At 61.2% G+C, this 57,671-nt stretch carries 44 protein-coding genes, 3 tRNA genes and 1 pseudogene (1 of these 48 running past the window's edge); 20 read left to right on the plus strand and 28 right to left on the minus strand.

Annotated elements, in window-relative coordinates; all coding sequences use genetic code 11:
- Nucleotides 1–466 precede the first annotated feature (466 nt).
- The 9 genes from BT125_RS24560 (at nt 467) to BT125_RS24600 (ending at nt 13,174) form a co-directional block, all read left to right on the plus strand.
- A complete protein-coding gene (locus BT125_RS24560) occupies nt 467–2,068 on the plus strand; it encodes an ABC transporter substrate-binding protein (protein WP_072411250.1) in 1,602 nt (533 codons plus the stop codon).
- 255 nt (nt 2,069–2,323) lie between these two features.
- Nucleotides 2,324–3,949: an ABC transporter substrate-binding protein gene (locus BT125_RS24565; protein WP_072411252.1), complete on the plus strand. Its 1,626-nt coding sequence runs from the start codon at nt 2,324–2,326 to the stop codon at nt 3,947–3,949.
- A gap of 399 nt (nt 3,950–4,348) precedes the next feature.
- The gene (locus BT125_RS24570) at nt 4,349–5,950 is read left to right on the plus strand and encodes an ABC transporter substrate-binding protein (RefSeq protein ID WP_072411254.1); all 1,602 of its coding nucleotides are present in this window, start codon (nt 4,349–4,351) and stop codon (nt 5,948–5,950) included.
- Between the two features lie 170 nt (nt 5,951–6,120).
- Nucleotides 6,121–7,536 (plus strand): OprD family porin, encoded by a 1,416-nt coding sequence (locus tag BT125_RS24575; RefSeq protein ID WP_072411256.1) that lies wholly within the window; start codon nt 6,121–6,123, stop codon nt 7,534–7,536.
- 75 nt (nt 7,537–7,611) lie between these two features.
- Nucleotides 7,612–9,207 carry an ABC transporter substrate-binding protein gene (locus tag BT125_RS24580; RefSeq protein ID WP_072411258.1) on the plus strand — a complete coding sequence of 532 codons (1,596 nt, stop codon included), beginning with the start codon at nt 7,612–7,614 and terminating at the stop codon, nt 9,205–9,207.
- Nucleotides 9,208–9,282: 75 nt separating this feature from the next.
- The gene (locus BT125_RS24585; protein WP_053118417.1) at nt 9,283–10,293 is read left to right on the plus strand and encodes an ABC transporter permease subunit; all 1,011 of its coding nucleotides are present in this window, start codon (nt 9,283–9,285) and stop codon (nt 10,291–10,293) included.
- A gap of 10 nt (nt 10,294–10,303) precedes the next feature.
- Nucleotides 10,304–11,215 carry an ABC transporter permease subunit gene (locus BT125_RS24590; protein ID WP_072411260.1) on the plus strand — a complete coding sequence of 304 codons (912 nt, stop codon included), beginning with the start codon at nt 10,304–10,306 and terminating at the stop codon, nt 11,213–11,215.
- 10 nt (nt 11,216–11,225) lie between these two features.
- Entirely contained in the window at nt 11,226–12,194 is a 969-nt protein-coding gene (locus tag BT125_RS24595) for an ABC transporter ATP-binding protein (protein ID WP_014336599.1), read from the plus strand.
- On the plus strand, nt 12,194–13,174 hold the full coding sequence (locus BT125_RS24600) for a peptide ABC transporter ATP-binding protein (RefSeq protein ID WP_072411262.1): 981 nt from the start codon (nt 12,194–12,196) through the stop codon (nt 13,172–13,174). Before BT125_RS24595 ends, BT125_RS24600 begins: the two co-directional genes overlap by 1 nt.
- Before the next feature lie 154 nt (nt 13,175–13,328).
- Here the strand turns inward: BT125_RS24600 and BT125_RS24605 are convergent, their stop codons facing one another.
- Nucleotides 13,329–13,595, minus strand: coding sequence for a hypothetical protein (locus tag BT125_RS24605; RefSeq protein WP_072411264.1), 267 nt, complete (start codon nt 13,593–13,595; stop codon nt 13,329–13,331).
- A gap of 590 nt (nt 13,596–14,185) precedes the next feature.
- Between BT125_RS24605 and BT125_RS24610 the strand changes: the two genes are divergently transcribed.
- A complete protein-coding gene (locus BT125_RS24610; RefSeq protein ID WP_072411266.1) occupies nt 14,186–14,545 on the plus strand; it encodes a DUF6124 family protein in 360 nt (119 codons plus the stop codon).
- Between the two features lie 276 nt (nt 14,546–14,821).
- Here the strand turns inward: BT125_RS24610 and BT125_RS24615 are convergent, their stop codons facing one another.
- A complete protein-coding gene (locus tag BT125_RS24615; protein ID WP_072411268.1) occupies nt 14,822–16,405 on the minus strand; it encodes a peptide chain release factor 3 in 1,584 nt (527 codons plus the stop codon).
- Nucleotides 16,406–16,736: 331 nt separating this feature from the next.
- On the opposite strand from BT125_RS24615, the gene BT125_RS24620 reads away from it, so the two are divergent.
- The 6 genes from BT125_RS24620 (at nt 16,737) to BT125_RS24645 (ending at nt 24,636) form a co-directional block, all read left to right on the plus strand.
- Nucleotides 16,737–17,453, plus strand: a complete 717-nt coding sequence (locus BT125_RS24620) for an ABC transporter permease (protein WP_072411270.1) — start codon at nt 16,737–16,739, stop codon at nt 17,451–17,453.
- Nucleotides 17,454–17,478: 25 nt separating this feature from the next.
- A complete protein-coding gene (locus BT125_RS24625) occupies nt 17,479–18,381 on the plus strand; it encodes a glycine betaine ABC transporter substrate-binding protein (RefSeq protein ID WP_072411272.1) in 903 nt (300 codons plus the stop codon).
- Nucleotides 18,382–18,396: 15 nt separating this feature from the next.
- Entirely contained in the window at nt 18,397–19,050 is a 654-nt protein-coding gene (locus BT125_RS24630) for an ABC transporter permease (RefSeq protein WP_060739198.1), read from the plus strand.
- On the plus strand, nt 19,047–20,204 hold the full coding sequence (locus tag BT125_RS24635) for an osmoprotectant ABC transporter ATP-binding protein OsmV (RefSeq protein WP_072411274.1): 1,158 nt from the start codon (nt 19,047–19,049) through the stop codon (nt 20,202–20,204). Before BT125_RS24630 ends, BT125_RS24635 begins: the two co-directional genes overlap by 4 nt.
- Before the next feature lie 412 nt (nt 20,205–20,616).
- Nucleotides 20,617–21,780 carry a type III PLP-dependent enzyme gene (locus BT125_RS24640; protein ID WP_072411286.1) on the plus strand — a complete coding sequence of 388 codons (1,164 nt, stop codon included), beginning with the start codon at nt 20,617–20,619 and terminating at the stop codon, nt 21,778–21,780.
- A gap of 330 nt (nt 21,781–22,110) precedes the next feature.
- Nucleotides 22,111–24,636: a PepSY domain-containing protein gene (locus BT125_RS24645; RefSeq protein ID WP_177344973.1), complete on the plus strand. Its 2,526-nt coding sequence runs from the start codon at nt 22,111–22,113 to the stop codon at nt 24,634–24,636.
- A 140-nt stretch (nt 24,637–24,776) separates the two neighbouring features.
- Here BT125_RS24645 and BT125_RS24650 read toward each other — a convergent pair whose 3' ends face one another.
- The 4 genes from BT125_RS24650 to ptsP all read right to left on the minus strand — a co-directional run bounded on the left by BT125_RS24650 (nt 24,777) and on the right by ptsP (nt 32,078).
- The gene (locus tag BT125_RS24650) at nt 24,777–26,318 is read right to left on the minus strand and encodes an alkaline phosphatase D family protein (RefSeq protein ID WP_072411290.1); all 1,542 of its coding nucleotides are present in this window, start codon (nt 26,316–26,318) and stop codon (nt 24,777–24,779) included.
- A gap of 197 nt (nt 26,319–26,515) precedes the next feature.
- Nucleotides 26,516–28,258 carry a PTS fructose-like transporter subunit IIB gene (locus BT125_RS24655; protein ID WP_072411292.1) on the minus strand — a complete coding sequence of 581 codons (1,743 nt, stop codon included), beginning with the start codon at nt 28,256–28,258 and terminating at the stop codon, nt 26,516–26,518.
- Nucleotides 28,259–28,272: 14 nt separating this feature from the next.
- Complete coding sequence (gene pfkB, locus BT125_RS24660) at nt 28,273–29,214, minus strand: 1-phosphofructokinase (protein WP_072411294.1); 942 nt, start codon at nt 29,212–29,214, stop codon at nt 28,273–28,275.
- Nucleotides 29,214–32,078 (minus strand): phosphoenolpyruvate--protein phosphotransferase, encoded by a 2,865-nt coding sequence (ptsP, locus tag BT125_RS24665; protein WP_072411296.1) that lies wholly within the window; start codon nt 32,076–32,078, stop codon nt 29,214–29,216. Before ptsP ends, pfkB begins: the two co-directional genes overlap by 1 nt.
- A gap of 290 nt (nt 32,079–32,368) precedes the next feature.
- Here ptsP and cra point away from each other — a divergent pair, with 290 nt between their 5' ends.
- Nucleotides 32,369–33,364, plus strand: coding sequence for a catabolite repressor/activator (gene cra, locus BT125_RS24670; RefSeq protein ID WP_072411298.1), 996 nt, complete (start codon nt 32,369–32,371; stop codon nt 33,362–33,364).
- 20 nt (nt 33,365–33,384) lie between these two features.
- Nucleotides 33,385–34,161 carry a TatD family hydrolase gene (locus BT125_RS24675; RefSeq protein ID WP_072411300.1) on the plus strand — a complete coding sequence of 259 codons (777 nt, stop codon included), beginning with the start codon at nt 33,385–33,387 and terminating at the stop codon, nt 34,159–34,161.
- Between the two features lie 32 nt (nt 34,162–34,193).
- Here the strand turns inward: BT125_RS24675 and BT125_RS30105 are convergent, their stop codons facing one another.
- From BT125_RS30105 to BT125_RS24695, 5 genes and pseudogenes are all read right to left on the minus strand, one after another.
- A complete protein-coding gene (locus BT125_RS30105; RefSeq protein WP_371857827.1) occupies nt 34,194–35,123 on the minus strand; it encodes a methyl-accepting chemotaxis protein in 930 nt (309 codons plus the stop codon).
- A pseudogene (locus tag BT125_RS30110) lies at nt 35,100–36,191 on the minus strand (methyl-accepting chemotaxis protein); the annotation flags it as partial. The pseudogene BT125_RS30110 and the gene BT125_RS30105, both read right to left, overlap by 24 nt.
- Before the next feature lie 320 nt (nt 36,192–36,511).
- A complete protein-coding gene (ampE, locus tag BT125_RS24685; RefSeq protein ID WP_072411304.1) occupies nt 36,512–37,348 on the minus strand; it encodes a regulatory signaling modulator protein AmpE in 837 nt (278 codons plus the stop codon).
- Nucleotides 37,345–37,905 (minus strand): 1,6-anhydro-N-acetylmuramyl-L-alanine amidase AmpD, encoded by a 561-nt coding sequence (ampD, locus tag BT125_RS24690; RefSeq protein ID WP_072411306.1) that lies wholly within the window; start codon nt 37,903–37,905, stop codon nt 37,345–37,347. Before ampD ends, ampE begins: the two co-directional genes overlap by 4 nt.
- 64 nt (nt 37,906–37,969) lie before the next feature.
- Nucleotides 37,970–40,183, minus strand: a complete 2,214-nt coding sequence (locus tag BT125_RS24695; RefSeq protein WP_072411308.1) for a DUF1631 domain-containing protein — start codon at nt 40,181–40,183, stop codon at nt 37,970–37,972.
- A 224-nt stretch (nt 40,184–40,407) separates the two neighbouring features.
- Here BT125_RS24695 and nadC point away from each other — a divergent pair, with 224 nt between their 5' ends.
- Nucleotides 40,408–41,256: a carboxylating nicotinate-nucleotide diphosphorylase gene (nadC, locus tag BT125_RS24700; protein WP_072411310.1), complete on the plus strand. Its 849-nt coding sequence runs from the start codon at nt 40,408–40,410 to the stop codon at nt 41,254–41,256.
- A gap of 39 nt (nt 41,257–41,295) precedes the next feature.
- Here nadC and BT125_RS24705 read toward each other — a convergent pair whose 3' ends face one another.
- Nucleotides 41,296–41,601: a DUF6388 family protein gene (locus BT125_RS24705; RefSeq protein WP_072341097.1), complete on the minus strand. Its 306-nt coding sequence runs from the start codon at nt 41,599–41,601 to the stop codon at nt 41,296–41,298.
- Between the two features lie 304 nt (nt 41,602–41,905).
- On the opposite strand from BT125_RS24705, the gene BT125_RS24710 reads away from it, so the two are divergent.
- Nucleotides 41,906–42,451, plus strand: coding sequence for a hypothetical protein (locus BT125_RS24710; RefSeq protein ID WP_072411312.1), 546 nt, complete (start codon nt 41,906–41,908; stop codon nt 42,449–42,451).
- Nucleotides 42,452–42,465: 14 nt separating this feature from the next.
- Here the strand turns inward: BT125_RS24710 and BT125_RS24715 are convergent.
- The 16 genes from BT125_RS24715 to rlmE form a co-directional block, all read right to left on the minus strand.
- Nucleotides 42,466–42,538: transfer RNA gene (locus BT125_RS24715), tRNA-Thr, on the minus strand.
- Between the two features lie 125 nt (nt 42,539–42,663).
- Nucleotides 42,664–44,769, minus strand: coding sequence for a polyribonucleotide nucleotidyltransferase (gene pnp / locus BT125_RS24720; RefSeq protein WP_072411314.1), 2,106 nt, complete (start codon nt 44,767–44,769; stop codon nt 42,664–42,666).
- A 194-nt stretch (nt 44,770–44,963) separates the two neighbouring features.
- Nucleotides 44,964–45,233 (minus strand): 30S ribosomal protein S15, encoded by a 270-nt coding sequence (rpsO, locus tag BT125_RS24725; RefSeq protein ID WP_011332409.1) that lies wholly within the window; start codon nt 45,231–45,233, stop codon nt 44,964–44,966.
- A 143-nt stretch (nt 45,234–45,376) separates the two neighbouring features.
- Nucleotides 45,377–46,294 (minus strand): tRNA pseudouridine(55) synthase TruB, encoded by a 918-nt coding sequence (gene truB, locus BT125_RS24730; RefSeq protein WP_060739216.1) that lies wholly within the window; start codon nt 46,292–46,294, stop codon nt 45,377–45,379.
- A gap of 3 nt (nt 46,295–46,297) precedes the next feature.
- Nucleotides 46,298–46,699, minus strand: a complete 402-nt coding sequence (rbfA, locus tag BT125_RS24735; protein ID WP_060739217.1) for a 30S ribosome-binding factor RbfA — start codon at nt 46,697–46,699, stop codon at nt 46,298–46,300.
- 159 nt (nt 46,700–46,858) lie between these two features.
- Nucleotides 46,859–49,378: a translation initiation factor IF-2 gene (infB, locus tag BT125_RS24740; protein ID WP_072411316.1), complete on the minus strand. Its 2,520-nt coding sequence runs from the start codon at nt 49,376–49,378 to the stop codon at nt 46,859–46,861.
- A gap of 27 nt (nt 49,379–49,405) precedes the next feature.
- The gene (gene nusA, locus BT125_RS24745; protein WP_003177868.1) at nt 49,406–50,887 is read right to left on the minus strand and encodes a transcription termination factor NusA; all 1,482 of its coding nucleotides are present in this window, start codon (nt 50,885–50,887) and stop codon (nt 49,406–49,408) included.
- 59 nt (nt 50,888–50,946) lie between these two features.
- On the minus strand, nt 50,947–51,405 hold the full coding sequence (gene rimP / locus BT125_RS24750) for a ribosome maturation factor RimP (protein ID WP_053118762.1): 459 nt from the start codon (nt 51,403–51,405) through the stop codon (nt 50,947–50,949).
- 140 nt (nt 51,406–51,545) lie between these two features.
- Nucleotides 51,546–51,622: transfer RNA gene (locus BT125_RS24755), tRNA-Met, on the minus strand.
- A 97-nt stretch (nt 51,623–51,719) separates the two neighbouring features.
- Nucleotides 51,720–51,805: transfer RNA gene (locus tag BT125_RS24760), tRNA-Leu, on the minus strand.
- A gap of 21 nt (nt 51,806–51,826) precedes the next feature.
- Nucleotides 51,827–52,210, minus strand: a complete 384-nt coding sequence (secG, locus tag BT125_RS24765; protein WP_025211789.1) for a preprotein translocase subunit SecG — start codon at nt 52,208–52,210, stop codon at nt 51,827–51,829.
- A 4-nt stretch (nt 52,211–52,214) separates the two neighbouring features.
- A complete protein-coding gene (tpiA, locus tag BT125_RS24770; protein WP_060739219.1) occupies nt 52,215–52,970 on the minus strand; it encodes a triose-phosphate isomerase in 756 nt (251 codons plus the stop codon).
- Between the two features lie 66 nt (nt 52,971–53,036).
- The gene (gene glmM / locus BT125_RS24775; protein WP_072411318.1) at nt 53,037–54,374 is read right to left on the minus strand and encodes a phosphoglucosamine mutase; all 1,338 of its coding nucleotides are present in this window, start codon (nt 54,372–54,374) and stop codon (nt 53,037–53,039) included.
- A 16-nt stretch (nt 54,375–54,390) separates the two neighbouring features.
- On the minus strand, nt 54,391–55,242 hold the full coding sequence (folP, locus tag BT125_RS24780; protein ID WP_072411320.1) for a dihydropteroate synthase: 852 nt from the start codon (nt 55,240–55,242) through the stop codon (nt 54,391–54,393).
- A gap of 8 nt (nt 55,243–55,250) precedes the next feature.
- Nucleotides 55,251–57,164: an ATP-dependent zinc metalloprotease FtsH gene (gene ftsH, locus BT125_RS24785; RefSeq protein ID WP_053118351.1), complete on the minus strand. Its 1,914-nt coding sequence runs from the start codon at nt 57,162–57,164 to the stop codon at nt 55,251–55,253.
- A 191-nt stretch (nt 57,165–57,355) separates the two neighbouring features.
- Nucleotides 57,356–57,671: the 3' end of a 23S rRNA (uridine(2552)-2'-O)-methyltransferase RlmE gene (rlmE, locus tag BT125_RS24790; RefSeq protein ID WP_060739222.1), read on the minus strand. The gene runs 335 nt beyond the window's last position; the window shows 316 of its 651 coding nt (coding positions 336–651); its start codon lies off the right edge, out of view; it ends in the stop codon at nt 57,356–57,358.

Below are 57,671 nucleotides of genomic sequence, written 5' to 3' on the forward strand. Positions count from 1 at the left end.
TGGCCGAACGCAGGCATTGTGGAGTGGGCATCCCGGCATGGATGCCGGGATAGCCGCGCTGGGCCATGGATGGCCCTTCGCGGCGGGCCCACGGAGCAATGCCGGAGTGAGGGCATGCCGAGCCCTAGCGAGGCACCGAGTGGTGGGGCATGTAGCGTTTTGCTTACTTTTGCGCTTCTCAAAAGTGAGCCGCTGTAAGAGCGGAACCCTAAGTGGCCGTTACCGCAGCAATGGATATGTACCCGGTCAACAACATCCTGGCCGGCTGTCAGGCCGCCATCGCGAGCAAGCTTTGCTCCCACAGACCTGACGGGAGTACACCCGGGAGAGACAGGTCGGCTATCAGGCCGCCTCGTCGAAAAGCGCTATACCCAAACCCAACGGTCCCCCTCACTTTTCGATATTTCCAACACCCCCACCCGCAACGCTACTCTCCTGAAAACCTCACCACCCCCCAAGGGATTTCATGGACAGAACCACCCTCAAGCCTCTCCTGCTCGCCCTGGCCCTGATCAGCAGCGCCCCGATGGCCCAAGCCGCCACCACCCTGGTCTACTGCTCCGAAGCCAGCCCCGCCGGATTCGACCCCAGCCAATACACCAGCGGCACCGACTTCGACGCCTCGGCTGAAACCGTCTTCAACCGCCTCACCCAGTTCAAGCGCGGCGGCACCGAGGTCGAACCCGGATTAGCCACCAGTTGGGACGTATCCCCCGACGGCCAGGTCTACACCTTCCACCTGCGCGAAGGGGTGAAATTCCATACCACCGACTACTTCACCCCCTCCCGCGATTTCAACGCCGACGACGTGCTGTTCACCTTCCAGCGCCTGCTGGACCCGCAGCACCCGTTCCGCCAGGCCTACCCCACCGAATCGCCGTACTTCACCGACATGGGCCTGAACACCACGATCAAAAGCGTCGAGAAAGTCGACGAGCACACCGTGCGCTTCAACCTGAACAACGTCGACGCAGCCTTCGTGCAAAACCTGGCGATGAGTTTCGCCTCCGTGCAGTCCGCCGAATACGCAGCGCAGTTGCTGAAGGAAGGCAAGGCCGGCGACCTCAACCAGAAACCCATCGGCACCGGGCCGTTCGTGTTCAAGCGCTACCAGAAGGACTCGCAGATCCGCTACGCCGCCAACATGGCGTACTGGAAACCCGAGGACGTGAAGCTCGACAACCTGATTTTCTCCATCACCCCGGACGCCGCCGTGCGCCTGCAAAAGCTCAAGCGCGACGAATGCCAGGTCAGTGGCTACCCACGCCCGGCCGACATCGAAGTGATCGAACAGGATCCGAACCTGCAAGTGCTCAAGCAGCCCGGTTTCAACCTGGGGTTCCTGGCCTACAACGTGACACACCCGCCCTTGGACCAGCTCAAGGTCCGCCAGGCGCTGGACATGGCCATCGACAAGCCGGCGCTCATCAAGGCCGTGTACCAGAGCGCCGGGCAGTTGGCGCAGAATGCCTTGCCGCCGGCCCAATGGTCGTTCGACCCGAGCATCCAGGACGCGCCCCACGACGTGACCAAGGCCAAGGCGCTACTGAAGGAGGTCGGGGTTGCGCCGGGTACCACCCTCAACTTATGGGCAATGACGGTGCAACGCGCGTCCAACCCTAACGCACGAATGTCGGCACAGATGATCCAGCAGGATTGGGCCAAGATCGGCATCAAGGCCAACATCGTCAGTTATGAATGGGGCGAGTACATCAAGCGTGCAAAAAATGGCGAGCATGACGCAATGATCTACGGCTGGACCGGCGATAACGGCGACCCCGACAACTGGTTGGGGGTGCTGTACAGCTGCGCGGCGGTCAAGGGCAGCAACTACGCCAAGTGGTGCGACCCGGCCTACGACCGCTTGATCCAGCAGGCCAAGGTATCCACCGACCGCCAGCAACGGATCGATTTGTACCAGCAAGCGCAGAAAATCCTCAAGCAACAGGTGCCGATCACGCCCATTGCCAACTCCACGGTCTTCCAGCCAATAAACAGGAAAGTGGTGGATTTCAAACTCAGCCCATTCGGCCTGACACCCTTCTACGGCGTGGGTTTGACGAAGTAACACCCGCGCCAAACCGGTGCGCCACCGTTGCGTGGCGCACCGGCAAGGAGCGCTTTTGGCGCCAAAAAAACACCCGCAAACGGTCAACTGCGTCAGAAGTTACACGAATGCGACATTAAGGTACGTTCGTGCCACTGTTTCAGACTTGCAACCGCTCTGGATCTTGCATTGGGTATGGGGCCTGCATAAGTATCCGCAGGACGACTCACGAGGTCGCCCTCAAATCCAAAAATGACAACAAATCATGAGGCCAACATGCTTAAACAAGCGGTCATTCCGTTTTTAGTCGGTGCAAGCTTATTAGCCAGCGCACCTTTCGCCCAAGCCGCGACTAACCTGGTGTTCTGCTCCGAAGGGAGCCCGGCCGGTTTTGACCCGGGTCAGTACACCACCGGAACCGACTTCGACGCCTCTGCAGAGACCGTATTCAACCGGCTGACCCAGTTTGAACGCGGCGGCACCGCCGTGATTCCTGGCCTGGCGACCAAGTGGGACATTTCCGAAGACGGCCTGACCTACACCTTCCACCTGCGTGAAGGCGTCAAGTTCCACACCACTCCGTACTTCAAGCCGACCCGCGAATTCAACGCCGACGACGTGCTGTTCACCTTCAATCGCATGATCAGCAAGGATGACCCGTTCCGTAAGGCGTACCCGACCGAATTCCCGTACTTCACCGACATGGGCATGGACACCAACATTGCCAAGGTCGAGAAGCTCGACGACAAGACCGTCAAGTTCACCCTCAACGCCGTAGACGCCGCGTTCATCCAGAACATGGCCATGCACTTCGCCTCCATCCAGTCGGCTGAATACGCCGCCCAGTTGCTCAAGGAAGGCAAGCCTTCCGACATCAACCAGAAGCCCATCGGCACCGGCCCGTTCGTGTTCAAGAGCTACCAGAAAGACTCGAACATCCGCTTCACCGGCAACAAGGAATACTGGCTTCCGGAAGACGTGAAGATCGACAACCTGATCTTCGCCATCACCACCGACCCATCGGTGCGTATCCAGAAGCTGAAGAAGAATGAATGCCAGGTCACGCTCTTCCCACGCCCCGCCGACCTCAAGGCGATCAAGGAAGACAAGAACCTGAAGATGCCGGACCAACCGGGCTTCAACCTGGGCTACATCGCCTACAACGTGATGGACAAAATCAAGGGCAGCGACCAGCCCAACCCGATGGCCCAATTGAAAGTGCGTCAGGCACTGGACATGGCCGTCAACAAGCAGCAGATCATCGACTCGGTTTACCAGGGCGCCGGCCAACTGGCCGTCAACGCCATGCCACCGACCCAGTGGTCCTACGACACCACCATCAAGGACGCGGCGTACAACCCGGAGAAAGCCAAGGAGCTGCTCAAGGAAGCCGGTGTCAAGGAAGGTACCGAGATCACCCTGTGGGCCATGCCGGTCCAGCGTCCCTACAACCCGAACGCCAAGCTGATGGCCGAAATGCTGCAATCGGACTGGGCCAAGATCGGGATCAAGGCCAAGATCGTCACTTACGAGTGGGGCGAGTACATCAAGCGTTCCAAGGGTGGTGAAAACGGCGCCATGCTGATCGGCTGGAGCGGCGACAACGGTGACCCAGACAACTGGCTCAACGTGTTGTTTGGCTGCGACTCGCTGCAGGGCAACAACTTCTCGAAATGGTGCGACAAAAAGTTCGACGACATCGTCAAGCAAGCCAAGCGCACTTCGGATCAATCCAAACGCACCGAGCTGTATAAGCAGGCGCAGCACATCCTCAAAGATGCTGTCCCGATGACACCCATCGCTCACTCGACGGTGTTCCAACCCATGCGCGCCAACGTGCAGGACTTCAAGATCAGCCCATTTGGCTTGAATTCTTTCTACGGCGTCAGCGTCAGCAAATAAGGTGACCTGTGGCGAGGGAGCTTGCTCCCGCTGGGCCGATCCGACGCTTCGGGCGTAGCGGCCACTCTTTAGAGCGTGATGGCGGAGCGGTAAGCAATGCCATCGCGAGCAGGGTTCGCTCCCACGGCATAGGGTTGCTTTACGCCAAGACCTAGGAAAACGCCTACATCCAAAAGCACTGCGTACCACAGCAGTTGGTTTGGGATGCATCGCCTTTTCCCACAAGTCTTTCAGGCATTACGCATTTACCGCCCGGTCCACGGCTCATACCGTCGGCACTTGGACGACTTGCCAGCCCTGCGGCATTGCTACGCAATGGAATGAACTCAGTGCCCCGGACCTGTCCCCGGAAGGACGCCGGTTCACTGTTAAAACACCCCGAACGAGAGAGGGAGCGTCATGCGCCATACCTTGGTTTTATCCGCATTGCTGGGCACCGGCCTGTTGGCCGCGACGTCCGCAGCCCAGGCCGCCGGCGGTAGCCTGGTGTTCTGTTCCGAAGGCAGCCCCGCCGGTTTCGACACCGCGCAATACACCACGGCCACCGACAACGATGCCGCCGAGCCGCTGTACAACCGCCTGGCCGAGTTCGAAAAAGGCGCGACCAACGTCGTTCCAGGCCTGGCAACCCGCTGGGACATTTCCGAAGACGGCTTGAAGTACACCTTCCACCTGCGCGAAGGGGTGAAATTTCACACCACCGACTACTTCACGCCGACCCGGGATTTCAACGCCGACGACGTCCTGTTCACCTTCAACCGCATGCTTGATCCGCAGCATCCGTTCCGCAAGGCCTACCCCACCGAGTTCCCCTACTTCAACGGCATGAGCCTGAACAAGAACATCGCCAAGGTGGAAGCGACCGGGCCATTGACCGTGGTCATGACCCTCAACAGCGTGGACGCCGCATTCATCCAGAACATCGCCATGAGTTTCGCCGCGATCCTGTCGGCCGAATACGCCGACCAGTTGCTCAAGAGCGGCAAGCCGAGCGACATCAACCAGAAGCCGATCGGCACCGGGCCGTTCGAGTTCAAGAGTTACCAGAAAGACTCCAACATCCGCTACGTCGCCAACCAGCAGTACTGGGCCCCGGAGCGGGTGAAGCTGAACAATCTGATCTTCTCCATCAACACCGATGCCTCGGTGCGAGTGCAGAAGCTCAAGGCCAACGAATGCCAGATCACCCTGCATCCGCGTCCGGCCGACGTGCCGGCCTTGAAGAACGACCCCAAGCTGCAACTGATCGAGAAGCCCGGCTTCAACCTCGGCTACATCGCCTATAACACCCGCCACAAACCGTTCGATCAGGTCGAAGTGCGCCGGGCGCTGGACATGGCGGTGAACAAGCAAGGCATTCTCAATGCCGTGTACCAGGGCGCCGGTCAACTGGCGGTCAACGCCATGCCGCCGACGCAGTGGTCCTACGACGACACCATCAAGGACGCCGCCTACAACCCGGAAAAAGCCAAGGAGTTGCTCAAGGCCGCCGGGGTCAAGGAAGGCACCGAAATCACCCTCTGGGCCATGCCCGTGCAGCGTCCGTACAACCCCAACGCCAAGCTGATGGCCGAGATGCTCCAGGCCGACTGGGCGAAGATCGGCTTGAAAGTGAAGATCGTCAGCTACGAATGGGGTGAGTACATCAAGCGCACCAAGAACGGCGAACACGACGTCAGCCTGATCGGTTGGACCGGTGACAACGGGGACCCGGACAACTGGCTCGGCACGCTGTACAGCTGCGACGCCATTGGTGGCAACAACTACTCCATGTGGTGCGACCAGGACTACGACAAGCTGATCAAGCAGGCCAAGGTCGTCACCGACCGCGACCAGCGCACCGTGCTCTACAAACAGGCCCAGCAGTTGCTCAAGCAGCAAGTGCCGATCACCCCTGTTGCCCACTCGACGGTCAACCAGCCGCTGAGTGCCAAAGTCGAAGGGTTCAAAGTCAGCCCCTTCGGTCGCAATGTCTTTTCGGGCGTCAGCCTGAACCCATAACCGTTAGCCACACAGCGCGGGCTTCCTATGGAAGCCCCATGCCGACGTCTTGCCGTAATTCGCCGATCAGGCATCAAGCAAACGTTTGCAGGCTGTGAATGAGTTGTAAAACCGATAGCCGTATCACCAAAAAAGAACGGCATGAAAAAGAAAGCAAAGGAGCGTTACCGATGAAACTGAGCAACACCGCAATACTGGCCTTGGCCATCAGCAGCATTAGCGCAACAGCTTTTGCAGAATCCCAGAGCCAGGCGATCACCCCGGTGACCCTCAAGACCACCAGCGAGCAAAGCGAAGCCAAAGGCTTCATCGACGGCCAGTCCATCACTGGCACCACGCGCAACTGGTACGCCAACGAGCAATTCAAGCGCGGCACGAAACTCACCTATCGCAAGAACGGCGAAGCTCGCGAGACCGACCGCCGGATCAACTGGGTGCAGGGCACCATCATCAAGTACAACTCGGGCTTCACCGAAGGCACCGTGGGCTTCAGCACCGAACTGGCCGCCTACAACGCCATCGCCCTGGACCAGGATCGCAAGGACCTGGCGTCCAACAACGGCGGTGCACCGACCACCCGTCCTGGCGCCGGCAACAACCGTACCCTGACCCGCGAAGGCGGCGACGCCGTGGGCCAGTGGAGCAAGCTGGGCCTGGCCAACCTCAAGGCCCGCGTTTCCAACACCACCCTGACCGCCGGCCGCCAGAATTTCAGCAGCCCGATGGTCGACGTCATCGGCAACCGTGCCCTGCCTTCCAGCTTCCAGGGTGTCAGCCTGCACAGCGAAGAATTCGAAAACCTGGCATTCGACATCGCCACCTTCGACCGCAACTCGCCGCGTACCGAAGAGAGCCAGCGCAAGTTCCGCTCCGAATACGGTGACAGCAGCGTCGAGACCGATCACGTCAACACCGCCGGTATCACTTACCAGCCACTGGCCAGCCTGAAGACCAGCCTCTGGGCGACCGAAGCCGAGGACATGTGGAACCAGTACTACTTCGGCGCCACCCATGAGCTGGGCGACAGTTCGGTGCTGAGCCTGACCACCGGCCTGAACTACTACAAGACCGTGGACTCGGGCAAAAGCAAGCTGGGCGAAATCGACAACGACACCTACTCCCTGTCGTTCGGCCTGACGCACCAGGCCCACAGCCTGACATTCTCGTACCAGGAAGTGAACGGTAACGAGTACTTCGACTACCTGCACGAAACCAACGGCATCTACCTGGCCAACTCCCTGCTGTCGGACTTCAACGGCCCGAACGAGAAATCCTTCCAGATCGCCTACGGTCTGAACATGGCTGAATACGGCGTGCCGGGCCTGAAGTTCAACATCTACCAGGCGCGCGGCTGGGGTATCGACGGTACGCACTACAACAGCACCGGTTACAGCGACGTGCGGGCGATGGACGGTGAGCACCACTACGAATACGGCGTCGGTGCGTCCTATGCCGTACAGAGCGGCCCTCTGAAAGCCACCGCGATCCGTGCGACCTACACCGCACACCGCGCCAGCGAAAACCAGGCCGATGGCAGCCTCAACGAGTTCCGCCTCGTTACCACCATCCCGTTCAACATTCTCTAAACTGCCACCGGGCGGTCGACTCACAAGGTTGACCGTCCGGTCTTTTGCCATTGACCCGATTGCAGAGGATTGACGATGAACATGAACCCCCTACGCGCCGCCATCGCCGCCGCATTGCTGAGTGTCGCCGTTGGCGCCACGGCCAAACCCCTGGTGGTTTGCACAGAAGCCAGCCCGGAAGGCTTCGACATGGTCCAATACACGACTGCAGTCACCGCCGACGCCGTGGCGGAAACCATTTTCAACCGCCTGGCCGACTTCAAGCCCGGCACCACCGAGGTGATTCCGGCCCTGGCCGAATCCTGGGACATCAGTGACGATGGCCTGACGTACACCTTCCACCTGCGCAAGGGCGTCAAGTTCCACACGACCGAATACTTCAAGCCGACCCGCGACATGAACGCCGACGACGTGGTCTGGAGCTTCCAGCGCCAGCTGGACCCGAACCACCCATGGCACAAACTGTCGAGCGTGGGCTTCCCCTACTTTGAAAGCATGGGCTTCAAGGAACTGCTCAAAAGCGTCGAGAAAGTCGACGAGCACACGGTCAAGTTCAGCCTGACCCGCCGCGAAGCGCCATTTCTGGCCGACATCGCCATGGCCTTCTCCTCGATCTACCCGGCCGAATACGCCGACCAGTTGCTCAAGGCCGGCAAGGCCGGCGATCTCAACAGCAAGCCGGTCGGCACCGGGCCGTTCGTCTTCCAGCGCTACAACAAGGACGCCCAGGTTCGCTTCAAGGCCAACCCGGACTACTTCCGTGGCAAGCCACCGGCCGATGCGCTGGTATTGGCCATCGCCACCGACAACAACGTGCGCATGCAGAAGCTCAAGACCAACGAGTGCCAGATCGCGCTGTACCCCAAACCCGATGACATCCCCAGCATCAAAAAAGACCCGAACCTGAAGGTCGCTGAACTGGACGCGATGACCGTCTCCTACACTGCCCTGAACACCAGCCACAAATACATGAGCGACGTGCGGGTGCGCAAAGCCATCGACCTGGCCTTCGACAAGGAAGCCTACGTCAACGCGCTGTTCGGCAAGGGCAACGCCACCGTGGCGGTCAACCCGTACCCGCCAACCCTGCTGGGTTTCAACCACGACCTGAAGAACCCGCCCCGCAACCTCGACAAGGCCCGCGAGCTGCTCAAGGAAGCCGGCGTGCCGGAAGGCACCGTGTTCACCCTGTTCACCCGCAATGGCGGCGGCCCGACCAACCCCAACCCGATGCTCGGCGCGCAGATGATGCAGGCGGACCTGGCGAAGGTCGGGATCAAGGTCGACATCCGCGTGATGGAATGGGGCGAAATGCTCAAGCGCGCGAAAAACGGCGAGCACGACATGGTCTCCGCCGGATGGGCGGGTGATAACGGCGACCCGGATAACTTCCTGACGCCTATGCTCAGTTGCGAAGCGGCCAAGAACGGCGAAAACTACGCGCGCTGGTGCAACGAGAAATTCCAGGCCCTGATCGACCAGGCTCGCGCCACAGTGAACCCTGAAGAACGCATCAAGCTCTATGAACAGGCCCAGGTGATTTTCAACCAGGACCAACCGTGGATCAGCATGGCCCACACCCGCATGTTCACGGCAATGCGCAACAACGTAGAAGGCTATGTGATTAGCCCGCTCACCACCAACAACTTCGCCACCACCCAGGTGAAGTAGATAAGAAAACGCCCGGCCGCTCTTGACCCAAGAGTTGCCGGGCACGCCTAACCGGCTGATGAGGTACACCTGAAGATGTTTAGTTTTATTGCCCGCCGACTGGGATTATTGATCCCCACGTTCTTCGGCATCACCTTGCTGACCTTCGCGTTGATTCGCATGATCCCCGGCGACCCCGTGGAAGTGATGATGGGCGAACGTCGGGTCGATCCCGAAATGCATGCTCAGGCAATGGAACGCCTTGGCCTTAATAAACCGCTGTATGCCCAGTACCTGGACTACATCGGCAAACTGGCCCAGGGCGATCTCGGCGAATCGCTGCGTACCCGTGAAAGCGTATGGACCGAGTTCAGCTCCCTGTTTCCCGCGACCCTGGAACTGTCCATGGCCGCCCTGTTGTTCGCCGGTATCCTGGGCCTGCTGGCCGGGGTGATCGCGGCACTCAAGCGAGGATCCCTGTTCGACCATGGGGTGATGGGCATCTCCCTGGCGGGGTATTCGATGCCGATCTTCTGGTGGGGCCTGATCCTGATCATGTTCTTCTCGGTGTCCCTGGGCTGGACGCCGGTGTCGGGACGGATCGACCTGCTCTACGACATCGAGCCGAAAACCGGCTTCATGCTGATCGACACCCTGCTGGCCGACGAGCCGGGCGCGTTTCTCGATGCCCTCCACCACCTGATCCTGCCAGCCATCGTGCTGGGCACCATTCCGCTGGCGGTGATCGCCCGCATGACCCGTTCTTCGATGCTCGAAGTGCTGCGTGAAGACTACATCCGCACCGCCAAGGCCAAAGGCCTGTCGCCGTCGCGCGTGGTGTTCGTACATGGCCTGCGCAACGCACTGATCCCGGTGCTGACCGTGGTCGGCCTGCAAGTCGGCACGCTGCTGGCCGGCGCGGTCCTGACCGAAACGATCTTCTCCTGGCCGGGCATCGGCAAGTGGCTGATCGAAGCCATCGGCGCCCGGGACTACCCCGTGGTGCAGAACGGCATCCTGTTAATCGCCTGCCTGGTGATTCTGGTCAACTTCGTCGTGGACATCCTCTACGGCTTTGCCAACCCACGCATCCGTCACCAGCGCTGAGATCAAAACCATGAGTACTCCAACTACCGCGGTAGCAGTCGATCAAAGCCTGCTGTACCCATCCCCCTACAAAGAATTCTGGCACGCGTTTTCCCGCAACAAGGGCGCCGTGGCCGGGCTGTTGTTCATGATCCTGATCGTGTTCTGCGCGATCTTCGCCCCGTGGGTCGCGCCTCACGACCCGAGCGAGCAGTACCGCGACTTCCTGCTGACGCCGCCGGCCTGGCTTGAAGGCGGGCAGATCCAGTTTCTGCTGGGCACCGACGAACTGGGCCGCGATTTGCTGTCGCGCCTGATCCAGGGTTCGCGCCTGTCGCTGCTGATCGGTTTGTCGTCGGTGGTGATGTCGCTGATCCCGGGCATCCTGCTGGGCCTGTTCGCCGGGTTCTTCCCGCGCATCCTCGGCCCGACCATCATGCGCCTGATGGACATCATGCTCGCCCTGCCTTCGCTGCTGCTGGCCGTGGCGATCGTCGCCATCCTCGGCCCAGGCCTGATCAACACCGTGATCGCCATCGCCATCGTCTCGCTGCCGTCCTACGTGCGCCTGACCCGTGCCGCGGTGATGGGCGAACTGAACCGTGACTACGTCACCGCCGCCCGCCTGGCCGGTGCCGGCCTGCCGCGCCTGATGTTCATCACCGTGCTGCCCAACTGCATGGCACCGCTGATCGTCCAGGCAACCTTGAGCTTCTCCTCGGCCATCCTCGACGCCGCCGCCCTGGGCTTCCTCGGCCTCGGCGTGCAACCGCCGACCCCGGAGTGGGGCACCATGCTGGCCTCGGCCCGGGACTACATCGAACGCGCCTGGTGGGTCGTGAGCCTGCCTGGCTTGACCATTTTGCTCAGCGTGCTGGCAATCAACCTGATGGGCGACGGTCTGCGCGATGCGCTGGACCCGAAACTCAAGAATGCCGCCTGAGGAGATTCCCATGTCACTGCTAGAAATCAAGAATCTCAACGTTCGCTTCGGCGACGCCACCGCCGTGCCGGTGGTCGATGGCCTGGACCTGAGCGTGGAAAAAGGCGAAGTCCTGGCGATCGTCGGCGAATCGGGCTCGGGTAAATCCGTGACCATGATGGCGCTGATGGGCCTGATCGAGCACCCCGGCATCGTCACCGCCGATGCGCTGAACTTCGACGGCAAGAACATGCTCAAGCTGAGCAACCGCCAGCGCCGGCAGATCGTCGGCAAGGACCTGGCAATGGTTTTCCAGGACCCGATGACCGCGCTCAACCCCAGCTACACCGTGGGTTTCCAGATCGAAGAAGTGCTGCGCCTGCACCTGAAGATGTCCGGCAAGGCCGCCCGCAAGCGCGCCATCGAACTGCTGGAAAAAGTCGAGATACCTGGCGCCGCCAGCCGCATGGACGCCTACCCTCACCAGTTGTCCGGGGGTATGAGCCAGCGCGTGGCAATTGCCATGGCCATTGCCGGCGAGCCGAAGTTGCTGATCGCCGACGAACCGACCACCGCCCTCGACGTGACCATCCAGGCCCAGATCATGGACCTGCTGCTGGCCCTGCAAAAAGAACAGGACATGGGCCTGGTGCTGATCACCCATGACCTGGCCGTGGTGGCTGAAACCGCCCAGCGCGTGTGCGTGATGTACGCCGGCCAGGCCGTGGAAGTGGGCCAGGTGCCGCAACTGTTCGACATTCCCGCCCACCCCTACAGCGAAGCGCTGCTGGCGGCGATTCCGGAGCACAGCATGGGCGCCGAGCGCCTGGCGACCCTGCCGGGCATCGTGCCCGGTCGCTACGACCGTCCGCAAGGCTGCCTGCTGTCGCCGCGCTGCCCGTACGTGCAAGACAACTGCCGCCAACAACGCCCGGCCCTCGATCCGAAATCCAACAGCCTCGCCCGCTGCTTCTACCCGTTGAACCAGGAGGTGGCGTGATGGCCGTCGTACTTACCGCCCGTGACCTGACCCGTCATTACGAAGTGTCCCGTGGCATGTTCAAGGGCCATGCGACCGTGCGCGCCCTCAACGGTGTGTCGTTCGAACTGGAAGCCGGCAAGACCCTGGCCGTGGTGGGTGAATCCGGTTGCGGCAAATCCACCCTCGCCCGGGCCCTGACGCTGATCGAAGAACCGTCCTCCGGCTCCTTGAAAATCGCCGGCCAGGAAGTGACCGGTGCCAACAAGGCCGAACGCAAGCAATTGCGCAAAGACGTGCAGATGGTCTTCCAGAGCCCTTATGCGTCCCTCAACCCACGGCAGAAAATCGGCGATCAACTGGCCGAGCCGTTGCTGATCAACACCAACCTGTCGGCCACCGAGCGGCGGGAAAAAGTCCAGGCGATGATGAAGCAGGTAGGCTTGCGCCCCGAGCATTACCAGCGCTACCCGCACATGTTCTCTGGCGGCCAGCGCCAGCGCATCGCCCTGGCCCGCGCCATGATGCTGCAACCCAAGGTGCTGGTGGCGGACGAACCGACGTCGGCGCTGGACGTGTCGATCCAAGCCCAGGTGCTGAACCTGTTCATGGATTTGCAGCAGGAATTCAACACCGCCTACGTGTTCATTTCCCACAACCTGGCGGTGGTGCAGCACGTGGCCGATGACGTGATGGTGATGTACCTCGGCCGGCCGGTGGAAATGGGCCCCAACGAGAGCATCTACAGCCGCCCGTTGCACCCGTACACCCAGGCGCTGCTGTCGGCCACGCCAACCATCCACCCGGACCCGAACAAGCCGAAGATCAAGATCGTCGGCGAATTGCCCAACCCGCTCAACCCGCCGCCCGGCTGCGCCTTCCACAAACGCTGCCCGTACGCCACCGAACGTTGCAAGACTGAAGAACCGGCCTTGCGGCCGCTCGATAACCGCCTGGTGGCGTGTCACTACGCTGAACGTTTCCTCGACGGCGCGGCGTAAGGCAAAAGGCAGACAGAACACTTGTGGCGAGGGAGCCTGCTCCCTCGCCACAGGGGTACGTTTTCGCTTTTGGTTATGCACTCGCATAAAAAAACCCCTCCAGCCTCGACTGAGGCTCAGTCGGGGCTGGAGGGGTTTTCTTCAGGGCAGAAATCTACGTCTGGCTATCGCCTTCGTCGGCATCGTCGCCCTCACCACTCTCCCCGCCGTCGTCGGGGTCCTGTTCGATCGTCGAGTCATCACCATCCTGATCACCCGACTCCTGTGTGGTGGTCGCGGCAAGCATCATCTCGCCTTGCGCCACTTGCCCAGTCGACGCGTGTTTCTCATGCTCATCGCATTCGGCCCATGCGGCGGTAGAGCCCAGGGACAGCATCACCAAAACCTTCAGCAAAAACATCATGCGTAGAAGCTTGTTCATAGCCAACTCCTTCTTTTCCGGGTGAAGCCGGGGCCTGACGGCGCTCAAGAAAATCTAGTTCTGAACAGGCCGGTTCACCAGATAGGACGCTGCATGACAGTCAGAAATGCCGCTGCCCGACAGATTGGTTTCGAATAAGCGTTATCTCCAAACCTACTAACGCCAGGAACCCATATGGGAGCAAGGCTCGCCCGCGATGGCGCCAGTACCTTCAACCCCCGCCATCGCCCACCCTCCTAAAGCCTTACAGACATAAACCAGTAACACGGAGCACTAGTCCCGAGGCTACATCGCCTTGCACCTTTGCCTACAACTCAGCCAGAATCCGCCGGTTTGTGCGCCTTGAGGCCGGACTCTATGGTTACCGGGTCGCTGAAAATCAGCGGTCGGGTTTAGCGACCCGAACCATAGGCACATAAACAACCATGCTGCATTGGGGGGTCCAACCGCGATTACGTTATGGCGGCTGTATGTAGGAGACCTTCGGGTCTGCCGGGTGCCTATGTCCGGTTCGCTAACCTGCGTGCAGTCGCCACCACTCTGTTTAGCGACAGGTCTTGGCGACGCCCATTCCTCATAGGAGCGTCATCATGTTCAAAGCTACACCCAATCCCCCAGAATCAGACCCCACCTCTTCTTACTCAAGCCTCGATCCGGAAAAATTCCACGAAGCCACTGAGCGGGCGCTCGATTATTATTTGAAGCCGGAACAGGCCAAAGCCAAGAAAGAGCCGCGAGCTGCTCAGCTCTTGACCGTCGTGGAGGGGATTGATAGCGAAAGCCTGCTCGCCAACCTCAGCGAAAACCTGGCCTCCGCCAACGCCATGATCAGCGACTTGGCATTCGACCTTGAAGGCTCTCGCCGGCATGTTGCGCTGGGGATCCTGCAAGTGATTGAGGTGAGTGAGTTGCTGGCGAATCGGGCGCTGGATATCGCCGATCCGCGTTAGCAACCTGCCCCATGCAAGCTGACTTGCCGCCATCGCGAGCAGGCTCGCTCCCACAGAGAATCTGTGCCGAACACAAATTTTCTGTTCTCTGAAGATCCAGTGTGGGAGCGAGCTTGCTCGCGAAGAGGCCGGCACAGCCAACATCCAGGCAAGCTGACCCGCCGCTTTCGCGAGCAAGCCCGCTCCCACAGTGAGTTATATATGCCCAGGATATGGGGCAGGTCATAAAAAACCCCGCAGCTTTCGCAACGGGGTTTCGGTTTCAACGCTCAGCGCTTAATGATGCTCACGCGTCGCGCGGAATTTCACATCCGGCCAGCGCTCTTCCATCAGCGCCAGGTTGACCCGGGTCGGGGCCAGGTAGGTCAGGTGACCGCCGCCGTCCAAGGCGAGGTTTTCCACAGCCTTGTTGGAGAATTCCTCGAGTTTCTTCTTGTCACCGCATTCGATCCAACGGGCGGAGTACACGGTGATCGGCTCGTAGGAGCACTCGACCTTGTATTCCTCTTTCAAGCGGCTGGCGACCACATCGAACTGCAGCACACCGACGGCGCCGAGGATGATGTCGTTGCTGCGCTCCGGGAAGAACACCTGGGTGGCGCCCTCTTCGGCCAGTTGCTGCAGCCCCTGGCGCAGCTGCTTGGACTTGAGCGGGTCCTTCAGGCGTACGCGGCGGAACAGTTCCGGGGCGAAGTGTGGGATGCCGGTGAAACCCAGGGTTTCACCTTCGGTGAAGGTGTCGCCGATCTGGATGGTGCCGTGGTTGTGCAGGCCGATGATGTCACCGGCGAAGGCTTCTTCCAGTTGTTCGCGTTCCGAGGAGAAGAAGGTCAAGGCGTCGCCGATGCGCACGTCCTTGCCGGTGCGCACGTGGCGCATCTTCATGCCCTTGTCGTACTTGCCGGAGCAGATGCGCATGAAGGCGATGCGGTCGCGGTGCTTGGGGTCCATGTTCGCCTGGATCTTGAACACGAAGCCCGAGAATTTCTCCTCCACCGGTTCCACGGTGCGCTCGTTGGCGACGCGTGGCAGCGGGCGCGGGGCCCAATCGACCACGGCGTCGAGTACATGGTCCACGCCGAAGTTGCCCAGGGCGGTACCGAAGAACACCGGGGTCAGTTGGCCGTCGAGGAATTCCTGCTGGTTGAACTCATGGCAGGCGCCCTGCACCAGCTCCAGCTGCTCGACGAAACGATCGTATTCATCGCCCAGGTGCGCGCGGGCCTCGTCGGAGTCGAGCTTCTCGATGATCTTGACGTCGGTGCGCTCGTGCCCGTGACCGGCGGTGTAGACGATGATGTAGTCGTCGGCCAGGTGGTACACGCCCTTGAAGTCGCGGTAGCAACCGATCGGCCAGGTGATCGGCGCCGCCTTGATCTTCAGGACGGCTTCGATCTCGTCGAGCAGTTCGATCGGGTCGCGGATGTCGCGGTCGAGTTTGTTGATGAAGCTGACGATCGGCGTGTCCCGCAGGCGGCAGACGTCCATCAGCGCGATGGTCCGTGGCTCGACGCCTTTACCGCCGTCGAGGACCATCAAGGCCGAGTCCACTGCCGTCAGGGTGCGGTAGGTGTCTTCGGAGAAGTCTTCGTGGCCCGGGGTGTCGAGCAGGTTGATCATGTGATCGCGATACGGGAACTGCATGACCGACGTGGTAATGGAGATACCCCGTTGTTTTTCCATTTCCATCCAGTCGGAGGTGGCATGGCGGTCGGACTTGCGAGACTTCACCGTGCCGGCGACCGCAATCGCCTTGCCCATCAGCAAGAGCTTTTCGGTGATGGTGGTCTTACCGGCATCGGGGTGGGAAATAATGGCGAAAGTGCGGCGTTTCGCGACTTCGGCGGCCTGTTTGGTCATGGGAAATCGCCTGGCAGGTGATTCAAAAAAGGGCGGCGATTATAGCTCAACTTGTGCCAGGAACCGAACCGTTGAGCACATCCAAGGTGGCCAGATCATCCCTTCCATGGGAACCTTTTGCCGCGTGGAGGCGTCCACCCCCCTGATACGAGCAACCGTCAGGGTCTGAAAAATCAGCAAGTTAGCCTGACGAGGCTGCGCTCATGGCTCACTTCGACGGCCGTTTACCGGCCTCGAAAAGAGCTGCTTCTCGCGAACGTTTTTCCGGCAACCAGTGATGGTTTGCCGCCCGGGAAAGCGTGCGCCGACTGAAAGACAAAGGAGTCCGCCTGTGGCTATCCGCTATGGCAAAGGGCTTATCGGGGGTGCGGTCGTCGTCGCGCTCCTGGCCCTGTTGATCCACTGGATCGGCATCGATACGATCCAACGCTACCGCGACGATCTGCTGTTTTACCTGCAAGCGCACCTGATGCTTGTATTGGCCTCCATGCTGGCGGCCCTGGTTGTCGGCATCCCCGCCGGCATCGCCCTCAGCCGCCCCAGCCTGGTCGGGCGCGCCGAACGCTTCATGCAAGTGTTCAACATCGGCAATACCGTACCGCCCCTGGCCGTGCTGGCCATCGCCCTGGGCATCCTGGGCATCGGCAGCGGGCCTGCCATCTTCGCCCTGTTCCTTGCCTCGCTGCTGCCCATCGTGCGCAACACCTATGAAGGCCTGAAGAATGTCCAGGGCTCCCTCAAGGAAGCCGCCGTCGGTATCGGCATGACCCCACGCCAGGTGCTGTGGAAAGTCGAGTTGCCCAACGCCGTACCGATCATTGTCGGTGGCGTGCGCGTGGCCCTGGCGATCAACGTCGGCACTGCGCCCCTGGCGTTCCTGATCGGTGCCAACAGCCTCGGCAGCCTGATCTTCCCTGGCATCGCCTTGAACAACCAGCCGCAGCTGTTGCTCGGCGCGGCCTGCACCGCCCTGTTGGCGTTGCTGCTCGACGGCCTGGTGACACTGGCCAGCCGCCTCTGGCTGGAACGCGGTCTGCGACCGTCATAAGCCGGCTGGAAAAAGGAAATCGTTTATGAAGAAGTTGAGCTTGATATTGGGCTGTGTCCTGCTGTTCGCAGGGTTCGCCCAAGCGACTGAAAAACCGCTGATCCGCCTCGGCGCCCGGGTGTTCACCGAGCAGACACTGCTGGCGGAAATCACCGCGCAATATCTGCGCGCCAAGGGCTACGACGCGCAGATCACCGGCGGCCTGGGCAGCAACCTGGCCCGCAGCGCCCATGAAACCGGGCAATTGGACCTTTTGTGGGAATACACCGGCGTGTCGCTGGTGGCCTACAACCACGTCACGGAAAAACTCGACAGCGCCCAGTCCTACGCCCGGGTGAAGGAACTCGACGCAAAAAAGGGCCTGGCCTGGCTGACACCGTCGAAATTCAGCAACACCTACGCCTTGGCGCTGCCGGAAAAAGTCGCGAAACAATACCCACAGATCAACTCCATCAGCCAGTTGAACACGGTGTTGCAGGCCGAAGCCGATGACAATCATCTGGTGGCCCTCGACACCGAATTCGCCAACCGTTCCGACGGCCTGGCGGGCATGGTCGAGCAGTACGGCATGAACCTGACCCGCAAGAACATCCGGCAGATGGACGCGGGCCTGGTCTACACCGCCCTGCGCAACAGTCAGGTGTTCGCCGGCCTGGTCTATACCACCGACGGCCGGCTGAACGCGTTCAAGTTGAAGTTGCTGGAAGATGACAAGCACTACTTCCCCGACTACACCGCCGCGCCGGTGGTGCGCCAGGCGTTCCTCGACGCGCACCCGCAACTGGCCGCGCAGCTCAAGCCCCTGGCCGAGCTGTTCGACGATGAAACCATGCGCCAGCTCAACGCCCGCGTGGACGTCGATCATGAAAGCCCCTCCGCCGTTGCCGCCGATTTCCTGCGCCAACATTCGCTGCTCTCAACCCAATGACCTGGAGGAAAAGCCATGGATTTTCTTGACGCCTTTTCCCATCTGGACTGGCCGCTGGTGCTGCATCTGACCTGGCAGCACATCACCCTGGTGGGCATCGCCGTGACCCTGGCCATTGTGGTCGGCGTGCCCCTGGGTATTTTCATGACCCGCTTCCCGGCGCTCGCCGGCCCCTTGCAGGCCAGCGCCACAGTGCTGTTGACGATTCCGTCGATCGCGCTGTTCGGCCTGTTGTTGCCGTTCTACTCCAAGTTCGGCCAAGGCCTGGGCCCGATGCCGGCGATCACCGCGGTGTTTCTCTATTCGCTGTTGCCGATCATGCGCAACACCTACCTGGCCTTGACCGGCGTCGAACCGGGTATCCGTGAAGCCGCCCGCGGCATCGGCATGACCTTCGCCCAGCGCCTGCGCATGGTCGAACTGCCCATCGCCGTGCCGGTGATCCTGGCCGGCGTACGCACTGCCGTGGTCATGAACATCGGCGTCATGACCATCGCCGCCACCATCGGCGCCGGTGGCCTGGGCGTGCTCATCCTCGCTTCCATCAGCCGCAGCGACATGTCGATGCTGATCGTCGGCGCCGTGCTGGTCAGTCTCCTGGCCATCTTCGCCGACCTGCTTCTGCAATGGCTGCAACGCTCGCTGACCCCAAAAGGACTATTGAAATGATCGAACTTCAAAACCTCAGCAAAACCTTCAAGAGCAACGGCAAGGACGTCAAGGCCGTGGACTCGGTGAACCTGATCGTCAACGAAGGCGAGATCTGCGTGTTCCTCGGGCCGTCGGGCTGTGGCAAAAGCACCACGCTGAAGATGATCAACCGCCTGATCCCGCCCACCTCGGGCAAGGTGTTGATCAACGGCGAAGACACCACCGGCCTGGACGAAGTGACCCTGCGCCGCAACATCGGCTACGTGATCCAGCAGATCGGCCTGTTCCCGAACATGACCATCGAGGAAAACATCACCGTGGTCCCGCGCCTGCTGGGCTGGGACAAGCAGAAGTGCCACGACCGTGCCCGCGAACTGATGAGCATGATCAAGCTCGAGCCCAAGCAGTACCTGCATCGCTACCCTCGCGAGCTGTCCGGCGGCCAGCAGCAACGGATCGGCGTGATCCGGGCCCTGGCGGCCGATGCGCCGCTGTTGCTGATGGACGAACCGTTCGGCGCGGTGGACCCGATCAACCGCGAGATGATCCAGAACGAGTTCTTCGAAATGCAGCGGGCGCTGAACAAGACCGTGATCATGGTCAGCCACGACATCGACGAAGCTATCAAGCTGGGGGACAAGATTGCGATCTTCCGCGCCGGCAAGCTGGTCCAGTTCGATCATCCGGATACCCTGTTGGCGCATCCAGCCGACGAGTTCGTCAGCAGTTTCGTCGGCCAGGACAGCACGCTCAAGCGCCTGCTGCTGGTCAAGGCCGAAGACGCCGCCGACAACGCGCCTTCGGTCAGCCCCGAAACCCCGGTGAGCGAGGCGCTGGAGCTGATGGACGAACATGACCGTCGCTACGTGGTGGTCACCTGTGCCGAGAACAAGGCCCTGGGCTATGTGCGACGGCGCGACCTGTACCGTCAGAGCGGCACCTGCGCGCAGTACTTGCGTGAATTCAACGCCACCGCGGCCTACGACGAACACCTGCGCATCCTGCTGTCGCGCATGTACGAGTTCAACCGCTCGTGGCTGCCGGTGATGGACGCCGAGCGGGTGTTCCTCGGCGAGGTGACCCAGGAATCCATCGCCGAATACCTCAGTTCCGGGCGCTCGCGCGGCGGCAAGACCAGCATTGTCTCGCCGGCCGAGACGGCCTCTGCCTGACCGGGCACAACAGCTTTTGTGGCGAGGGAGCTTGCTCCCTCGCCACAAAGGCACATCCGGCGGCCTGAAAACCGATCCAATTGAACATCAATCTGTCACGCAGGTCGGTTACATCATGAGCTGTCGCGGGCCGCACGACGGATGTGTGCAAAAACGCGACATTTTTAGTTGATCTCAGGCCCCTCACGCCCTAAAGTTCGCGCCGAACGTCCATGCTGGAAACGATCCATCCGGCTCAAGTACTGACGACGAGACAGCAAGGCCAAGGGAATCATGTATCCCATGGCCTTTTTGCTTTCGGCGACATGCCTTGGGAAGTAGGCGAACCAAAGTGGGGATACGGAGGACGTTCACGAGGGCTGCTTGCCCTCACACCCATTGATCCTGATGTTTGCCAGTAGGAGTCCCAAGTATGTCGATCCAGGTCGAAGATTATTTCGCGCGCGAAACTTTCCAGAAAATGAAAGCGTTCGCCGACAAGCAGGAAACCCCGTTCGTGGTGATCGACACCGCGATGATCTCCCAGGCCTATGACGACCTGCGCGCCGGTTTCGAATTCGCCAAGGTCTACTACGCCGTCAAGGCCAACCCGGCGGTGGAAATCATTGACCTGCTCAAGGATAAAGGCTCGAACTTCGACATCGCCTCGATTTATGAGCTGGACAAGGTCATGAGCCGTGGCGTGGGCCCGGACCGGATCAGCTACGGCAACACCATCAAGAAATCCCGCGACATCCGCTACTTCTACGAGAAGGGTGTGCGCCTGTACGCCACCGACTCCGAAGCCGACTTGCGCAACATCGCCAAGGCCGCGCCGGGTTCGAAGGTTTATGTGCGGATCCTCACCGAAGGCTCGACCACCGCTGACTGGCCGTTGTCGCGCAAGTTCGGCTGCCAGACCGACATGGCCATGGACCTGCTGATCCTGGCCCGCGACTTGGGCCTGGTGCCATACGGCATTTCGTTCCACGTCGGCTCGCAACAGCGCGACATCAGCGTCTGGGACGCGGCCATCGCCAAGGTCAAGGTGATCTTCGAGCGTCTGAAGGAAGAAGACGGCATCGTCTTGAAGCTGATCAACATGGGTGGCGGCTTCCCGGCCAACTACATCACCCGCACCAACAGCCTGGACACCTACGCCGAGGAAATCATCCGTTTCCTCAAGGAAGACTTCGGCGACGACCTGCCGGAAATCATCTTGGAGCCTGGCCGTTCGTTGATCGCCAACGCCGGTATCCTGGTCAGCGAAGTGGTGTTGGTGGCGCGTAAGTCCCGTACCGCTGTCGAGCGTTGGGTGTACACGGATGTGGGCAAGTTCTCTGGCCTGATCGAAACCATGGACGAAGCCATCAAGTTCCCGATCTGGACCGAGAAGAAAGGCGAGATGGAAGAAGTGGTCATCGCCGGGCCGACCTGCGACAGCGCCGACATCATGTATGAAAACTACAAATACGGTCTGCCGTTGAACCTGGCCATTGGTGATCGCCTGTACTGGTTGTCGACCGGGGCCTATACCACCAGCTATAGCGCGGTGGAATTCAATGGCTTTCCGCCGCTGAAATCGTTTTACGTGTAATGCGTTCGGGCGCTTGAACGTCCATCGTTCCGGCCTTGTTGCGTAATAGAAAACGGCGTTTTTCCAGAAATGGAAAGCGCCGTTTTTTTGTTTTTGTTCTCGATGAAACCGCGTTTCCCCTGCGGGAGCGAGCTTGCTCGCGATAGCAGTGGGTCAGCCGACAGTGATGTGGCTGACAGGCCGCTATCGCGAGCAAGCTCGCTCCACAGGATTTTGTCACCCACCTCATCACAGATCGGCACCTTTTAGGTGTGTTTATGAATGCTTCTCGATAACACACGGCATAATGCGCACCGTGATGAACAGTAATAGATGAACAAGGCGGGCGACGTGTTGAAGAAAACCCTGTTCCAGTTGCACTGGTTTTTCGGCATCAGTGCCGGGCTGGTCCTGGCGTTGATGGGCGTTACCGGGGCAGTGGTGTCGTTTCAGGATGAAATCCTGCGGGCCTTGAACCCGCAGGTACTGACGGTCGAGAAGCAACCGGCCGGCGTCTTGCCGCCCGCGGAGCTGGTGGAGCAGATCGAAGCCGCCTCCGGCAAGACCGTCGCCCTGCTCTGGGTCGAGACCGACAGCGGCAACGCCGCGCGGGTGATCTTCGCGGCGCCTCCCGGGGAAAAACGTGGCGCCATGCGCTATTTCAACCCCTATACCGCACAGTTCATGGGTGAGGTGACCGGCCAGGATTTCTTTGGCCTGATGCTCAGGCTGCACCGCGTCCTGACCCTGGATGACGTGGGCCGGCAAATCACCGGGGCCTGCACGCTGATCCTGGTGTTCTTCTGCCTGTCCGGGTTGTACCTGCGTTGGCCGCGCCAATGGAAAAGCTGGCGCGCCTGGCTGACCCTCGACTGGGGGAAAAAAGGTCGTAGCTTCAATTGGGACCTGCACTCTGTGGCGGGTACCTGGTGCCTGGTGTTTTATCTGCTGGCGGCACTGACCGGGCTGACCTGGTCCTACGAGTGGTACAACAAAGGCGTGACCCGCCTGCTCTCCGATTCACCGGAAGAGGAACGGGTGCGCAATCGCGGCCCGGCGCCAAGCGGCCCACTGCCCGTGGCTGATTACCGGGCCATGTGGAGCAGCATCTACAGCGCCGCCGGCCCGGGCCTGTCCGCCTACAACGTGCGCATGCCGCCCGTGGCCGGGCAGCCGGCGACGGTGTTCTACCTGCTGAAAAACTCACCTCACGACCGGGCGCTGAACCAGCTCATCCTCGACCCGGCCACCGGCGTCATCAGTCGGCACAGCCGCTACAGCGACAAGAGTCTCAAGGCGCAGTTGCTGACCAGTGTCTATGCCCTGCATATCGGCAGCTACTTCGGCCTGGTCGGGCGGATCCTGGTGACCGTCGCCGCGCTGACCATGCCACTGTTTTTCATCACCGGCTGGTTGCTGTACCTGGACCGTCGCCGCAAGAAACGCCAGGCCAGAAACGCCCGCCAAGCCCTGAGCGCCAACCCGACCGATGCGCCGGCCTGGCTGATCGGTTTCGCCAGCCAGAGCGGTTTCGCCGAGCGACTGGCCTGGCAGACTGCCGGCCAACTCCAGGCCGCCGGCTTGCCCGTGAAGGTCCAGCCATTGGCCGGTGTGCGTGAGCAAGACCTGAACAACGCCACCCACGCGCTGTTTGTCGTCAGCACCTTTGGCGACGGCGAAGGGCCGGACAGCGCCCGCGGCTTCGAACGCAAGGTGCTGGGCCAGGCCTTGAGCCTGGAGCGCTTGCAGTATTCGGTGCTGGGCCTGGGCGACCGGCAATATGAACACTTCTGCGGTTTCGCCCGGCGCCTGCACGCCTGGCTGGCGGAGCACGGCGGCAAGACCCTGTTCGCACCGGTGGAAGTCGACAGCGGCGACCCTTATGCCCTGCGTCACTGGCAACAACAACTGGCCGAACTGACCGGGCAGGCGCCTGCCGACACCTGGCAGGCCCCCAGTTTTGAAAACTGGACCCTCAGCCAACGCACCCTGCTCAACCCCGACAGCAGCGGCTCGGGCGTGTACCTGCTAGGCCTCACCGCCCCCGGGCCGAGCAGTTGGCTGGCCGGCGACCTGGTGGAAATCCTGCCGCGCAATGACCTCTGGGCCATCGAACATTTCCTCGATGGCCTCGGCCTCTCCGGTCAGGCGCGTGTGCAGGTCGATGGCCTGCCCCAGAGCCTCAACCAGGCCCTGGCGACCCGCCAGTTGCCGGAAAACCGCGCCCACCTGGTCGGCCTACATGCCCAGGCGCTGGTGGAGGCGCTGGCACCGCTGGCGATGCGCGAATACTCCATCGCCTCGATCCCGGCCGACGGCGTGCTGGAGCTGATCGTGCGCCAAGAACGTCACATCGACGGCAGCCTGGGCGTCGGTTCCGGCTGGCTGACCGAACACGCACCACTGGGCAGCGCCATCAGCCTGCGGCTGCGCCGCAACAGCAGCTTCCATCTGCCGCCCCAGGGCGTGCCGATGATCCTGCTGGGCAACGGCACCGGCCTGGCGGGGCTGCGCAGCCTGCTCAAGGCACGCGTCACCGAGGGCATGCAGCGCAACTGGCTGCTGTTTGGCGAGCGCAACCGCGAGCACGATTTCCACTGCCGCGATGAGTTACAGGAATGGGTGACCTCCGGCGACCTGGAACGCCTGGACCTGGCCTTCTCCCGGGATCAGAAGCAGAAGATCTACGTCCAGGACCGTCTGCTGGAATCGGCCGCGCTGCTCAAGCAATGGGTGGCCGACGGCGCGGCGATCTATGTCTGCGGCAGCTTGCAGGGCATGGCATCCGGGGTGGATCACGTGCTCAACAACGTGCTGGGGCGCGAGGAAGTGGAGCGACTGATCGAGCAGGGGCGGTATCGGCGGGATGTCTACTAACCGCCCCTATTCTAGAGAACACATTTCTCCTGTGGGAGCGGGCTTGCTCGCGAAGGCGGTGTGTCAGGCAATACATCTGCCAACTGACACACCGCCTTCGCGAGCAAGCCCGCTCCCACAAGGTCTCGGTGATCCCTGAATCAAACCGGCTGCAACTTCTTCTCGAACACCGCCACCCCTTCCAGATCCCGCAACACCACACTCATCTCCCCGCTCGGCCCATCGATGTTCACCTCGCCAAAGAATTGATACCCGGCGAACGGCGAGGTGTTCTGGGTCGGGGGCGCTTTCTGGAACACCACCTCAGGACCGAAGGTCTTGTCCAGGGTGTTGGGCCCGAAACTGCCGGCGTTCAAGGGCCCGGCGACGAACTCCCAGAACGGTTCGAAATCCTTGAACGCGGCGTGTTCGGGGTGGTAGTGATGGGCGGCGCAATAGTGGACGTCGGCGGTGAGCCAGACGTAGTTGCGCACCTGATGCTTGCGCAGGTACCCCAACAGTTCGGCGATCTCCAGTTCACGCCCCTGGGCCGCGCCCGGGTCACCGTTGGCGACCGCTTCCCAACGCGGCACGCCGGGGCTGACCTCGCCATCCGGCACACCCAGGCCAATGGGCATGTCGGCGGCGATGACTTTCCACTGGGCGCGGGATTGCTTCAACTCATGCTTGAGCCAATTCAATTGCTCACGCCCCAGGAAAGGTTTGGCCGCGCCGAGGTTGGCGTCGTTGGCTTCGCGGTAACTGCGCATGTCCAGCACGAACACATCCAGCAGCGGCCCGTAACCGAGCTTGCGGTAGATCCGCCCGCCGCCGTCGGCCTTCTGTCGGCGCATCGGCGCGTATTCCAGCCAGGCCTGCCGCGCACGCCCCACCAGGCTGTGGATATCCTTGGTCTGGTAACGCTCGTCCAGTTGCTTGCCCGGCGACCAGTTGTTGACCACCTCGTGGTCGTCCCACTGCCAGATCTGTGGTACTTCGGCATTGAAGCGGCGTACGTTTTCGTCCATCAGGTTGTAGCGATAGTTGCCGCGATACTCATCCAGGGTTTCGGCGACCTTGCTCTTGGCGTCGGAGGTGATATTGCGCCAGATGCGCCCACCCTCGACGGTGATTTGCGCCGGCACCGGGCCGTCGGCGTAGATGGTGTCGCCGCTGTGGATAAAGAAATCCGGCAGGCGCAGACGCATGGCTTCGTAAATGCGCATGCCGCCGATGTCCGGGTTGATCCCGAAACCCTGGCCGACGGTATCGCCACTCCAGACAAAACGGATGTTGCGCTTGAACTGCGGCACGCTGCGCAGGTGGCCAAGCCAGGGCTCGCTGGCAACCCCGCTTTGGACATCTTCGAAATGCACACGGTAGAAAATCGCCTGGTCGCGGGGCAACCCGGTCAGTTCGACCCGGGCGGTGAAATCACTGCGGGCGTCGGCCACGTGCGAGACGAAGCGACGGGGATTGCTGAACTTGCTGCGGGTGTCCCACTCCACCACCATCCGCGCTGGACGGTCGCTGCGGCTCCAGATCATCGCCCGGTCGCCCTGCAGGTCGCCAGACTGTACACCGTCGGTGAGCACCGGACGATCCTTGACCGAAGCCATCACCGCCGGCGCCAGCCCCGGCAACAACAACCCCGCTCCTACGGCTTGCATCACCCGACGACGTCCCAGGTCGAATTCGCTCATGGTGTTCTCCCTTGAAATGGGAAAACTTAAGCATGGCTGTGTGAAGTGGGTGTGACAGGAGTTTCATGCCCGCCCAAAACCAATGTGGGAACGGGCTTTGCTCGCGAAAGCGGAGTGTCAGGCAACACTTTCGTCGACCGACCCACCGCTTTCGCGAGCAAGCCCGCTCCCACATAAGGAGAGCGGTGTGGATTGAATCAGGCCTTGGCCGGCTCCAACGCCATCTCCACCACCTCAGGCCGCTTGAGCAGTGCGTACGCCACTGCCGTCAGCAGGCTTCCCGCCACGATCGCCAGCAAGTACAACAACGCATGGTTGATGGCGTTGGGGATCAGCATCACGAATAGGCCGCCGTGGGGGGCCATGAGCTTGCAGCCGAAGTACATCGACAGCGCACCGGTCAACGCACCGCCGGCGATGCTCGCCGGGATCACCCGCAGCGGATCCTTGGCCGCGAACGGGATCGCGCCTTCGGAGATGAAGCACAGTCCCAGCACCAGTGCCGCTTTGCCGGCCTCGCGCTCGGTCTGGGCAAATTTTCGCCGGGCGATGAACGTGGCGATGCCCAGGCCAATGGGCGGCACCATGCCGGCGGCCATGGCCGCGGCCATCGGTGCATAACTCTGCGAAGCCAGCAGCCCCACCGAAAACGCATAGGCGGCCTTGTTGATCGGCCCGCCGAGGTCGACGCACATCATCGCCCCCAGCAACACGCCCAACAGAATCGCATTGGTGGTGCCCATGCTGTCGAGGAAGTGAGTCAAGGCTTCGAGCATGCCCGCCACCGGTTTGCCGACGATGTAGATCATCACCAGGCCGGTGAACAGGCTCGCCAGCAGCGGGATGATCAGGATCGGCTTGAGCGCTTCCAGGCTCTGGGGCAAGCGCGCGTAGCGGTTGATCGCCTTGGCCGCGTAACCGGCCAGGAAACCGGCGATGATCCCGCCAATGAAGCCGGCGCCCAGGGTGCTCGCCAGCATCCCGCCGATCATGCCTGGCGCCAGGCCCGGCCGATCGGCGATGGAATAGGCGATGTAGCCGGCCAGCAACGGCACCATCAACTTGAACGCGGTCTCGCCGCCGATCTGCATCAGCGCGGCCGCCAGGGTGCCAGGCTCCTTGAAGGCCTCGATGCCGAACACGAACGACAAGGCGATCATCAAACCACCAGCCACCACCATCGGCAGCATGAAGGACACGCCCGTCAGCAGGTGCTTGTAGGCGCCGGTCTTCTCCGACTTGGCCGGGGCGCTGGCGCCGCTCGACGCGCTTTCCTGGCGACCTTCGACCAGCGCTTTGTTCAGCGTCGCTTCGGCCTGTTTCAGGGCGATGCCCGTGCTGCAACGATAGATCTTCTTGCCGGCAAACCGCTCGGTGGCGACTTCAATGTCGGTCGCCAGCAGCACCACGTCCGCTTCGGCGATGGCCTCGGCGCTCAACGGATTGCGCGCACCGACCGAACCCTGGGTTTCCACTTGCAGGTCGTAGCCCAGTTTCGTCGCCGCCTGCTGCAAGGCCTCGGCGGCCATGAAGGTATGGGCGACACCCGTTGGGCATGCCGTGATGGCGACCAGGCGCGGGGCTCGCTCGGCCGACGGCGCCGGCTCTTGTGCGAACGCGTCTGCCTCGCCCAGAACCTCAGCTTCCACGGCGCCACGACGCAGCACCGCATCAACGTCCTGGAGGGCCAGGGCCGGTGTGCTGCGGAACACCCGCTTACCGACGAACCGCGACAGGTCCACCGGGCCGCTGGCGACCAGCAACACCCACTCGGCCGCCTCGAGGGTCGCCGCCGACAACTGGCGTTCCGGATGGGCCGCGTCATGGACCTCGACACTGGTGCTCCAACCCTGGCGCTGCGCCGCGGCGTCCAGCAGGCGGGCGCACAACACACTGGTAACCATGCCGTTCGGGCAGGCCGTCACAATGGCTAGTTTCATTCTTGCGAACCCTCTTATTGTTCTGTCAGGGGGCGCACGCGCACGCCCTGTTCAAGCGACGCCAGCAACGCGGTGTCGTGGATGCCGAACCCGATCTGCGTGACCGCCATGGCGGCGATGGCCGTGGCAGTGCGCAGTGTCTGTTCCGGGGTGTCGGCGCTGAGCAGGCCGTGGAGCATGCCCGCCAGCAGCGAATCCCCGGCGCCCACGGTACTGGCGACGCTGACCTTGGGCGGCGAGGCATGCAACGCCGCACCGACACTGAACCAGTTCACGCCATCGGCACCGTGGGAAATCACCACATGCTCGACGCCCTGGGCATGCAGGCGCTGCGCCGCTTGCGCCTGGGCCGTTTCGCTCACCACCTCGCACCCCAGCGCATCGGCCAGTTCCTCGGTGTTCGGCTTGATCAGCCACGGCCCCGCCGCCAGGGCAACGCGCAAGGCTTCGCCGCTGGTGTCGAGGGCCACGTGCAGGCCGAGTGTCTTCAAGCGTGCGATCAATGCCTGCAACCACTGCGGGCTGACGCCCCGGGGCAAGCTGCCCGCCACCACGACCACGTCGTGGCCGGGGGCGATCTGCTCCAAACGCGCCAGCAACGCCTGCTGTGCGGCGGCATCGACCACCGGGCCCGGCCCGTTGAGGTCAGTGATGCGCCCGTCCTGCTCGGCCAGCTTGATGTTGCTGCGGGTCTCGCCGGGGACACGGATGAAGGCGTCGACAAAACCCCGTTGGGCGAACAGCGTCTCGAACACCTGGGCATTGTCTTCGCCCAGAAAGCCACTGACCGTCAGCGTATGGCCGAGGTCAGCCAGCACCTGGGCCACGTTCACGCCTTTGCCGGCGGCATGGGTGTGCATGTCGTCACTGCGGTTGACCTGCCCTGGTTCCAGGCGCGCCAGTTCCACCGTAAGGTCAAGCGCCGGGTTGAGGGTCAGGGTTAGAATCTTCGCCATTACAGCGCCTCCACTAATGCGCGCACGTCATCGGCGCTGCCCACGGCCAAGGCCGCCTGGGCCAGGGTTTGGACTTGCGCCAGGCTCAGTTCGCGAACCCGCGCCTTGACCTCGGCAATGCTACGGGCGGAGACACTCAGCTCGTCCACGCCCAGGCCCACCAGCACCGGCACCGCCAGCGGATCGGCCGCCAATTCGCCACACACACCGACCCACTTGCCATGGGCATGGGCGGCGCGCACGGTGATGTCGATCAGTTGCAGCACCGCCGGGTGCAAGCCATCGGCCTGGGCCGAAAGGGTCGGATGCCCCCGGTCGATGGCCAGGGTGTATTGCGTCAGGTCGTTGGTGCCGACGCTGAAGAAGTCGACTTCCTTGGCCAGCACCGGCGCCAGCAACGCAGCGGACGGCACTTCGATCATGATCCCCAGTTGCAGGTCCGCCACGGGGATTTCCCGGCGCAGGCGCTCGGTCATGTCCCGGGCCTGACGCCACTCGTCGACGCTGCCCACCATCGGGAACATGATCCGCAGTGGACGGCTGTCCGCCGAGCGCAACAAGGCCCGCAATTGCGCTTCCATGACTAGCGGGCGCTGCAAAGTCAGGCGAATGCCACGCACGCCGAGGAACGGGTTTTCTTCTTTCGCGATCGGCCAGTACGGCAGCGGCTTGTCGCCGCCCACATCGAGGGTACGCACCACCAGCGGCCGACCGGCCAGGCCATCGAGCACCTTGCGGTATTCGGCTTCCTGGGTCGCTTCGTCCGGCGCCTGGTTGTGAGCCATGAAAATCAGTTCGGTACGCAACAGGCCAATGCCTTCGGCGCCCTGCTCCACCGCGCTGACCACGCCGGCGCTTTCGCCAATATTGGCGAACACTTCCACGGCATGCCCATCACAGGTCAGCGCCGGCTCGTGGCGCTGCTCGGCCGCGACCTTGAGGCGCTGTTCCCGGGTGTCGCGCTCTTCCCTGGCGCGCTGCAACGTGGCGGCGTCCGGGTCCACGTGCAGGCGACCGCGCTGGCCATCCAGCAGCAAGGACGTGCCCGGCGCCAGCAACAATACCGCCGCACCAGCGCCCACCAGCGCCGGAATACCCAGGGCGCGGGCGACGATGGCGCTATGGGCGGTGGCGCCGCCACGGGCGGTGAGAATCCCCGCCACACGGGTCGGATCCAGGCGGGCCACGTCGGACGGTCCGACTTCGTCCATGACCAGGATGTAGGGTTGATCGGGCTCGTTCGGGGTTTCGACACCACACAGTTGCGCCAGCACCCGACGACCGACGTCACGCAAATCGGCGGCCCGTTCGGCCAACAAGGCATCCTGCAAGGCTTCCTGCTCTTTGGCGGCGGCTTCGATCACGCCCATCCACGCCGCTTGCGCACTCTCGCCCAGCTTCAAGCGGGTGTCGACTTCGTCGGTCAGCTCCGGGTCGTCGAGCATTTCCTGGTGGGTGATGAAGATCTCGCGGATAGCCTTGGCCTTGGCGCGTTCGATCAGGCCTTGGATGTCTTGGCGTACCTGGTTCAAGGCGTTCTGCAGGCGCTCGCGCTCGATAGCCGCCGATTCCCCGCGCAGCGGATAGTCGATGGCCTGCAATACCTGGATGTGGGCCGGGCCGATGGCGATGCCCGGGGCGGCGGCGACGGCCTGGATCAGGCTGCCGGATTCGGGCGCCAGCATGACGGTCGCGACCTCGGCCATCACGGTTTCCCGTGGGGCACTCGGTGGCGGCAGCGGTTCGACCTCTTCGCCCAGGCCTTCTTCGATGGCGGCCAGCAGTGCCGGCAACGCGTCGTCGGCAATGCTCGGTTCGGCGATGAACTCCAGGACCTGGCCACGACGGGCGCCCAGGCTCAGCAGTTTGCTCAAGCTCTTGGCCGATACGGCGCTGTCCTGGCCGTCGACAATGCGCACGCGGATTTCGCCGTCGAAGCTTTTCGCCAACTGGGCGAGGATCTTCGCCGGGCGTGCATGCAAGCCATGGGCGTTGGCCAGCCCGATGCGCGCGCTGGGCCAGTCGGCAGGCAATTCACCGCCGAGCACTTCCAACACCTTGCGGCTGCTGGTGGCGCGGCCCAGCTCGTGGCCGCGGCCTTCGATCAGCAAGGCGCAGAGCCTTTCCAGCAAGGCCTGGTGGGCCTCGCCGAGGCTGGCGAGGCAGAACAGGCCGCTCAACGGTTGGCCCAAGTAACGGATGGGTTTGTCCGGGGTGACGAACGCCAGGCCCGGACGCTTGACGGTCTGTTCGCTGTGCAGCCACCACAAGCCATCGCCCAAGGGCAGCGCATCGACTTGCTGCAACACACCGGCAAAGCCGTTGCTCACACAGTCGGCCTGGCGCAACAGGCGGGCGCCGCGCCACACCAGCTCTTCAAAATCGTCAGCCGATACACCGAGGCCGATCATCTGGGCATCCAGGGCCAGTTCCTGCGGCGCGCCTTGCAGCAGCTTCAGCAAGGCTTCGGCGGAACCGGCGCGGCGCAAGGCCTGGCCGAGGTCTGTCTCGCCGAGGGCGCGGGTCAGCAGTTGCAGCAGGCGCAGGTGTTCGTCGGACTTGGCGGCGATGCCGATGGCCAGGTAGACAATCTGACCATCGCCCCAGTCCACGCCTTCGGGGAATTGCAGCAGGCGCACACCGGTGGAATAGACCAGCTCGCGGGTCTGCGGGGTGCCGTGGGGGATGGCAATACCTTGGCCAAGAAAGGTCGAACCCTGGGCTTCACGGGCCTGCAAGCCAGCGAGGTAACCCTCGGCTACCAGACCATCGGCCACCAGTTTGTCGGCGAGCAGTTGCAGTGCAGCGTCTTTATCCACAGCCGTCTGCGCCATGGATATCTGCTCTAGAGTGAGCTCGAGCATGCTTTCTCCTTTTTGGCGTCCGGGTTGGCGCCAGGTATTGTTTTGAATGAATCAGCTTAGCGTTACAGGACGGCTTTTGGCGGTATTGCGGCAGCACGGCCAAAAATCCTGCTAGCCTTGAAAATACGCTTGCTGAAACGTTTAATCTAGAAAGATTGGCACGTTACTCGATAATCTCTCATCGTTGAAGTGCAACTTGTCGTAAGCGCTTGAGCGGTAACCGTCAGCTTGAATCGGGTAGGATGGCCCTTAATCCTCGGGGCTAACTCGAAAAAACAAGGAAAACCGGGTTGAAACTCAGTGATATTGCTCAATTGGCCGGTGTGTCCGTCACCACCGCCAGCTATGTCATCAATGGCAAGGCCGAACAGCAACGCATCAGCAGCGCCACTGTCGAACGGGTGCGGGCGGTGGTCGAGGAACATGGCTTCACGCCCAACCCCCAGGCCGCCGGGCTGCGCAGCCGGCACACCCGCACCCTGGGCTTCATCCTGCCAGATCTGGAAAACCCCAGTTACGCACGCATCGCCAAGTTGCTGGAACAAGGCGCCCGGGCACGGGGCTATCAGTTGCTGATCGCCAGCTCCGATGATGCGCCCGACAGTGAACGGCAGCTGTTGCAATTGTTCCGCGCCCGGCGCTGCGATGCGCTGATCGTCGCCAGTTGCCTGCCGGCCGGCGACGACAGCTACCAGCAGTTGCAGGCCAAGGGCATTCCGATCATCGCCATCGACCGGGTGATGGAACCGGCGCATTTCTGCTCGGTGATCAGCGACGACCGCCAGGCCAGCCTGCACCTGACGCGCAGCCTGCTGGAGACCCACCCTCGACAAATCGCCTTGATCAGCGCCCGCCCCGAATTGAGCATCAGCCAGGAACGGGCCGCAGGTTTTCGTGAAGCCTTGGCCGGGTTCGAGGGCCAGGTGTTGATCGAGCATGGCGAGTCGTTCAGCCGTGAATGCGGCCGTCAGTTGATGGATGAAATGCTCGCGCGCCTGGGGCATCTGCCCGATGCGCTGATCACCACGTCCTATGTGCTGCTGCAAGGGGTGTTCGACGCCCTGCATGATTTCCCGCTCAAGTCGCGGCCATTGCGCCTGGGCACGTTTGGTGACACGCAGTTGCTGGATTTCCTGCCGCTGCCGGTCAATGCCATGTCCCAACAACATCAGTTGATCGCCGACAAGGCCCTGGAACTGGCCCTGGCAGCCATCGAAAACGATGACTACCAACCTGGCGTGCAGGCCATCGCGCGGACGTTCAAGCAGCGGATCCACCAGGGCTGACGTTTCCTCAGGATTGATGCATGGAGTTGATCGACACCCACACCCACCTGGACTTCCCGGACTTTGACGCGGACCGCCCGGCGCTGCTGGCCGAAAGCCGCGCCTCGGGCGTGCGGCAAATGGTGGTGCTGGGCGTGTACCGGGACAATTGGCAGCGGGTCTGGGACCTGGTGCAAAGCGACCCGGACCTGCATGCCGCCCTGGGCCTGCACCCGGTGTACCTCGACCAGCATCGACCCGACGACGTGGCGCTGTTGCGCGACTGGCTGAGCCGCCTGGCCGGGCACCGGCAATTGTGTGCAGTGGGCGAGATCGGCCTGGACTATTACATCGAGACCCTGGACCGTGACCGCCAGCAAGCGCTGTTCGAAGCGCAGTTGGCACTGGCGGTGGAGTTCGAACTGCCGGCACTGATCCACGTGCGCCGCAGCCATGCCGCCGTGATCGCGACCCTCAAGCGCATCAACCCTACCCGGGCGGGAATCATCCACGCCTTCGCCGGCAGTTTTGAAGAGGCCCGCGAATACCTCAAGCTCGGCTTCAAACTCGGCCTCGGCGGTGCGGCGACCTGGCCCCAGGCCCTGCGCATGCACCGGGTGCTGGCGAAACTGCCGCTGGATGCGGTGGTGCTGGAAACCGACTCACCAGACATGGCCCCAGCCATGTTTCCTGGACAACGCAACAGCCCGGCGCACTTGCCGGCGATTTGCGAGGCGCTGGCCGGGATCATGGCGGTGACGCCCGAGCGACTGGCCGAGGCCAGCACCGCCAACGCCCGCCAACTGTTCAACTGGTGAACCTATAGGAGCGAGCTTGCTCCCACAATGGTCTACACCCGAAACGCATTGATCAGTTGCTTGAGCTGCACCACCTGGGCAGACAGCTCACGGCTGGCGTTTTCGGTCTGGTGCGCGCCTTCGGCCGTGCGTTCGCCGGCGCGGTTGATCTCGACGATGTTCTGGTCAATGTCATGGGCCACGGCCGTCTGCTGCTCCACGGCGGCGGCGATCTGCTGGTTCTGGTCGACGATCATGCCGACCGCACCGAGGATATTTTCCAGGGCCTGCTGGACCTTTTCCGATTGGCCGACCGTGCCATTGGCCATCTCATGACTGGTGCCCATCGCCTTGACGGCGGCACCGACACCGCCGTGCAGGCGGGTGATCATCGCTTCGATTTCTTCGGTCGATTGCTGGGTCCGCTTGGCCAGGGTCCGCACTTCATCGGCCACCACCGCAAAACCCCGCCCCTGTTCACCGGCCCGTGCGGCTTCGATGGCGGCATTGAGAGCCAGCAGGTTGGTCTGCTCGGCGATGCTCTTGATCACATCCAGCACGCGGCTGATGGCCTGGCTGTCGGTCGCCAGTTGGTTGATCACCTGCACCGACTGATCGATCTCACTGGCCAAGCGGGCGATGCTGCCCTGCTGCGACTCCACCAGCCCGCGTCCGCTGAGGGTCTCGTCGTTCACGCTGTGGGCACTGCTCACGGCAGCGGCGGCACTGCGAGCCACTTCCAGGGCCGTGGCCGACATCTGGTTCATCGCCGTGGCCACCAGTTCGATCTGGCTGCGCTGGCCGGCGACGGCCTGGTTGCTCTGGGCCGATACCGTTTCCACCTGCCCGGCCTGGCGTTCGACTTCCGCGACGGTGCGGCTGACCTGTTCGATCAGGTCATGGATCTTCGCCACCGTACCGTTGAACACTTCACCCAATTCGCCCAGTTCATCCTTGCTGCGCGCCACGAAATTGACCGTCATGTCCCCCGCCGCCACTTTGTCCATCATCTGGCCCAGGTGCTGGAGGGTGGTGCGGGTCGACGCGTAGAAGCCGGCGTACAGGTAAAAAATCAACAGGAACACCGCCACCAGCGCCACGGCTTGCAGCACCATGTGGCTACGATTCTGCTCAAGCCGCTGCTGCAACTGCACACCGAGAAAGCCCTGGGTCGCCTCGTTCAGCCGATAAGTTTGCTCCATCAGGCCGCTGACCTGCTCAAAGAACGCCGGCCACGGAGCATCGAGGGTGTCGGCCATCACCACTTGCTCCTCGATCAGCTCCGACGCTTTCTTGAGGGTGCTCTTGCTGCCGTCGGCCTGGGCGCCAAGGGCTTGCCCTGCGGCCTTGCTGGAGCCGAGGGCGTCCTGCAGTTTCAAGTCGTACTCGCCCTGGAGCTTTTCGATCTGCGCCAGCAACTCGTCGAAGCGGGTGCTCGATGCCGAATTGAGAAACCCCTGCCCCAACGAGGACGCGCCCAGCGCCCGACCATCGCCGAGGATCTGGGTGACCTTGGGGGTGGTGCCGATGATCAATTCGCTGAGTTGGCGGATGTCGCTCTGATTGTCGCGGCTCAGCCCCGCCTGGCTGGCGATGATCTGACTGAACATCTGGGCGCTGTTGAGCAACTTGCCGATCAGCGCACTTTTGCTCTGCAGGGAGCTTTCCGCCTGCTGGGCCTTGAAAGCACCGATCATCTCGTCGCGCTTGGCCTCGAAAGCACTGACTTGCTCAGGTTCGATGGCCATGGCGGTCATGCCTTGCAGGCGCGTGAGGACCTGTTGTTCCAGGCTGCCGATCTTCGCTTCGACATCACCAGCCTTGCCGGACTGGCCCAGGCTGGCGTTGATCTGCACCAGGTTGTTGAGGGTTTCCAGGTCCCGGCGCAGGGTCAGGCTGCTGCCCAGCAGGTCGAGGCTTTGCAGCTCCACTTGGGTGCCCTGGAATTCCCGATAGGAATCACGCACCAGAAAGAAGTTGGTCACCAGCATCGGTAGCAGGAACAGCACGCTGATCAGGCTGAACTTCATGCCGAAGCTCAGGCGGTTCATCAGCGCGACGGCGGGCCAGAGCAAACTCTTCACAAGGAAGCCTCCCGGTAGTGTTCTTATTGTTATGAGCTCGCGCACGGAGACAGCAGAAAGCCACTATTCGGGCGCTGTCCCTGTATAGCCTAAATCGGCGGGGAGATTTGTAACTTAAGGTTAACGACGTAGCGCTGTGTAGGAGCTGACGAGTGCAACGAGGCTGCGATCTTTCCCCTGACGCTTGAATCCCAACCGAAAGATCAAAGATCGCAGGCTTCGCCCGCTCCTACAGAGCCGAGTGGGAGCAAGCTCTCTCGCCACAAAAAGCACCTTGACGACAGCTGTCAGGCCAACACCGTCCACAACGCAAACCCGGCATACCAGAGCACGGCCGCACGCAGCAGCAATTCCCACAGGCGGTCCAAGCTATTGATGCCATCCGGCCCGGCGACGGGCTTGGGGATTTCGCCAGCCACCAGGCCGACCTTGTCGATGAGGTCGGCCGCGCTGATGTTCCAGTTCAACAGCTCATGCAGCATGACCCGACTGACCGCGACGAAATTGCCCACCAGGGCGAAGCTTGCCGCCAGCAACCGCACCGGCACCCAGTCGAAGGCATGGCGCATCTGCGCAGCCCGCTCGGCCACACCGGGGTTCTGGCTATGCTCGGCGGCCAGCGCCAGCAGTCGATAGCTCAAGGCCGCGACCGGGCCCAACACGAAGTACCAGAAAATCACCGCGAAAAAGCTCTGGTAGGCCTGCCACAACAAATGCCCCTGGACCCGCTCCAGCAATTGCTCACCGTCATCGGCCTCAATGTCCAGGTCGCGCTTGGCCACATGGGCCGCCGCTTGCAGGTCCTCCCGACGCCAGGCGTCGCGAAACGGCCCGAGGGCGGCCAGTAGATCGCCGCGCCCCAGGCTGTAAATCACCACCAGCAAATGCACCGGCAGCGCCAGCAGACCATAGGCCACTGGCTCCAGCACCCACAAAAGCAGCGCCAGCAGGGCCACAGGCAGCAGGACCAGCACCGTCAGCACCAGCCAGGGTCGGTTGACCCACCGTGGGTTCGCCTCGAGCTTGTTCAGCTCGCCCAGCCAACCGCCGTCGCGCTGGACCCGCTGGCGCAAGGCCGAGAATTTCTCGATCCAGACGGCCAGCAGCAACACCAGAAAACTCATTGTCCTTCCCCTTCTGTCAGGGCCGCGCGATAGCGCGCCCAGTCGAATGCCGGTCCCGGATCGGTCTTGCGCCCCGGTGCGATGTCGCTATGCCCGCAGATACGCTGCACAGTGATCGCCCTGAACGCCGCTTGCAACTGCCGGGTCAGGGCCACCAATGCGACATATTGCGCGTCGGTGAACGGCAGATCATCCGTGCCCTCAAGCTCGATGCCGAGGGAAAAATCATTACAGGTCTCACGCCCCTCGAAGCACGAGACGCCCGCATGCCACGCACGATCCAGACAAGAGACAAATTGGGTCACGGCGCCGTCACGCTCGATCAGAAAATGCGCGGAAACGCGCAGGTCGACGATACCGGCAAAGTAGGGATGTTCCGTGACATCCAGACGATTCTGGAAGAACTCCTGCACCTTGCCGGTGGCGAATTGTGCCGGGGGCAGGCTGATGTTGTGGATCACCAGCAGGGAGATTTCGCCCTCGGGGCGCGCATTGAAGTTGGGCGATGGGCAATGACGCACCCCCTCGCACCAACCGCTCGCGGAGTCCAACTGCATACAGGTTCCTTCGATGACGACGGTGAATGCCGTCAGTATGCCGTGATCGGACCGGGCTGCGCGATCACTTGCCGCGATTGAGCTGGCGCAGATTGCCCAGCACCGACTCCAGCGCCCGGTCGAACAACAGGGTGTCGTCCAACAGCCGCGCCGCGCCGCGACGAAACTCCAGGGCCAGGCTGGTGCGGCTATGCTCCAGCACCTTGAGGCCGGTGCGATTGACGAAGACGTATTTGCCGGTGGCCTCGATGATCGCCGCCAGCTTGCAGCGCAGGGTATTGTCATCCTCCTCCTGGAACTCGACCCAGCTCCCCAGGTGCAGCTGGTCGACCTGCATCAGGCCGACATCATCCGCCGGCAAATGCACCGCCACGCTTTCCCCCGCCGATTTTTGCGCAGGGCGCAGGACGATTTTTTCCAGCACTTCGACCATGGCCGGCGAATCGAACGGCTGGGCCTGTTCCGTTGCCTGGCCCATACGTTCGAGCGCCTGCACATGCAGGACTTCCAGCTCACTGAAAAACTCGCTGGTGGCGAACGGATCGAACGCCGAACGGCTCAGGCCTTCACGCAGGGCCTTGAGCAGCTCCGGCACCATCGCCAGCAAACGCAGGCCGGCGTCGGGCTCGTCATGCGGCTGGACGCTCCAGATCAATTGCTCCAGGGTCAGGACGTCGGCCTGCCACTCGGCGGAATACTTGCCGTGCTTGAAACAGGTCAGCAACAACACCTGGCTCCAGGCGTGTTGCACGAACTCCACCACGGCTTGCGGCAGGACTTTGCCCAGCATCACCTGGTTCAGCGCCCCTTCGACGCGCTGGCGCGCCAGTTCGGCTTTGGCCCGGCCCTCCTCGGCGTCGCGGATACGCTGCTCAAGCAACTCGCTGCGCCGCCGCTCGTCACTGGTGAAGGCCAGGAAATCGGCCAGCAGCTCGGAGAAAATCGCCGGGTCATCGACGAAATCATTCAGCAGGCGCTGCACGACTTGTTCGATGCGCAAATACAGGCTGTCGCGCTGATGATCGTCGCAATCGCCCCAGCCCATGGCGGCGGCCGCGATTTCGTTCAGCAGTCGCCGGGCCGGATGATTGCCGCGGCTGAAGAAGCTCTTGTCCTGCACCGCGACCTTGAGCATCGGGATCTGCAGGCGGCCGATCAGGGCCTTGAAGGAGTCTGGGAGGTTGTGGTCGTCGAGGATGAATTCGAACATCATCGAGATCAGGTTGATCACATCTTCATCGGCGCCTTCGACCACCCGGGACTTGCCACTTCTGACGCTGACCCGGGTCAACAGTTGTTCGAGCTGGCTACGCAAGTCGAATTCGTCCTGCACGGCAGGCGCTGGCACGTACTGCTGCAAATGCGAGAGCAGCCGCAGCAGGTCACGGGTCGAGATGGGCTGGGGCGGCACGCTGGCTTCCAGGGTCGGCGCCACACTGCCACGCACTTGCATCAACAGCTTCTGCAAGGCGGCGAACACTTCCTGCACGCTGTCGTCGACCTCGGCATCGCTGGGCTTGGCAACGATTTCAGCGTTGGGCCTGGGGGTATCCTCGGAGCGATCCGACGCCCGGCGCGCCGGGGTCACCTTGAGTTCCGGCAAGATGCCCGTGGCGGCCAGCAACTGGTTGGCCTCGGTATAGAGCTGGTCGCACTCGCTGAGCACATAACGCTCGAAGAGCTTGAGCAAGATCAACTTGACCTTGATGCCCACGCCCAGGTTACGCCCGGCCTGCAGGAACTTCTCGCACAGCAGTGCCGGGCTGAGTGGGTTGTATTGGTTGACCAGCGGTCGGTCCAGCAGTACACCGAGCCGGGCCGTCAGTTGCTCCAGCGACACGCCATCGCGCCTGAGCACCCGAGTGACCATGGCCTCGACCGCCAGATGACGTTCCAGCTCATCGTGGGAGCGCTGGGTCTGGCCGTCCGGCGCCAGGGCCGGCGCCAGGCTGGCGTGGGTCAGGTCGTACTGGGCCAGGCTGACGAAAGTCTCGAAAAACTGCTCGATGAACTCGCGTTCGATGCTCTTGCGCTTCAGGCGCAGGTCCCGCATGGCCTCGAAGTACAGGTTCTGCTCGACGTCGTCGCGCGCCCGGTCGGCCATTTCAAACAAGGTGTCGTCGGCATTATCGAACAGCCCCTGCAAGCCCAGGCGCAACTGTTGGGCGGCTTTGTCGCGAACCTGAAGCAGAATCACAGGCAGGCGGGCGAGCGGCGAACGATTCGCCTGATCGGTAGCCACCTTGTGCAAAGGCACTACATTCCCGTCGTTGTGCATCCTGGCCTCCTGAAACGGTTTTCGGCTCGCAACGTCAAAGTGATGACGTCAATCGAAAGGCGGATTATCGGGTAAAACAACCCTGTCGTACTAGCAGACTCTGTGAACCAGCTCGAAATACGGCGCAATTAAGTGACCGGGAAAATAGGGAAATGTTGCGAGGACGCGACCAAATGCAGGTTTCGACACCCTATAATCAGGCCACTTTGTTTGTGGAGCCCGTTATGCCGAATCTACGCCTCGCCGATCTGACCGCCGAAATCGAAGCCAACGTGCGCCGCGCGTTGCTTGAAGACATCGGCAGTGGCGACATCACCGCGCAACTGATCCCCGCCGAACGCCTGGCCAAGGCCACCATCATCACCCGCGACGCTGCGATCATCAGCGGCACGGCCTGGGTCGATGCCGTGTTCCGGCAACTGGATCCGCGTGTCGCGGTGCATTGGCAAGTGCACGACGGCGACCGGGTCAGCCCCGATCAGGCGCTGTTTCACCTGGAGGGGCCGGCCCGCTCGCTGCTGACCGGCGAACGCAGCGCCCTGAACTTCCTGCAAATGCTCTCGGGCGTCGCCACGCGTGCCCGTTACCTGGCCGACTTTGTCGCCGGGACCCAGGTCAAGCTGCTGGACACCCGCAAGACCCTGCCCGGGCTGCGCCTGGCCCAGAAGTACGCGGTCACCTGCGGTGGCTGCCATAACCACCGCATCGGCCTGTACGACGCTTTCCTGATCAAGGAAAACCACATCGCCGCCTGCGGCGGAATCGCCCAGGCCATTGCGGCCGCCCACCAGATCGCACCCGGCAAGCCGGTGGAAATCGAAGTGGAAAGCCTGGCGGAATTGAAAGAAGCGCTGGCGGCCAACGCCGACATCATCATGCTCGACGAACTGAGCCTGGACGACATGCGTGAAGCCGTGCGCCTCAATGGCGGCAAGGCGAAGCTGGAGGCCAGCGGCGGGATCAACGAAAGCACGTTGCGCCCGATCGCCGAGACCGGGGTGGACTACATCTCGATCGGCGCAATGACCAAGGATGTGAAGGCAGTCGATCTGTCGATGCGCTTGAGCCTCTGACAACAAAAAACGCCAGCCTTGAAAGGCTGGCGTTTTTTTTCAGACCACCAGATTGTTCATCTCGCAGTACTCATCCCATTCCACACCCAGCACCTCGGCCGCTTCCTTGTGCAACGCAAGGCGCTGCGCCTCGAATTCTTCAGGCGTGCTGGTGTACTTGAGCGTCAACTCCCAGGGTTGTAGCCCCTGGGCTTCGGCCTCGTCCTCGAATGCCCATTGGATCTGGTCCTTCTGATCGTCGGCGGACAAGTCCTTGATCTCTTCCAGCAACTGGGGCGCATCCAGCACGTACTTCTTCAGCGCTTCTTCGTGCCTGGCTTCCTGGGTCAATGCTTTAACAGTCATGGCGTTCTCGTTGATCGGGGGAATGGAAGATGGATCTGGATCATCAAGGATCTCTCTGACGCAAAAAACCGTGTGAAGCCCGGTTTATCTGGCCTTCAGAACCATTCGTGGATCATCTGAAAACTGCTGGGCGATGCACATGCAGGCAACGAATATAGGATGTTTTGCCGACGATTTACACGGTTCTTTACATCTATCCCACAAAAAAACCTGTGCAGAAGAAGCGCTGCGGGCCCTGGAACATCTGTCAAAATAACCAGTCATAGCCATGTGCCATGCCGGCACTTCACAAGGAACCCCAGTGATGCGCAGCTTTTCGAAACGCTCGTCGATCCAACTTGCCACCGCGACCTTGCTGCTTGGCAGCCTGACCTTGACTGACGTTGCTCAAGCGGCGGTTGAGGTCTCCTCCGATGGGCCGTCTTACCACGACTTTATTCCCGCCCTTCACTACGACCAATCCGATAAGTACAAGCTCGTCAAGACCGATGTCAGCGCCAGCGTCCTGGAAAGCCTGCCGAAAAGCGTGAAGAACAACACCGACGAACTGGAAAACCAGAAGCGCACCCTCGGCGAACAGGCTCGTCAGATCGAAGAACTCAAGCGCAACAGCGGCTCCAGCTCCTCGTCCAGCAGCAAGGAGATTGACGAGCTCAAGCGCACCATCAATGAACAGGAACGCGACCTGAACGACCTTGGCAAGCAAGTGGAAGAACTCAAGCGCAATAGCGGCTCCTCGAGTTCGAGCAACAGCGAGATTTCGTCCCTGAAACGGGAACTCAGCGACCAGGATCAAGAGATGGATCAGCTCAAACGTACGGTCGAGGAACTGAGCAGGAAGGTGAAATAACGAGGGGGAGATCTTGCCCGAGACAGGAATCGAACCTGCGACCTTCGCGTTACGAGTGCGCTGCTCTACCGACTGAGCTACACGGGCGGTGGCTAAAACTAGCACCGTCTCCGGTGGCCAGGCAACCTGCCTGGCAGGGATTTTCACCACACAGCAAAACGCCCCGAACCAGTCGGGGCGTTTGCTTGTTCAGCGCTTAGGTGAAGGGGTGATTAAACGCCCGATGCCTTGGCTGCTGCGACGTCCTTGATGGACAGCTTGATACGGCCGCGGTTGTCCACGTCCAGTACCAGCACTTCCACTTCCTGGCCTTCTTTGAGGATGTCGGTCACTTTCTCGACGCGAGCATCGCTCAGCATGGAGATGTGAACCAGACCGTCCTTGCCCGGCAGGATGTTGACGAACGCGCCGAAGTCGACGATGCGTTCAACCTTGCCGACGTAGATCTTGCCGATCTCGGCTTCGGCAGTGATGCCCAGGACGCGCTGGCGTGCTGCTTCCGCCGCTTCCTTGGTTTCGCCGAAGATCTTGATCGAACCGTCGTCTTCGATGTCGATCGAAGCCTTGGTTTCTTCACAGATCGCACGGATGGTCGCGCCGCCTTTACCGATGACATCACGGATTTTGTCGGTGTCGATTTTCATCGCGATCATGGTCGGAGCATTTTCCGACAGCTCGGTACGGGACTGACCGATGATCTGGTTCATCTGGCCGAGGATGTTCAGGCGCGCTTCCAGGGCCTGGCCCAGGGCGATTTCCATGATCTCTTCGGTGATGCCCTTGATCTTGATGTCCATCTGCAGTGCGGTAACGCCCTTGGCGGTACCGGCCACTTTGAAGTCCATGTCGCCCAGGTGGTCTTCGTCACCCAGGATGTCGGTCAGGACGGCGAATTTCTCGCCTTCTTTCACCAGCCCCATGGCGATACCGGCAACCGGGGCCTTCATCGGCACACCAGCGTCCATCAGGGCCAGGGAAGCGCCGCAGACCGACGCCATCGAGCTCGAACCGTTGGACTCGGTGATTTCCGATACCACGCGAATGGTGTACGGGAACACGTCAGCGGCTGGCAGCATGGCCTGGACCGAACGACGGGCCAGACGGCCGTGACCGATTTCGCGACGACCGGCGCCACCCATGCGACCACACTCGCCCACCGAGAACGGCGGGAAGTTGTAGTGCAGCATGAACGGGTCTTTCTTTTCGCCTTCCAGGGTGTCCAGCAGTTGCGCGTCACGGGCGGTGCCCAGCGTGGCGACGACCAGGGCCTGGGTTTCGCCACGGGTGAACAGTGCCGAACCGTGGGTCTTCGGCAGGACGCCAACTTCGATGTTCAGCGGACGTACGGTGCGGGTGTCGCGACCGTCGATACGCGGCTTGCCGTTGACGATGTTTTCGCGAACGGTGCGGTACTCGATTTCACCGAAAGCAGCTTTCACTTCAGCGGCAGACGGCTGGCCTTCTTCACCGGACAGCTTGGCAACCACTTGGTCTTTCAGCTCGCCCAGGCGCGCATAACGGTCGGCCTTGACGGTGATGGTGTAGGCCTGGGAGATCGCTTCGCCGAACTCGGCACGGATCGCACCCAGCAGTTCGGTGGCTTCGGCTTGCGGAGCCCAGGTCCAGGTTGGCTTGGCGGCTTCGGCGGCCAGTTCCTTGACGGCGTTGATCACCACCTGGAACTCGTCGTGAGCGAACAGCACGGCGCCCAGCATCTGGTCTTCGGTCAGCTCTTTGGCTTCGGATTCAACCATCAGCACGGCTTCGGAAGTACCGGCCACGACCATGTCCAGGCTCGAAGCCTTCAACTGCTCGTAGGTCGGGTTCAGCAGGTAGCCGGTGCTTTCGTGGAACGCGACGCGGGCAGCGCCGATCGGGCCATCGAAAGGGATGCCGGAGATAGCCAGGGCAGCCGAGGTACCGATCATCGCAGCGATGTCCGGATCGGTTTTCTTGCTGGTGGAGACGACGGTGCAGACAACCTGCACTTCGTTCATGAAGCCTTCTGGGAACAGCGGACGGATCGGACGGTCGATCAGTCGGGAAGTCAGGGTTTCTTTCTCGGAAGGACGGCCTTCGCGCTTGAAGAAACCGCCAGGGATCTTACCGGCAGCGTAAGTCTTTTCCTGGTAGTGGACAGACAGAGGGAAAAAGCCCTTGCCTGGATCGGCTTGCTTGGCACCGACAACGGTCACCAATACGCTGACGTCGTCGTCAACGGTGACCAGCACTGCGCCGGAGGCCTGACGGGCGATACGGCCAGTCTCGAGGGTAACGGTCGACTGACCGAACTGGAATTTTTTGATTACCGGGTTCACGGTGTCCTACCTTCTTTGTGGCTCTTGGGGAACTTGTCTTCTTGCGAAATTCTTGGGCAATGACGGGAATCGGCCCGACGCCTGTCCAGGGTAAAACGTGTATCCAGATAAAACTTGAGGCTGGGAGCCTGCCATGCGCCAGCGGGAAACCCACTGACGCACGACAGACCACCAACCTCTAGCGCAATCGCTTATTAGCGACGCAGACCCAGGCGAGCGATCAGAGCGCTGTAACGGCTCACGTCCTTGCCTTTCAGGTAGTCCAGCAGCTTACGACGCTGGTTTACCATGCGGATCAGACCACGACGGGAGTGGTGATCCTTACCGTTGGCCTTGAAGTGACCTTGCAGTTTGTTGATGTTGGCGGTCAGCAGTGCAACTTGCACTTCTGGCGAACCAGTGTCACCAACAGCTTGCTGGTAGTCAGCTACGATTTGAGCTTTTTCTTGAACGTCGAGAGCCATGAGGCAATCCTTTTAGTCAGGAAACTGTTCCGAGGAAACAGCTTCAACAGGCCAGGGACAAATCCCTGTATCTATAAATGAGTAGTGACCGTGCCTGTTAACAGCCACACTCGCCAACCTGCTGTTACGCAGGCTGGTTTCGGTCATTCCGACCGAATCAATCGACGCGGCGCAATGCGCCCGTCTTCGCTCACTTCACCGATACCGATGAAGCGACCGTTGTGATCCTGTACCCGAACCATGCCGAACTTCGGCGCATCCGGGGCGCGTACTGGCTGGCCGTTGAGCCAGTAGAACGCACTGTGTTCCGAGAACTGCAAGAGCGGCCAATCCAGCAACCCGCTGTCCGATGGCATCAGGAAACGGTCGACCGCTTCGTTGCCGCCTTCGGCATGCACCGCTTCAAGCTCTTCCAGCGTGACCGTCTGGGCCAACGTGAAAGGCCCGGCCTGGGTCCGTCGCAATTCTGCCACGTACGCGCCACAACCGAGCTGCTCACCGATATCCTCCACCAGGGTCCGGATATAGGTGCCTTTGCTGCAATCCACGGCCAGCCGCGCAGTATTACCGTCAAAGGCCAGCAATTCCAAGCGCGCAATAGTAACAGAACGCGGTTCACGCTCCACTACTTCGCCTGCACGGGCCAGTTTATACAACGGCTGCCCATCACGCTTCAAAGCGGAGTACATCGGCGGTATCTGGCTGATTTGCCCGCGAAAACCCGGCAAGACCGCTTCGATATCCGCCTGACCAACGGTCACCGGGCGCTCCAGCAAAACCTCACCTTCGGCATCCGCCGTGGTGGTGGTCTTGCCCAGTTGCGCCAGGGTTTCATAACCCTTGTCGGAATCGAGCAGGTACTGGGAAAACTTGGTCGCCTCGCCAAAGCACAGCGGCAGCACGCCGGTGGCCAGCGGATCGAGACTACCGGTGTGCCCGGCCTTTTCAGCATTGAGCAGCCAGCGAACCTTCTGCAACGCCGCGTTGGAGGTGAACCCCAGCGGCTTGTCGAGCAGGATGATACCGCTGACGTTACGACGGATACGTTTGACCTGAGCCACCGATTACTCCTTGGTGTCTTCGGGGTCAGCCGCAACCGGGTGCTGGCTGTCTTGCGCCACGGCGCGCTCGATCAGTGCCGACAGATGCGCACCCCGTGCGACGCTTTCGTCGTAGTGGAAGTGCAACTGTGGGACGCTGCGCAGCTTCATCTCCCGGGCCAGCTGCATACGCAGGAAGCCGGCGGCCGAGTTGAGCACCTTGATGCTCTGGGCGATTTCCTCGGCGCTGTCCTGCCCCATCACGGTGATGAAGATCTTGGCGTGACCGACGTCACGGCTGACTTCCACTGCGGTGATGGTGACCAGGCCGACGCGCGGGTCTTTGACTTCGCGACGGATCAGTTGGGCCAGCTCGCGCTGCATCTGATCGCCGATTCGTTGGGTACGGCTGTATTCTTTTGCCATGTCTTGTTACCTGTTACTGCCCCACGGTGAAACCCGCGAGGTCTGAAAGCGGCAAACGCCCGGCCTGGCAAAAGCCAGACCGGGCGTTGCGTTTAGAGTCCGCCAGCCAGGCAGCGCATGTTCATGCGACTGCCCGGTGCGGCTCTTGAAGTGCGCGAGTTAGAGGCTGCGAGCAACCTGGACCTTCTCGAAGACTTCGATCTTGTCGCCGACCTTGACGTCGTTGTAGCTCTTGACGCCAATACCGCACTCCATGCCGGCACGTACTTCGGAAGCGTCATCCTTGAAGCGGCGCAGGGATTCCAGCTCGCCTTCGAAGATCACGATGTCTTCACGCAGTACACGGATCGGACGGTTACGGTGAACGACACCCTCGATCACCATGCAACCGGCGATGGCGCCAAACTTCGGCGAACGGAACACGTCGCGAACCTCGGCCACGCCCAGGATATTCTCCCGCACGTCGCTGCCCAGCATACCGGTCAACGCTTTCTTGACGTCTTCGATGATGTCGTAGATCACGTTGTAGTAACGCATATCCAGGCCTTCCTGCTCGACGATCTTGCGAGCGCCGGCATCGGCACGCACGTTGAAGCCGAACAGTACAGCGTTGGAAGCCAGTGCCAGGTTGGCATCGGATTCGGTGATACCACCGACACCGCCGCCGACCACACGCACTTGCACTTCGTCGTTACCCAGGCCATTCAAGGCGCCGTTCAACGCTTCGAGGGAACCACGGACGTCGGATTTGAGGACGATGTTGAGCGTCTTCTTCTCTTCCTGCCCCATGTTCTCGAAGATGTTTTCCAGCTTGCCGGCGTGAGCACGAGCCAGTTTGACTTCGCGGAACTTGCCTTGACGGAACAGAGCCACTTCACGGGCTTTCTTCTCGTCAGCCACAACGCTCATCTCGTCGCCAGCATCCGGAGTGCCGTCCAGGCCGAGAATCTCGACCGGGATAGCCGGACCGGCTTCCTTGATGGACTTGCCGTTCTCGTCGAGCATGGCGCGCACGCGGCCATAGTTCGAGCCAACCAGTACCATGTCGCCTTGACGCAGGGTACCGTCCTGGACCAGGACGGTCGCCACCGGGCCACGGCCCTTGTCGAGACGAGACTCAACGACCACACCACGGCCAGGAGCCGAAGGCGTAGCGGTGAGTTCCAGAACCTCGGCTTGCAACAGAACGGCTTCAAGCAGTTCGTCAACGCCGGTACCCATCTTCGCCGAGACCGGAACGAATGGCGTGTCACCACCCCACTCTTCGGAGGTCACGCCGTGGACCGAGAGTTCGCTGCGGATGCGATCGAGATCGGCGCCCGGCTTGTCGATCTTGTTCACCGCAACCACCAGCGGCACGCCAGCTGCCTGGGCATGCTGAACGGCTTCGATGGTTTGCGGCATGACGCCGTCGTCCGCTGCAACCACCAGGATCACGATGTCGGTCGCCTTGGCACCACGGGCACGCATTGCGGTAAACGCGGCGTGACCCGGGGTGTCGAGGAACGTCACCATGCCGCGGTCGGTTTCAACGTGGTAGGCACCGATGTGCTGGGTAATGCCGCCCGCTTCACCGGCTGCCACCTTCGCACGACGAATGTAGTCGAGCAGGGAGGTTTTACCGTGGTCGACGTGGCCCATGACGGTCACGACCGGTGCACGGGAAACCGCCTCACCTTCAAACTTCAGGGACTCGGCCAGGGAATCTTCCAGGGCGGTGTCGCTGACCAGGGTCACTTTGTGGCCCAGCTCTTCAGCAACCAGTTGGGCAGTTTCCTGGTCCAGTACCTGGTTGATGGTGGCTGGCGTGCCCAGCTTGAACATGAACTTGATGATTTCAGCAGCCTTGACCGACATCTGCTGGGCCAGATCGCCCACAGTGATGGTCTCGCCGATCTTCACTTCACGCACGACAGGGCCGGTAGGGCTCTGGAAACCGTGGGCGTTGCGTTTCTTCAGCTTGGCCTTGCCGCGACCGCCGCGACGGAAGCCATCGCTTTCCTCGTCGGTGGTACGTGGCGCAACACGAGGTGCTGGTGCCTTTTCCTTGACCGACGCACGATGAGGCGCGTTCTTGCGCTCGCCATCGCCACTGCCACGACGGTTGTCGTCGGCACGTGGTTTGTCCGGACGACGCTGTTCGTCGCGCTTGCGAGTGTCGGCTGGAACCGGCGCTGGTGCCACGACTGGAGCCGCTTCGCGCACAGGTTCGGCGACCGGGGCAACAGCCTCGACGGCTTCTACCGGAGCGGTTTGCGCAGCAGCAGGCTGGCGGCGCGCTTCTTCTTCGGCGCGACGCTTGGCTTCTTCTTCAGCCTTCTGACGAGCAGCATTTTCTACTGCGCGACGTTCTTCCTGTTCGCGTTTGCGCTCGGCTTCGATTTCTTCCGGGCTGCGTTGTACGAAGACTTTCTTCTTGCGTACTTCAACGCTGATGCTTTTGCTACCGGCAACACGCAGGGTGCTGGTGGTTTTACGCTGCAGAGTGATCTTGCGCGGTTCTTCCACTTTAGCCTTGTGACTGCTCTTCAAGTGAGTCAGCAGGGACTGCTTCTCACTGTCGGTCACATGTTCCTCGGCGGCGGTGTGCGGCAGACCTGCCTCACGCATCTGCTGCAACAGGCGCTCTACCGGTGTTTTGACCTCATCGGCCAGTTGTTTCACCGTGACTTGCGTCATGCACTTCTCTCCTCAGGCCGCGCCTAATTACTCGAACCAGTGGGCTCGGGCGGCCATGATCAACTTGCCGGCACGATCATCGTCAATGCCGTCGATGTCGAGCAGATCGTCAATAGACTGCTCGGCCAGGTCTTCGCGGGTAATTACGCCGCGCACCGCCAGTTCCATCGCCAAATCCTTGTCCATGCCCTCAAGCGAGAGCAGGTCTTCGGCCGGATGGGCGTCTGCCAGCTTTTCCTCAGTAGCGATGGCTTTGGTCAACAAACGATCCTTGGCCCGAGCGCGAAGCTCGTTGACGATTTCCTCGTCAAAGCCGTCGATGTTGAGCATTTCCTCCACCGGTACGTAGGCAATCTCTTCCAGGCTGGTAAAGCCTTCATCCACCAGCACCTGTGCCAGTTCTTCATCGACTTCAAGCTCTTCGATGAAGTTGCGCAGGATGTCGCCGGTTTCAGCTTGCTGTTTAGCCTGGATGTCCGATTCGGTCATCACGTTCAGGGTCCAGCCAGTCAATTGGCTGGCCAGACGCACGTTCTGACCACCGCGACCGATGGCCTGAGCCAGATTGTCTGCGCCAACGGCGATGTCCATGGCGTGGGCATCTTCGTCGACGATAATTGCCGCCACTTCAGCAGGCGACATGGCATTGATCACGAACTGAGCCGGGTTGTCGTCCCACAGGACGATGTCCACGCGCTCGCCGCCCAACTCGCCGGATACGGCCTGGACACGCGAACCACGCATGCCGATGCAGGCACCTTGCGGGTCGATGCGCTTGTCCTTGGAGCGGACCGCGATCTTGGCACGCGAACCCGGATCACGGGAGGCGGCCATGACTTCGATCAGGCCTTCAGCAATTTCCGGCACTTCGATGCGGAACAACTCGATCAGCATTTCCGGCGCTGTACGCGACAGGATCAGCTGCGGGCCCCGGTTCTCGGTGCGGATTTCCTTGAGCAGCGCACGCAAACGCACGCCAACCCGGAAAGTTTCGCGAGAGATGATGTCTTCGCGAGCCAGCAACGCTTCGGCGTTGTTGCCCAGGTCGACGATCACGTTGTCGCGGGTCACTTTTTTCACGGTGCCGGAGATGATTTCCCCCAAGCGCTCGCGATAAGCGTCGACGACTTGCGCACGCTCGGCTTCGCGAACTTTCTGCACGATGACCTGCTTGGCCGTCTGTGCAGCGATGCGACCGAATTCGATGGACTCGATCTTTTCTTCGACGACATCACCCACCTTGGCGCCCGGATGCGTTTCTGCAACCTTGCTCGGCCAGGTTTCGATAGCCGGATCGTCCAGGTCGGCTTCCTCGACGACCGTCCAACGACGGAAAGTCTCGTAGGCACCCGTGTGGCGATTGATCTCCACACGCAAATCAACTTCGTCTTCGAACCGCTTCTTGGTAGCGGTGGCCAGAGCCAGCTCCAGCGCTTCAAAAATAACGTTAGCCGGTACGCCCTTTTCATTGGATACCGACTCAACAACCAGCAGTACTTCTTTGCTCATCGTACGCCTCGCCTTTCGCAAGCCATTGGATCCGCGGGATCCGCAGTATCTGGCACGTATCAGTCAAAACTGGGAATAATGTTGGCCTTGTCGATCATATCGATCGGCAACAGGAACTCATGGTCATCTACCTGCACCACGACGTCCTGCTCTTCTACACCGCGCAGAAGGCCTTGGAAGTTGCGTCGACCTTCGAAAGGCGAGCGCAGCTTGATCTTCACTTGTTCACCGGCAAACAAAGCGAACTGTTCAAGTGTGAACAGGGGGCGCTCCATGCCAGGCGAGGAAACTTCAAGGGTGTATTCGGAGGTGATTGGATCTTCGACATCCAGTACACCGCTGATCTGACGGCTGACGATGGCGCAGTCATCCACCAACACGCCGCCTTCCTTATCGATATAAACGCGCAACAGTGAGTGGCGACCTTGAGCCGAAAACTCAATACCCCAGCATTCATAGCCAAGGGCCACGACCACCGGGGCCAACAAGGCCTGCAACTGTTCTAGCTTGCTCGACACCTGAACCCCCTCGTGCATGTTTGTGCATGCTGTGCAAATAAAAAAAAATGGGCGAATCGCCCATCCCTGAAACGCCGTCGAATAACGGCGTTATAAAGTGTCCAGCTAACAAAAAGCCCCTTGGAAGGGGCCCCTGAAACTGGTTGCGGGAGCCGGATTTGAACCGACGACCTTCGGGTTATGAGCCCGACGAGCTACCAGACTGCTCCATCCCGCGACAAAGCTGGGGCGGAAGTATACGACCGATCCTTTACAGGGTCAATGTAACCCTTCCACCTACAAGAAAGCCCGCAATTGCGGGCTCTCCTGATAATTGGTACCGAGAAGGGGACTCGAACCCCTACACCCTATGGGCACAACCACCTCAAGGTTGCGTGTCTACCAATTCCACCACCTCGGCAATACAGCGTTTGAAACCTTCTTACTTCTGCTCTTGAGCTGGAGGCACGTCAGTCGCCGGGTTGGCCGACTTTTGCTCTTGAAGCACCGGGACATCATCAGAAGCCGGTTGTTGCTTGGGCGCCTCCAGTACCGCTGGGTTTGGCAAACCTACTTGAGTCAGCTCATGAGCTTTCTCTTTAGCAAAGTAACCTAACCCCAAGCTGGTTATGAAGAAACCGGCGGCAAGTATAGCAGTAAACTTACTAAGAAAGGTAGAGGAACCTTGGCTTCCGAACACAGTATTTGAAGCACCTGCACCGAAAGACGCACCAGCATCCGCACCTTTACCCTGCTGCAGCAATACGAGAGCAACTACGCCCAGTGCACCCAGCAGATGAAAAACGACTACGACTGTTTCCAGCATTTTTTCAGTTTCCCGCGGCGCGACAGATCGCACCGAACTCATCTGCATTCAGGGACGCTCCACCAATGAGCCCCCCATCGATATCCGGCATGCCGAACAGTTCGGCCGCATTGGCCGCCTTCACGCTGCCGCCGTATAGAAGCCGCACACCTCGTGCCACCTCAGAATTCTCTTCCGCCAATTGCGCGCGAATGGCTGCATGCACATCCTGCGCCTGTTGCGGCGAAGCCGTCAGCCCGGTACCAATGGCCCAGACCGGCTCGTAGGCAATGACTGCCTTTGCAAAAGCACCGACACCCAGGTCTTCGATGATGCTGCCCAGCTGACGCCCGACAACTTCAAGGGTCTTGCCGGCTTCACGCTGCGCGAGGGTTTCCCCTACGCACAACACCGGAATCAGACCACAGGCCTGGGCCGCAGCAAACTTGCGGATCAAGGTCTTGTCCTGCTCGCCCATGATCTGGCGACGCTCGGAATGCCCAACCAGGACCAGGGAACAACCTGCATCCACCAACTGACTCGGCGCAATCTCACCGGTCAACGCACCTTGCATGGATTCCACCGCAGAGTTCTGCGCGCCGACCGAAATCGACTTGCCCTTCAAGCCATCAATCACTTGATTGATATACAAGCAAGGCGGGAATACCGCGACATCAACACCGCTTGGCAAGGCCAGATGACGAAGGCCATTGATCAGCTCAGCGACGCTGGCGCGGGTACCGTGCATCTTCCAGTTACCAGCTACCATAGGGCGACGCATGCTGTACCTCGTCGGTCAAAGTGGGCGCAGATGTTACCCAACCGATTCATGACTGGCAAGCCGAATTCAGGCAGAAACTTCAGTAACCAGTTTTGCCAGCTCTTCGGCATAACCGCGAACCTGCGCTTCATCCTCGCCTTCGACCATGACACGCACCAAAGGCTCTGTGCCGGACTTGCGCAACAACACGCGCCCACGTCCCGCCATCGCCTCTGTCACACGCTCGCTGGCCTGCTTGACCTGCGCATGCTCGAGAGGGTTTGCACCGCCGCCGAAACGCACGTTGATCAACACTTGCGGGCATTTACGCAATGCCTGGCGCGACTGTGCGAGCCCTTCGTTGCGTGCCTTGAGTGCCATCAGCACCTGCAGGGCCGCAATGATCGCATCACCGGTAGTGGTATGGTCGAAGCACACAATGTGGCCGGAGTTCTCGCCCCCGATCACCCAGTTGCGCTCCAACAACTCCGAAATCACGTAGCGGTCGCCCACGTTGGCCCGCACGAACGGGATATCCAGGTCCGCCAGGGCCAGTTCAAGCCCGAGGTTGCTCATCAGGGTGCCGACCACACCGCCCTGCAACTTGCCGCGCCCATGCAGGTCACGAGCGATGATGAACAGCAGTTCGTCACCATCGACGACCGTACCGGTGTGATCGACCATCAGGACCCGATCACCGTCGCCATCGAAGGCGATGCCGAGATCGGCCTGCTCGGCCAGCACTGCCGCCTGCAACGCCTCGGTATGGGTGGAACCACAATTGTGATTGATGTTCAGGCCATTAGGCTGGGCGGAAAGCACCACCACGTCGGCACCCAACTCGCGAAAGACGCTCGGCGCGACTTTATAGGTGGCGCCATGAGCACAATCGACAACAATTTTCAGGCCGGAAAAGCTCGTACCGGTGGGCACGCTGCCTTTGCAGAACTCGATGTAGCGACCCGATGCATCGTTGATCCGCGACACCTTGCCGATCTTGCTCGACTCGACCACGGTCATCGGCGTGTCCAGCAACTCCTCGATCATCAGCTCTATATCATCCGGCAGCTTGGTACCCTGGCCGGAGAAGAACTTGATGCCGTTGTCATCATGGGGGTTGTGCGAGGCACTGATCACGATGCCTGCCTGGGCCTGGAACGTACGGGTCAGGTAGGCGATGGCCGGCGTCGGCATCGGGCCCAGCAGCATCACATCGGCGCCTGCCGACGTCAGGCCGGCCTCGAGCGCCGATTCGAACATGTAGCCGGAAATTCGCGTGTCCTTGCCGACCAGCACCTTGCAGGCGCCCATCTTGCGGAACGCCATGCCTGCCGCCCAGCCGAGCTTGAGCATGAAATCAGGGGTAATAGGGTATTCGCCGACCCGACCACGAATACCGTCGGTGCCAAAGTATTTCTTGCTCATAAGTGCTCCGTCATTCTTATTCGGCTGAATCCACAGCTGCGATCATCCGCACGACATCCATCGTTTCGGCTACATCGTGCACGCGCAATATGCGTGCACCTTTGGCAAGGGCCAAGGCCGCAAGGGCGAGACCACCATACAGGCGCTCGCCCACGGGGCGACCCAGGGCATTGCCTATCATGCTCTTTCGCGAGACCCCAACCAACAGGGGCCGCCCCAGGGCGTGCAAGGCTTCCATATGTTTGAACAGGCTCAGGTTGTGCGCCAATGTCTTGGCAAAGCCGAACCCGGGATCAAGAATAATCCGCTCGGCGGGAATGCCCACGACAGCACATTGGTCCAGACGCGCCGCCAGGAATTCACCCACCTCCCTGGTCACATCATCATAATGAGGGTCGTTTTGCATGGTCCCCGGCTCGCCGAGCATATGCATCAAGCATACCGGCAACCCGGTGGCCGCTGCGGCATCCAGGGCACCATCGCGTTGCAAGGAGCGAACATCATTGATCAGGCCCGCTCCCAGTCGCGCAGTCTCGCGCATGACCGCAGGCGTGGACGTATCGACCGAGATAATGACATCGAGTTCGCGATGGATGCGCTCGACAATCGGCGCCACCCGCTCCAACTCCTCGGTAGGCGAAACCGCGCGCGCACCCGGCCGGGTCGATTCGCCCCCCACATCGATCAGCGTCGCGCCAGCGGCCACCATGGCCTCGGCATGCCGCAGCGCAGCATCGAGCTGGCTGAATCGACCACCATCGGAAAAGGAATCTGGCGTGACATTGAGAATGCCCATGACATGTGCATGGGCCAAATCAAGAACCCGGTTGCCGCAAGGCAACCGGGTCGAGGACTGAACAGAAGTCATTTCAAGCCTTAGACATCAGCGGCCGGACCGCCAATCGGTGTTTCCGGACGCTCACCCTGTACCGCCGGAGGTGTACCGGAGGTACCGGTACCACCGCCCGACCAGTCACGAGGCTCGCGAGGCTCGCGACCCGCCATGATGTCGTCGATCTGCTCGGCATCGATGGTTTCGTACTTCATCAGGGCATCGGCCATGGCATCAAGCTTGTCACGGTTGTCCGTGAGGATCTGCCGGGCAGTGCCATAGCACTGGTCGATGATGCTGCGCACCTCGGAATCGATCAGCTTGGCCGTCTCGCCGGAGAAGCTTGCATGCTGGCCACCGCCGCCACGACCGAGGAACACTTCTCCTTCTTCTTCCGCGTACATCAGCGGACCCAGCTTCTCGGACAGGCCCCACTTGGTGACCATGTTCCGAGCGATCTGACTGGCGCGCATGATGTCGTTGGAAGCCCCTGTGGTCACACCGTCGAAGCCCAACGTCATCTCTTCAGCGATACGACCGCCGTACAAGGAACAGATCTGGCTGATCAATGCACGCTTGGACAGGCTGTAGCGATCCTCTTCCGGCAGGAACATGGTCACGCCCAGGGCACGGCCGCGTGGGATGATCGAGACCTTGTAGACCGGATCATGCTCGGGCACGACACGACCGACGATCGCGTGACCTGCCTCGTGGTACGCGGTGTTCTGCTTTTCTTTCTCCGACATGACCATGGATTTGCGCTCCGCGCCCATCATGATCTTGTCCTTGGCCAGCTCGAATTCCTTCATTTCCACGACGCGCTTGCCGGTACGAGCGGCGAACAGCGACGCTTCGTTGACCAGGTTCGCCAGGTCGGCACCGGAAAAGCCCGGCGTGCCACGCGCGATGACGGCCGGAGCGACGTCGTCGCCCATCGGCACCTTGCGCATATGGACCTTGAGGATCTGCTCGCGACCACGAATGTCCGGCAGCCCCACCACGACCTGGCGGTCGAAACGACCTGGACGCAACAGCGCAGGGTCGAGCACGTCAGGACGGTTGGTGGCGGCGATCACGATGATGCCGTCGTTCATTTCGAAACCATCCATCTCGACCAGCAACTGGTTGAGCGTCTGCTCGCGCTCGTCGTGACCGCCACCCATGCCGGCGCCACGATGGCGACCAACGGCGTCGATTTCGTCGATGAAGATGATGCACGGCGCGTGTTTCTTGGCCTGTTCGAACATGTCGCGGACACGACTGGCGCCCACGCCGACGAACATTTCGACGAAATCGGAACCGGAAATCGTGAAGAACGGCACCTTGGCTTCACCGGCAATCGCCTTGGCCAGCAAGGTTTTACCGGTACCTGGCGGACCTACCATCAGCACGCCGCGTGGAATACGACCGCCCAGGCGCTGGAACTTGCCCGGATCGCGCAGGAACTCGACCAGTTCGCCCACCTCTTCCTTGGCTTCGTCGCAACCTGCGACATCGGCCAGGGTAGTTTTCACCTGGTCTTCGGAAAGTAGCCGAGCCTTGCTCTTGCCAAAGCTCATCGGCCCGCCCTTGCCACCGCCACCACCCTGCATCTGGCGCATGAAGAACATGAACACGGCGATGATCACCAGGATCGGGAAGCTGGCCACCAGGAGTTGGGTCCAGATGCTTTGCTGCTCAGGCTGCTTGCCTTCGACCACGACATGGTTGTCCACCAGGTCGCCAATCAGGCCATTGTCCTGGATTGCCGGACGAATGGTCTTGAAGCTGTCGCCATCGGTGCGCTTGCCGGTAATCACATAGCCATCAACGGCTACGCGCTCGACCTTGCCATCCTTGACCTGCTGGATGAAGTCGGAATAGTTGAGGGTCTGCGGCTCGTTAGGGCTGGAGAAGTTGTTCATCACGGTCACCAGGACAGCGGCGATGATCAACCACAGGATCAGATTCTTTGCCATATCGTTCAATTAACTACCCTCTGAAGCAAGCTCCGCTACTGGCGCGCGCTTCGCATGATATTCACCGGCCTAACTTACTACATTACCTACGACTCTGGCAGGCGCCGTCTGTAACCCTTTGTGAAACTTTGACCGCATAATTTTGGTTACGCGGCTTTTTCAATGCGAGACAAAAAAAACTATCGCCCTGCTCAAAGACGCTCATCACTGGCCGCGCCTTCAACACCGCGAAACCCCCGCGCCAGCAGATACTGCTCGCGAGAACGGTCACGGGACGACAATGGCTTGCGCATCTGCACCTTGTCGAACAACTTGCGGATGCCCTTGTGGTATTCGTCGAAGCCTTCACCCTGGAAGACCTTGATCAGAAAATCACCGCCTGGACGCAAAACCCGCCCGGCAAGATCCAGGGCCAGCTCGCTGAGAAACATGGCACGAGGCATGTCGACAGCCGCTAATCCACTCATATTGGGGGCCATATCGGAAATCACAAGGTCGACTTGCGTA

It is taken from the genome of Pseudomonas sp. NFACC04-2 (assembly GCF_900119265.1).
In the GTDB taxonomy this organism is placed as follows: Bacteria; Pseudomonadota; Gammaproteobacteria; order Pseudomonadales; family Pseudomonadaceae; genus Aquipseudomonas; species Aquipseudomonas fluorescens_AA.

Coding starts and splice junctions, on each gene's coding strand:
- BT125_RS24600 (WP_072411262.1), top strand. CDS start 12,194: ATGGCCGTCGTACTTACCGCCCGTGACCTGACCCGTCATTACGAAGTG.
- BT125_RS24610 (WP_072411266.1), top strand. CDS start 14,186: ATGTTCAAAGCTACACCCAATCCCCCAGAATCAGACCCCACCTCTTCT.
- nadC (WP_072411310.1), top strand. CDS start 40,408: ATGCCGAATCTACGCCTCGCCGATCTGACCGCCGAAATCGAAGCCAAC.
- BT125_RS24655 (WP_072411292.1), bottom strand. CDS start 28,258: ATGAAACTAGCCATTGTGACGGCCTGCCCGAACGGCATGGTTACCAGT.
- ptsP (WP_072411296.1), bottom strand. CDS start 32,078: ATGCTCGAGCTCACTCTAGAGCAGATATCCATGGCGCAGACGGCTGTG.
- infB (WP_072411316.1), bottom strand. CDS start 49,378: ATGACGCAAGTCACGGTGAAACAACTGGCCGATGAGGTCAAAACACCG.
- BT125_RS24710 (WP_072411312.1), top strand. CDS start 41,906: ATGCGCAGCTTTTCGAAACGCTCGTCGATCCAACTTGCCACCGCGACC.
- BT125_RS24635 (WP_072411274.1), top strand. CDS start 19,047: ATGATCGAACTTCAAAACCTCAGCAAAACCTTCAAGAGCAACGGCAAG.
- glmM (WP_072411318.1), bottom strand. CDS start 54,374: ATGAGCAAGAAATACTTTGGCACCGACGGTATTCGTGGTCGGGTCGGC.
- BT125_RS24615 (WP_072411268.1), bottom strand. CDS start 16,405: ATGACCAAACAGGCCGCCGAAGTCGCGAAACGCCGCACTTTCGCCATT.
- rpsO (WP_011332409.1), bottom strand. CDS start 45,233: ATGGCTCTCGACGTTCAAGAAAAAGCTCAAATCGTAGCTGACTACCAG.
- BT125_RS24625 (WP_072411272.1), top strand. CDS start 17,479: ATGAAGAAGTTGAGCTTGATATTGGGCTGTGTCCTGCTGTTCGCAGGG.
- BT125_RS24570 (WP_072411254.1), top strand. CDS start 4,349: ATGCGCCATACCTTGGTTTTATCCGCATTGCTGGGCACCGGCCTGTTG.
- BT125_RS24630 (WP_060739198.1), top strand. CDS start 18,397: ATGGATTTTCTTGACGCCTTTTCCCATCTGGACTGGCCGCTGGTGCTG.
- BT125_RS24580 (WP_072411258.1), top strand. CDS start 7,612: ATGAACATGAACCCCCTACGCGCCGCCATCGCCGCCGCATTGCTGAGT.
- BT125_RS24640 (WP_072411286.1), top strand. CDS start 20,617: ATGTCGATCCAGGTCGAAGATTATTTCGCGCGCGAAACTTTCCAGAAA.
- rbfA (WP_060739217.1), bottom strand. CDS start 46,699: ATGGCAAAAGAATACAGCCGTACCCAACGAATCGGCGATCAGATGCAG.
- BT125_RS24695 (WP_072411308.1), bottom strand. CDS start 40,183: ATGCACAACGACGGGAATGTAGTGCCTTTGCACAAGGTGGCTACCGAT.
- folP (WP_072411320.1), bottom strand. CDS start 55,242: ATGACTTCTGTTCAGTCCTCGACCCGGTTGCCTTGCGGCAACCGGGTT.
- tpiA (WP_060739219.1), bottom strand. CDS start 52,970: ATGCGTCGCCCTATGGTAGCTGGTAACTGGAAGATGCACGGTACCCGC.
- ampE (WP_072411304.1), bottom strand. CDS start 37,348: ATGAGTTTTCTGGTGTTGCTGCTGGCCGTCTGGATCGAGAAATTCTCG.
- BT125_RS24585 (WP_053118417.1), top strand. CDS start 9,283: ATGTTTAGTTTTATTGCCCGCCGACTGGGATTATTGATCCCCACGTTC.
- pfkB (WP_072411294.1), bottom strand. CDS start 29,214: ATGGCGAAGATTCTAACCCTGACCCTCAACCCGGCGCTTGACCTTACG.
- BT125_RS24650 (WP_072411290.1), bottom strand. CDS start 26,318: ATGAGCGAATTCGACCTGGGACGTCGTCGGGTGATGCAAGCCGTAGGA.
- BT125_RS24560 (WP_072411250.1), top strand. CDS start 467: ATGGACAGAACCACCCTCAAGCCTCTCCTGCTCGCCCTGGCCCTGATC.
- BT125_RS24595 (WP_014336599.1), top strand. CDS start 11,226: ATGTCACTGCTAGAAATCAAGAATCTCAACGTTCGCTTCGGCGACGCC.
- BT125_RS24675 (WP_072411300.1), top strand. CDS start 33,385: ATGGAGTTGATCGACACCCACACCCACCTGGACTTCCCGGACTTTGAC.
- BT125_RS24575 (WP_072411256.1), top strand. CDS start 6,121: ATGAAACTGAGCAACACCGCAATACTGGCCTTGGCCATCAGCAGCATT.
- BT125_RS30105 (WP_371857827.1), bottom strand. CDS start 35,123: ATGACGGTCAATTTCGTGGCGCGCAGCAAGGATGAACTGGGCGAATTG.
- BT125_RS24590 (WP_072411260.1), top strand. CDS start 10,304: ATGAGTACTCCAACTACCGCGGTAGCAGTCGATCAAAGCCTGCTGTAC.
- ftsH (WP_053118351.1), bottom strand. CDS start 57,164: ATGGCAAAGAATCTGATCCTGTGGTTGATCATCGCCGCTGTCCTGGTG.
- nusA (WP_003177868.1), bottom strand. CDS start 50,887: ATGAGCAAAGAAGTACTGCTGGTTGTTGAGTCGGTATCCAATGAAAAG.
- BT125_RS24565 (WP_072411252.1), top strand. CDS start 2,324: ATGCTTAAACAAGCGGTCATTCCGTTTTTAGTCGGTGCAAGCTTATTA.
- secG (WP_025211789.1), bottom strand. CDS start 52,210: ATGCTGGAAACAGTCGTAGTCGTTTTTCATCTGCTGGGTGCACTGGGC.
- ampD (WP_072411306.1), bottom strand. CDS start 37,905: ATGCAGTTGGACTCCGCGAGCGGTTGGTGCGAGGGGGTGCGTCATTGC.
- BT125_RS24705 (WP_072341097.1), bottom strand. CDS start 41,601: ATGACTGTTAAAGCATTGACCCAGGAAGCCAGGCACGAAGAAGCGCTG.
- BT125_RS24605 (WP_072411264.1), bottom strand. CDS start 13,595: ATGAACAAGCTTCTACGCATGATGTTTTTGCTGAAGGTTTTGGTGATG.